Here is a 57,470-nt window from a genome sequence, read left to right as displayed (position 1 = left end):
CGCGGTTGAAATTCTTCCCGCTGCCCAGCTCGAAGCGGCCCATGTGGCTGCCTTGCAAATGCTGATCGAGCCCGATCGGGTTGGCCACCGGCACCAACTCGATCACCCCTTGCAGACGGCCCTGCTGTTCCAGCGCGTTGAGGCGTTGCTTGAGTTCCCACGCGGTGCGCATACCCGGCAGTTCGTCGGCGTGCAGACTGGCCTGGATGTAGACCTTGCGGCTGCCCGCGCCGTAACGGAAGACGCTGAGGGAACGTTCGCTGCCCAAGTGGCTCCAGGGCAGGACATGGTCGATGCGTTGCATGAGAAAACTCCGATAAACCTGTAAGAGCTGCGGCAGGCTCGGGCCGCGATCGGACGATCTTTTGATCTTGCTTTGCAGCGTCAAGATCAAAAGATCGCAGCCTGCGGCAGCTCCTACATTGGATAGGTGTTGGCAGAATAAATCATGGACACAAAAAAAGTGGCCACCGCATTCACGGGGCCACTTTTTCTACGCCGTATTAATGGCCGTACACGTCAAAGTCGAAGTACTTGTCCTGGACTTTCTTGTACTCGCCATTGGCGCGGATTTCGGTGATGGCCTTGTTGAATTTCTCGGCCAGCTCGGTATCGCCCTTGCGCACCGCAATGCCGGCGCCGCCACCGAAGTACTTGGCGTCTTCGTAGGTCGGGCCGACGAATTCGAAGCCTTTGCCGGCGTCGGTCTTCAGGAAACCGTCGCTGAGGTTGACCGAGTCGGCCAGCATCGCGTCGAGACGACCGGATTTCATATCCAGGTTGGCTTCCTGTTGCGAACCGTAGCGCACCACTTCAAACCCGGCGTCCTTGGCCATGTCGGTGGCGTAGCGGTCGTGGGTACTGGCGCGCAGTACACCGACTTTCTTGCCCTTGAGCTCGGTCAGCGGGTCTTTGACACCGGAGCCTTCCTTCATCACGAAGCGCGCCGGGGTGTGGTAGTACTTGATGGTGAAATCGACGTTCTTCTTGCGATCGTCGGTGATCGTCATCGAGGACAGGATCGCGTCGATCTTCTTCACTTTGAGTGCCGGGATCAGGCCATCGAACTCCTGCTCGACCCACACGCATTTAACGTCCATCTGTTTGCACAGCGCATCGCCGATATCGACGTCGAACCCGGTGAGCTTGCCGTCAGCGGTTTTCATCGAGAATGGCGGGTAAGCGGCTTCGATCCCCAGACGAATCGGCTTGGCGTCTTCGGCCACAGCGGTCAGGGACAACATCGACAGTGCCAGGGCACCGAACATCACTAGCTTCTTCATTTATTACTCCTGTGTGCGGAGGCTTTTATTGGCAGCGTTCGATTGGCGTTCGGTCATGGCCATCAAGTAGCAAAAACCGAAGTGGACGGCAGTCTATGGCGGCGCGCACAGGGTAAATTGTGTTTAGGCGACAAATACTTACAAAACATCGGCGCACGCGTTGACCGGGATCAACGGTGCGCCGACATGGTGCAAAGGCTGTAGGACAAATCTTTGAAAACGACAAGATTCCTCCCTGTAGGAGCTGCCGAAGGCTGCGATCTTTTGCTCTTGAAAGTCAAAAGATCGCAGCCTGCGGCAGCTCCTACAAAAGCATTCAGCATTCACATCCAATAGGCGCCTTGGCGGCTTGAGTAGTACTCAAGCTGAAGCCCTCATCCAGCCAGCCGGTCACGCCACCGATCATCTCCTTGACCGGGTAACCCAGCGCCGCCAGTTTCACCGCGGCCTTGTTGGCGCCGTTGCAGTGCGGGCCGGCGCAATAGACCACGAACAACGTGCTCGTCGAATACTCCGCCAGGCCTTCGGCGGTCAGCAAGCGGGTCGGAATGTTGATCGCGCCCGGCACATGACCACGCTCGAACGCCAAAGGCCCGCGCACATCGACCAGGACAAAATCGACTTCACCGGCCTCCTGGCTGCTGTACACATCAGAACAATCGGTTTCAAACGTCAGACGGTTGCTGAAGTGCATCAGGGCAATCGCCGATGGCGCAGCAGGCATTTCGCGAACCAGGCTGGTCATGTTGTGTGGCTCCTTCATATGTTGGGGTGTGAGCAGACTTTATCGGGCCGTCGCTTGGCGCTACAGTGGCGCGCAAGACACTCACCGGGAACTTTCCGCCAAATGCCTGATTCACCTGGATTGGTCGCGATTCTGGCCTACGACGGCCTCTGTACCTTCGAGTTCGGGATTGCCGTGGAAATCTTCGGCCTCGCCCGGCCGGAGTTCGATTTCCCGTGGTACGAGCACCGCATCGTCGCCGTCGACACAGGGCCGATGCGCGCCATGGGCGGCATTCACGTCCTGGCCGACGGCGGCCTGGAGCTGCTGGCACAGGCGCGCACCATCATCATTCCCGGTTGGCGCGATCGCGAAGCCCCGGTGCCACCGGCGCTGCTTGGCGCATTGCGTCAGGCCCACGCCCACGGTGCGCGGCTGTTATCGATCTGTTCAGGGGTGTTCGTGCTGGCCGCCAGCGGCTTGCTCGACGGCCACGGCGCGACCACCCACTGGCGCTACAGCGATGAACTGGCGCGGCGCTTCCCGGCGATAGCGGTGGATCCGGATGTGCTGTACCTCGACTCGGGTCAGTTGATCACCTCAGCCGGCAGTGCCGCCGGGATCGATGCCTGCCTGCATCTGGTGGCCCGCGACTTTGGCACTCAGGTCGCCAATTCGGTGGCGCGGCGGCTGGTGATGTCGCCGCAACGCACTGGCGGCCAGGCGCAATTCATTCCCACGCCTGTCAGCCCGACGCCGCGCAACGATTTGTCACGGGTAATGCAGTGGGCTCGCGAGCGTCTGCACCAACCGCTGGAAGTGCGCGATCTGGCGAGCGAAGCGGCGATGAGCGAGCGCACGTTTCTGCGGCGATTCAGCGAGGCCAGCGGGCAATCGCCCAAGGCGTGGCTGCAACACGAACGCCTGGCGCGGGCGCGGGAACTGCTGGAAAGCACAGCGCACAACAGCGAACAGATTGCCGAGCGCTGTGGTTACCGATCGGTGGAAAGCTTTCGCGTGGCATTTCGCAGCGTGGTCGGGGTGCCGCCGTCGGTGTATCGGGAGCGGTTTGGGCGTGGGGGCAAAGCCATTTCTTGAGTTGACTGTGATGACCCCTTCGCGAGCAAGCTCGCTCCCACATTTGAAATGCGTTCCCTGTGGGAGCGAGCCTGCTCGCGAAGGGGCCAGCCCTGACAAACACAATCTAGGGCTTGCGCAACAGATAGGTATCCATGATCCACCCATGCTCGGCCCGCGCCGCCTTGCGCGTGCGCTCGATCTGATCCGCAACATCCTCAAGCTTGCCGCTGATCAGAAGCTCATCCGGCGTGCCCAGGTAGGCCCCCCAGTAAATCTCGGTCTGCTGATCCGCCACATGGCGGTAGGAATCTTCAGCGTCGAGCATCACCACTAGGCTATCCGTGTCACTCACCTGCCCCGCCGCCAGACGCCGGCCCGTGGTGATTTCGATTGACCGGCCAATGCTGTTCAACGGCACTTTATGCTGCGCGGCCAGTACCTGAACGCTGGTAATCCCGGGGATCACTTCAAACTCGAACGCACAGCGGCCTGACGCCAGAATCGCCTGCAGGATACGAATCGTGCTGTCGTACAGCGCCGGATCGCCCCAGACGAGGAAACCGCCGCATTCGTTGTCAGCCAATTCTTGATTGATCAGCCGCTCGAAGGTTTCCTGCTTTGCACGGTTCAGATCCTCGACCGCGCGGGTGTAGTCCACTTCGCCACGCTCACGCTCCGGGCTGTGAGCCTCGACGAAACGATAGGCAGGATCGGTGATGTAGCGCTCACAGATGTCGCGACGCAGATCGATCAGTTTGTCCTTGCGCGGGCCTTTGTCCATCAGAAAGAACACGTCGACCTGATTCAGCGCCTTTACCGCCTGCATCGTGATGTAGTCGGGATTTCCGGCGCCGATGCCAATCACTAGCAGTCGTTTCATTACAGTGCTCCCGCAAGATCGATACCCGCCAAGCGTAGCCGCCAGATGCCGTTGAACCGCAGTTCAACCATGGACAACGGTTCAACATCAATGGCGTTGAACGCCGCGCCCTGTAACACCTGCATCAGTGCCGCACGCACCACAAACGGATGGGTGACAGCGACGATGTGCCCCGATACGCCTTGCAGGCTGGCCAGCCACGCCGCCACGCGTTCGCCCAATTGCGTCACCGACTCGCCGCCATGGGGTGCCGCCTGCGGATCACTGATCCATGCCTGCAAAGCCTCGGCCTCGCGCAGTTGCAGATCCTTGATCGCTTGTCCGTGCCAGCGCCCCATATCGCAATCGCGCAGCGCTTCGTCTACCTGCGGCGCCGCACCGAACCACTCGGCGGTCTGGCGCGTACGCAATTCCGGCCCGCACAGCAGACGGCTGGCGCTGGCGAATTGTGTGGCCAATGCACCGAGCCCTGATGGCGGATTTTCAACAGGCTCGTTCGTAGGAAAACGCGACAATTTCTGTGCGACGGTTCGAGCGTGACAGATCAAAGTCAAACAGGTGGATTGCACAGGGTCGCACTCGCTGAACATCGGTTGAATCGGCGGCAAACCGCCGGTTTTGCGGCAATTGTGCCGCAAAACCGGGCGGCCTGGGGGATCTCGCGAGCCAGGACGTTACCCCGGCGAGCGTACAAAAACGGCAATGTCTCACACACCAATAGGCAATGGACTACAAGGGTCGAGGACATCGGTGTAGCCCTTGTGACACAGCTCTTTGAGGTTATTTAAACAGTGAATTCCTACCGCAAAAAATTCACTAGACATGTAACCTGAGTTACATAAATACTGTTTTAACGGATTATGAAACGAATTCAACACCCCCTCATCCAGCAGGAGCCCGGATGCCCCCTCTTAGAGACTTGATCACCGATCCCGGCCTGGAGCTGACGCCGTCGGAGCGCAAAGTGATTCGCGCCCTGCTCGACCAGTATCCACGCAATGGCCTGGGTCCGATGGCGCGTCTGGCCGAACACGCCGGCGTCAGCGATCCGACCATCGTGCGGCTGGTGAAGAAGCTCGGATTCGGCGGTTATGCCGAATTTCAGGACGCCCTGCTCAGCGACATGGACCACCGCCTGCGCTCGCCGCGCACCCTGTTGCAACCGCGTTCGCACCTGAACAAGGACGACGCCTGGGGCCATTATCTGGCCGATAGCCAACGCCTGCTGGTGGAAACCCAGGTTCTGACCCAGCCCGAAGACGTACGCATTCTGCTCGACTGGCTGCTCGATACGCGGCACCAGATCTACTGCTTCGGCGGACGTTTCAGCAGCCTGATGGCCAACTACCTGCTCAATCACCTGCGCCTGCTGCGCCCCGGCTGCTTTGCCCTGGAAGACAACGCACAACTGCCCGACCGCCTGTTCGATCTGCAACGCCAGGACGTGGTGCTGCTGTTCGACTATCGCCGCTATCAGACCCAGGCTCTGCGTGTGGCCAGTGCTGCAAAAAGCCGCAACGCCCGGGTGGTGCTGTTCACCGACATCTATGCCTCACCGCTGCGGGAACTGGCCGACCTGATCATCAGTGCTCCGGTGGAATCGGCTTCGCCGTTCGACACCATGGTGCCAGCGCTGGCCCAGGTCGAAGCACTGATTGCCTGCCTGACCCTGCGCAGCCCCGATCTGGCCGATCGCCTGGAAGGCATCGACGTCCTGCGCAACGAGTTCAACACCCACCTGCTGGAGGATAAATAAGGATGTTCAGTCTTCCCCACCGCTCGCCGCGGGACTTGCCGTTCGTCATCGACCACACTGCGTTGCTGCTGGTGGACATGCAGCGTGTCTGGCTCGAACCGCAGTTCGACCCGCACCTGAACGGCCCGGACGCCGAGTATTTCCTGACCCGCACCCACATGCAGGTGGTGCCCAACCAGCGCCGCTTGCTCAGCGCCTTTCGCGAAGCGCGGCAGAACGTGCTGCACACCATTATCGAAAGCCTGACCGCCGACGGTCGCGACCGCTCGCTGGATCACAAACTGTCGGACATGCACCTGCCCAAAGGCAGTGAACAGGCGCGGATCATCGACGACCTGACCCCGGTGGAAAACGAAATCGTGCTGCCGAAAACTTCGTCCGGGGTGTTCAACTCGACCAACATCGATTACGTGCTGCGCAACCTCGAAACCCGCCACCTGATCATCGCCGGCATTGTCACCGACCAGTGCGTCGACATGGCGGTGCGTGATGCCGCCGACCGCGGTTATCTGGTGACGCTGGTCGAAGACGCCTGCGCCACCTACACCCCGGCGCGACATGACGCCTGCCTGAATGCGATCAAGGGCTACTGCTGGATCAGCGACACCCAAACCGTGCTCGGCAGGTTGCAGGAGATGCGCCCATGAGCGAGCGCCTGACGCCGTTGCCGATGACCACCATTGTCACCACTGACCTGATCGGCATCACCCGTGGCCGTTCGTTTCCCAGCGATCAGCTGGAGCATTATCAAGCGGCCGGTTGCGGCTGGGTGCCGGCCAACAGTGCCTTGACGCCGCAGGACATCATCGCCTCGACCAACCCGTGGGGCGCGTATGGCGATTTGCGGCTGATCCCTGACTTGAGCAGCCGCGTCACCGTCGCCAACGGCCCGGATGCCGCAGCGCCGGCGCTGGACTTCATCCACGGCGACATTCGCGAAACCGATGGCCGCCCGTGGAGTGCCTGTCCGCGCACGCTGCTGCGCGATGAAATCGAACGTTATCGCAACGACCTCGGCCTGCAGGTCAACGCGGCGTTCGAACACGAATTCAACCTGCATGCCGGCTTCGCCGAACACCTGGCGTTTTCCCTCGAAGCCCAGCGTCAGGGCGCCGAGTTCGGCGGCTGGCTGCTCAGCGCCTTGCGTGCCGGTGGCGTCGAGCCAGAGATGTTTCTGCCGGAATACGGCAAGCATCAATACGAAATCACCTGCCGCCCGACCTGTGGCGTGGCAGCGGCGGACCGTGCGGTCAATGTGCGCGAGATCACCCGTGAAATCGCCCGGCAAATGGGCCTCGACGTCAGCTTCGCGCCGAAAACCAAGGCTGATGCGGTGTGCAACGGTGTGCATTTGCACGTCAGCCTGCTCGACCTGCAAGGTCTGCCGCTGCTCTACGACGCCGGCACCAGCAACGGTCTGTCGACCCTCGGCCAGCATTGGGCGGCGGGGATCCTGCATTATCTGCCAGCGCTGTGTGCATTCACCGCGCCGACGCCGGTGTCGTACGAACGCTTGCAGCCGCATCACTGGAGCGCGTCCTACGCGTGTCTGGGGCAGCAGAACCGTGAAGCGGCGCTGCGCATTTGTCCGACCGTGAGCCTGGGCGGCAAATCCGTGGCGGCGCAGTACAACCTGGAGTTCCGCGCCATGGACGCCACCGCTTCGCCGCACCTGGCGATGGCCGCGCTGCTGATCGCCGGACGGCTGGGCATCGAACAGCGTCTGGCGCTGAACGCGATCACCGATGAAGTACCCGATTCACTCAACGACGAGCAACGCAAGGCCCGGGGCATCGTTGCCCTGCCCGCCTCGCTGGCCCAGGCGCTGGATTGCCTGCGTGACAGTGCAGCCTTCAATCAATGGCTGCCTAAGCCGTTGCTCGACACTTACCACGCCCTTAAAACCGAGGAACTGGCGCTGACGGAACAGCTCTCGCCCGCTGACCTGTGTGAGCACTATGCACGCCTGTACTGAATCCGCCGAGCTGGGGTTGTATACCCGCCCGGTCTACAACCTGAGTCGTGAAGATTCATCGCATCCGTTGATCCTGGTGTGTGAGCACGCCAGCCGCTACATCCCCGAAGCCCTGAACAATCTGGGCCTGGACGATGCAGCCGCGCGCGAGCACATCGCCTGGGACATCGGCGCATTGCAACTGGCTGAAAAGCTCTCGCAAGTGCTCGGGGCGACACTGTTGAGCGCCAACTATTCACGGTTGCTGATCGACCTCAACCGGCCCCGGCATGCCCCCGACAGCATTCCGGCACAGAGCGAGATTTATCAGGTGCCCGGCAATCGCGAGCTGGACGAAGCCACTCGCGAGTACCGGCGCCAGACGCTGTTCAAACCGTTTCACGCCCGGCTGCAAACCCTGATCGACCAACGCGTCGCGCAGGGTAAAGCGGTCCGGGTGGTGGGGATTCACAGCTTTACCCCGGTGTATTACGGCCAGCCGCGCCCGCTGGAAGTCGGCGTGTTGTTCGGCCAGGCCAGCGCCTATGCACAACGGCTGATCGACGGCCTCGGCCAGCACCCGTTGAAGGTCGCGGGCAACCAGCCGTACCGGATCGATCCGCTGGGTGACATGACCGTGCCGGTGCACGGCGATGCCCGTGGACTGGAGTCGGTGCTGATCGAGGTGCGCAACGATCTGCTGCGCAGCCCGGAAGCGGTGTCGCTGTGGGCCGAGCGCCTGGCACCGCTGTTGTAACGAATGCAAAGATTGATAACGCGGTAAACGACGGACCGACATAACAACTAAAAACGCCGGATAGGCTGACAAGGAGTTGCGCTTCATGGAAATAGAAGAGTTCGGCTACAAACAGGAGTTGAAACGTAGCCTGACACTGACCGATCTGGTGGTGTACGGAATGATCTTCATGATCCCCATCGCCCCGTTTGGCGTGTATGGCTACGTCAATGCCGAGGCGCCCGGGATGGTGCCGCTGGCCTACATCATCGGCATGGTGGCGATGCTGTTCACCGCGTTGAGCTATGGCAGCATGGCGCGAGCATTTCCGATTGCAGGTTCGGTGTACTCCTACGCGCAACGCGGCCTCAACCAACACGTCGGCTTTCTCGCCGGCTGGCTGATGCTGCTCGACTACCTGCTGATTCCGCCGCTGCTGTATGTCTACGCGGCGATGGCCCTCAACCATCTTTATCCGGACATTCCGAAAGTCGGCTTCATTCTGGCGTTCCTGGTCAGCGCGACGTTCGTCAACCTGCGCGGCATCACCTTCACCGCACGGATGAACATCATCTTCCTGCTGGCGCAATTGGTGGTGCTGGGGATTTTCCTGTTCTACGCCTGGAATGCCCTGCACAACGGCGGCGGCAACGGCGGGCTGACCCTGGCGCCGCTGTATCACCCGGAAACATTCAACTTCGCCCTGCTGATGCAGGCGGTGTCGATTGCGGTGCTGTCGTTCCTCGGCTTCGATGCGATCTCGACGCTCGCCGAAGAAATCAAGGGCGACCCGGGCAAAAGCGTCGGTCGGGCAGCGCTGATCACGCTGCTGGTGATGGGCGCAATTTTCGTCGTACAGACCTGGATCGCCACCGACCTCGCTGCCGGCATGGGCTTCAAGTCCGCCGACACCGCGTTCTATGAAATCGCCGAAATCGCGGCGGGCAGCTGGCTGGCAACGCTGACCGGTGTGGCGACTGCACTGGCCTGGGGCGTTGCCGTGGCAATCACCTCGCAAGCCGCGGTGTCGCGCCTGCTGTTCGGCATGGCCCGTGACGGCAAGTTGCCGAAAGTGCTGGCCAAGGTGCACCCGAAGCACAACACCCCGTACCTGAGCATTTATCTGGTAGCGCTGCTGTCGCTGGTGATCTGCTACCTGTTCATCAATTCGGTCGACACCCTGACCTCGCTGGTCAACTTCGGCGCCCTCAGCGGTTTCATGCTGCTGCACCTGACAGTGATCAACTACTACTGGCGTCGGCAGAAGTCCGGCCAGGTCGTGCGCCATCTGATCTGTCCGGTGATCGGCTTCATCATCGTCGCCGCCATCATGTACAACATGGGCGTCGATGCGCAGAAACTCGGCCTGATCTGGATCGCGCTGGGTCTGGTGTACCTGTTCTTCCTGAACAAGCTCGGCGCCAGCAGTGCGTTGCCTGACCCGAGTAATGGCTGACAAGAAAAAGAGCGGCGTCTGACAACAAATCAGGCGACCGCCGCTTTAAAGCGTGGCAACCGACAGTGATAGTCAGGTTCGGTGCGGATCACCGGACCCTTTGATACAGGAGTACATCCATGCTGGTCTTACGCCCAGTCGAGCCAACCGACCTGCCGCAATTACAGCAACTGGCCCGCGACAGTCTGGTCGGCGTCACGTCGCTGCCGGACGACAGCGAACGCCTGCGTGAAAAAATCGCCGGTTCCTGCGCCTCGTTCGACAAAGACATTCAGGCGCAAGGCCCGGAGAATTACTTCTTCGTGCTGGAAGACCTCGACACTCGGCGGCTGGTCGGCTGCTCGGAGATCCTCGCCACGGCCGGTTTCAACGAACCGTTCTACAGCCTGCGCAACCGCCACTTCACCAGTGCCTCGCGGGAATTGAACATCGAACACGGTGTGCCGGCGCTGTCGTTGTGTCACGACCTCAACGACCACACCCTGCTGCGCGGTTTTCACATCGACAATGCGCTGGTGCGCAGCGCTTTTTCCGAACTGCTGTCGCGGGCGCGGCTGCTGTTCATCGCCGCTCACGCATCCCGTTTCGCCGATGCGGTGATCACCGAAATCGTCGGCTACAGCGATGAGAATGGCCATTCACCGTTCTGGGATGCACTGGGCAAGCATTTCTTCGACCTGCCCTACGTCGAGGCCGAGCGCCTGTGCGGTCTGCAAAGCCGCACGTTTCTCGCCGAACTGATGCCGCAATACCCGATCTACGTGCCGATGCTGCCCCCGGAAGCACAGGCATGCATCGGCCGGATTCACCCGGACGGCCAGGAAGCGTTCGACATCCTTGAACGCGAAGGCTTTGAAACCAACAGCTACATCGACCTGTTCGACGCCGGCCCGACCCTGTATGCGCGCACCGCGAACATCCGTTCGATCGCCCGCAGCCAGACCGCCACCGTGCGTCAGCAAGCACAAATCGATGCACGGGGACGCTATCTGGTGAGCAACGACGCCTTGCACGGTTTCCGGGCCATCGTCGCCGAACTGGATTACCAGCCCGATCAACCGCTGTCCCTTACGCCAGCCCTGTGCACGGCGCTGAAGGTCACCGATGGCAGCACGATCAGGCTGACAGCCCTGTGAACGGCGCCCGGTTGCACACCCAACGACAGTGCCCGAACAGGCGCGTACAAGGAGTTACCGCATGATCGTCCGTCCGGTCAAAGTCAGCGACCTGCCAGCGCTGATGACTCTGGTGAAGCAGGCCGGCCCCGGGTTCACCACCCTGCCGGCCAATGAAGACCGCCTCGCTCACCGGGTGCGCTGGGCGCAACGTGCGTTCGCCGAGCAGGTGGAACGGGCTGACGCCGACTACCTGTTCGTGCTCGAAGACGACGATCTGCGCGTGGTGGGTGTCAGCGCCCTGACCGGCGCGGTTGGCCTGCGCGAGCCGTGGTACAACTACCGCGTCGGGTTGACCGTGAGTTCATCGGCGGATCTGGGCATTTCCCGGCAGATTCCCACGCTGTTTCTCAATAATGAGCTGACCGGCCAGTCGGAACTGTGCTCGTTGTTTCTCAGCCACGATCATCGCCATGGCAGCAACGGCCGGTTGCTGTCGTTGGGGCGCCTGCTGTTCGTGGCTGAATTTCCGCAGTTGTTTGGCGAGAAGATGATCGCCGAACTGCGTGGCAGTGCCGATGAACGCGGTTGTTCGCCGTTCTGGGACAGTCTGGGCCGGCACTTTTTCCAGATGGACTTCAGCCACGCCGACCACTTGTCGGGTCTGGGCAACAAGTCGTTCATCGCCGAACTGATGCCGCGCCAGCCGTTGTACACCTGCATGCTGACCGAACAGGCACAAGCGGCCATCGGCCAGCCACATCCCAATACCGAGCCGGCGCTGAAGATCCTGCGCGAGGAAGGCTTTGTGCATAAGGGCTACATCGACATCTTCGACGGCGGCCCGGTGATCGAAGCGCCGATCGGCAGCATTCGTACCGTGCGCGACAGCCAGGCGCTGACCCTGAGCCTCGGCACGCCGGACGATCAGGCCCCCTTGTGGCTGATCCATAACCGTCGCCTGGAGAACTGCCGCATTACTGTGGCCCCCGGTCGTCTGGTCGGCAATACCTTGGTGGTCGATCGCCTGACCGCCAAGCGCCTGCAACTGCAGCCGGGCAATTCGGTCCGCGCCGTGCTGCTGCCCAGGCAACAGCAACATGCAGTCGCGGCCTGAACGCCGGCCCTGACACTGGAAATCCGCTGATTGCAGATGAAACCTTTCAGCCTTTGCATCCGTGATCAACGCCTCACTTGCAAATTCGTCATGAACCTTGACCCATTCGCGTGATAGCCTTTTCATTCTTCGGCGTTGACACCTTTGCTCAAGCCGTTCCATTCCTTTGTATTGGTGGAACTCGTATGACCAGGCTTTCCCATCAAGATTTGCGCCGTAACTTCCGTCAATTGCTGGCTTCCGACACCTGCTACCACACGGCCTCGGTGTTCGACCCGATGTCCGCGCGCATCGCCGCAGACCTGGGTTTTGAAGTGGGGATCCTCGGCGGCTCCGTCGCCTCGTTGCAGGTGCTGGGCGCTCCCGACTTCGCCTTGATCACCCTCAGCGAGTTCGCTGAGCAGGCCACCCGCATCGGCCGCGTCGCTCAGCTGCCCGTGATCGCCGACGCCGACCACGGCTACGGCAACGCCCTCAACGTGATGCGCACCATCGTTGAGCTGGAACGCGCCGGCGTCGCCGCACTGACCATCGAAGACACGCTGCTGCCGGCACAATTCGGCCGTAAATCCACCGACCTGATCTCGGTTGCCGAAGGCGTCGGCAAGATCCGTGCAGCGCTGGAAGCCCGGGTCGATTCGGAAATGGCGATCATCGCCCGCACCAACGCCGGCATTCTGCCGAACCAGGAAATCATCAGCCGCACCAAACAATACCAGGCCGCCGGTGCCGACGGCATCTGCATGGTCGGCGTGCAGGACTTCGATCAGCTTGAGCAGATTGCCGAACACCTGACGGTACCGCTGATGCTGGTCACCTACGGCAACCCGGCGTTGCGTGATGACAAGCGTCTGGCCGAACTCGGTGTGCGCGTAACCATCGACGGTCACGGCGCGTACTTCGCGGCGATCAAGGCCACCTACGACAGCCTGCGCGAACAACGCCAGATCTTCACCCAGGCTTCGGACCTGAGTGCCACCGAACTGACGCACACCTACACCCAGCCAGAGGACTACATTCTGTGGGCGAAGGAATACATGAGCGTCAAGGAGTGATTGCTCACTGATACGAGTCTCGGACAACTCTAAAGATGGCCGGTAGACGCAATGTCACCGGCCAAGTTGCGAGAAAAGGCGAATCAATAATAGCCAGCTTCTACCAGCGATACACACCTACAAACAAACACCAATATTTAACAACAACTACAGCATTGATATTAAATATCGCCTCTCTATAATCGCAAACCGTTAAACAGCAAAAACATTCAAACCTTCAAGCGCGGAGATCTGTTTAACAAAACGAAATAACAAACCTGATAATTACACCTGATCAAATAGTCTAAAAAGTACATTTGACAGAAAATGACAAAGCGACTTCCCATGATAAAAAACCTGCTCAACCCAGACTTGAAGCCTGACCAGCTTATCACCTGCATCAAAACAACAAACATGGGGAGCGAAGTAAAGATCCTGGCCGACCAGTTATCCGAACCTGAAGCAGATACCGAGAATTTGTCCCGTCACGCCGCGATCATGAAAGCGACCAACATACACACCGGAACGTTGACGTTATATTGCAACAAAGATGGAAACATCAGCCTCAAGGCACCTGATAATGCATCCGCGCCTGAGCAACTATATTCCGTACCCGGAAACAGCGTTTTGTTCGCCATCAACGGGCAATCGTATTCCATCCAGCTTTATCGGCTCGACGGTGAATATCTGACTCGCGCAGAGCAGGTGATCGTGGATGCCGAAAATCCGTTGTTCATCGACGGCAGCAAAATGCTGTATGACAGCAATCCGAATGGAAACGGGCACCCGGCGTTTATTGGCAGCATCAATCTGCCCGACAGAACTGCCGACATCAGTGTGTTCGACCCCCACTCGTTGCGCAAAATCGGCTGGTTTCCTCATGACGACAGCGCCGCGCGCTTTCTGGTGAGTCTTGAACTGCTCGAAGCAGTACAGGACCCCGGAGCCTGCAAAGTGGCGCAGGAATTGATTTATCACTATCACCCCGCTGTCGCCTGGCGGGCCTTTCAGATGATCAACAGAGCGGATCGTCAGGCCGCACTAAGTTGCGCCCCGCTGTTGAGAAACCTGCAAGACAGTCGCCTGAACTACTTGCTTGACCAGTGTGAAGCGGCATGAAATTACAGTCATTTATCGAGCGCATGGCGACTTACGATCTGCAACTGGACAGTTCAAGGATCGTGGAAGATCTGCGTCAACTGGCGACTAACCGCACGTTGTTGAGCGAGTACCTCTACACCACGATTCAACAGGACGGCTTCAGTACCAAAAACAGGCTTTATGGGGCCTATGCATTTGTCCTGCACTCTAACGATCTGTTTACAGTTCGCCTGGGGTTCTGGTCGCCGGTCACGTCACGGGATGAAAGGGAAACCTTTATCTATGACCTCAACCACAGTCATGACTTCGAACTCTATTGTGTGGGTTACAGCGGTGACGGTTATACCACCGTTTCACGAGAAATTCTGGATCAAGCGCCGCTGCAGGCCGGCAGAAGGCCCGAGTTCGGCGAAGAACGAGTCCTTAAACTTATTCCGGGTGAGGTGCTGCACATGCTTCCACTAAAGGAAGTACACAAACAGCTACCACCTGAAACAATGTCTGCCTCGCTGAGTTTGCTTATTCATCCTCCGCAGGCAGCCAAAACCGAAGAAGCCTGGTGCTTCGACGACAATCTGGTGCCGACTTATCCCGGCATCGCCCGCCAGGAGACAGCACTCTATGACAGCCTGCTGTCACGGCTACAACGTGAGCAGACTTCACTGCTCACTTAATCAGAAAGGAAATCTGCATGAACAAGCAACTCGATAACTGGAACCAGACTCCACTGCTGCACGCCGGCGCCAACGTCATCAATACGCCGGTTGCAACCGCTGCGGCATCGCCATGCACAGGCATCATTCCACGTTACAACGTGGGCAACATTCACGAAATCAAACAATTCTGGAACACCCCGCAACAAGCCTGATTGCTTCAGGATTCAACGTATGAAGGTGGCAGGCCTTAACGGCTGCCACCTTCACGCGTGGCAACTATTTGCCCGCCAATTCCATGATCATCCGTGACAACAGATAAATCCGCGGCGTCACGCTCGCCACTTCGGCGTACTCCTCCGGCGTATGAATATTGCCGCCGACAATCCCGAAACCGTCCAGCGTCGGCGTCCCCACGCCGGCTGACAGGCTGGCATCCGCCGCACCGCCACTGCCCTCTTCGGTCAGCTTGCGGCCGATCTCGCCGTAAATCCCTTGGGCCATCGCCATCAAGCGATCCGACTCCGCCGTTTGCGGCATCGGCGGCAAGCCGCGTTTGAGGCTGGTGGTGACTTCGGTTTCCGCGATCAGCTTGTCCTGCGAGACCCGCGCCAGGTCTTTCTCGATCCGGTCGAATTCTTCCGGCACGGCCGCGCGCACGTCAGCCTTGGCGATGGCGTGATCGGGAATCACGTTGGTGCGATCACCGGCCTGGAGCACGGTGAAGTTGATCGTGGTTTTCTTCGCTTCGTCGCCGAGTTTGCCCAGTTGCAGAATCTGGTGCGCCGCTTCCATCGCTGCGTTGCGTCCCAACTCCGGCGCGACGCCCGCATGCGCAGCCTTGCCCTTGACCTCGACCAGCGCCGTTGCGCTGCCTTTGCGCCACACCACCAGACCATCGGCCGGACGCCCCGGTTCGAGGTTGAGCGTCACGTCGTGGGCCTTGGCGGTTTTCTTGATCAAATCGGTGGCGACATCCGAGCCGGTTTCTTCGCTGGCATCGAGCAGGAAGGTGATTTGCGCGTAATCCTTGAAGTCGAGGTTCTTCAGGATCTTCAGCGCGTAGATCCCGGCGACGATGCCGCCCTTGTCGTCCATCACCCCCGGCCCGTAGGCGCGGCCGTCCTTGATGTGGAACGGGCGCTCGGCGGCGGAGCCTTCCTTGAACACCGTGTCCATGTGCGCCATCAAGAGGATTTTCGCCTTGCCGGTGCCTTTGAAAGTGGCCAGCACATGGTTGGTTTTTTCCGGTGTATTGGGCACCCGCTCGATGGTAGCGCCGAGTTTTTTCAGCTCGTCGATGGCGATCTCGCTGACTTGTTTCAGGCCCGGTTCATAACCGGAACCGGAGTCGATGTTGACCAGCCGTTCCAGCAGTTTCAGGGCTTCGGGCTGATACTGCTCGGCATCCGCCAGCACTTGCTTGTGCGGTTCGGCGAAGGCACCGGCAGCGCTGAAGGCGAGAGACAGGCCGAGGCTGGCGGCCAGCAGGGAGCGGGGAAATGAGAACGTCATGAATCGATCCTTGTTTCGCGTCGGGGGATTCAAACCGTACCTGACATCAACGCAAGGCTCTATAGCGGATGCGACACCGGAGCCGCCGACACCGAACACTTCCAGGAGCGAGCCGGCTCGCACAGGTGAATGTGGTGAGCAGTCAGACCGAATCGAGCAGTTCCTGTTTCGGCAGATCGTCATTGTTGCAGATCACCCGATTGCGCCCGGTCGCCTTGGCCTCGTACAGCGCCTGATCCGCATCATTGAGCCAACGGGTCGCGTCGCCATGCGCCGGATCATAAGCCGCCAGACCAATGCTCAGGCTGACCTTGAGCGCCGGGTTCTGCTCGTAACCCAGAGTGGCGAAACGTTCGCGCAAGGCTTCCATGGCCTGCGCGGCATTGAACAGCGGCAGGTCGGGCAGAATCACGCAGAACTCATCGCCGCCGTAGCGCCCGGCAATATCCGCAGCGCGCAGGTTCTGCTTGAGCATTTTGCTCAACTGGCGCAGGACGATGTCACCCGCCACATGCCCATATGTGTCATTGATCGACTTGAAGTGGTCGATATCGATCAACGCAATCGCCGCGCCCTGTTGCTGTCGACGGCAACGTTGAAAAGCGATGTCCAGTTGATCCTTCCAGGCGCCGTGGTTGAGCAGACCGGTCAGGCTGTCGGTGCGACTCAGGGCCAGCAGTTCACGCTTGTGCAGGCCCAGCGTGTAGGCCTGGCGAAAGCAGATCCAGCCCAGCGCCAGCGGGTACAGCATCAACAACGGCAGGCAGGCATACAGCTGTAAAGGTGAGGTGGGCGGGATGAACGCCGGGGCGAACACCACCAGGCCGACGCCGATTCCAAGGACCTGCGCCGCCAGGCCCGCCGCGAGAAAACGCAAGCCGCCGATGGCGACATTATTCATCGCCATCATCGAAACGGTGGTGGCACTGGGCAGCGGATTGAACTGCATGGCGGCGACCCAGAAGCCGCCCATAAACGCGTCGATCAACAGATTGCGGTGTTCAGCATGGTAGGGAACGCTGGAGCGACGGGCCCATTGAAACGCCAGATGCGGCCAGACCAGGCCATTGAACAGCATCAGTGCCCAGACCCACGGCGGCGGGTCAAGCGGGTACATCGCCACGCTCACGCACAACAACCCCAGCACCAGGCCGAGGGTTCGCGATGTATAAAGCCTCCTGGCCAGTGAAAGTCCCTTTCCCCCCTTGTTTCGCATAAGGGCCTCGACCACTCAACGGAACCTGCGCACACCGTCAGACCGATGTGCTGGGAGTCTATCAGCCAGCCGTTAAATAGCCATCACCGCCCAGCCGCCCGCCCCCACTCGGCGAATTTTTAGCTATACCTGAAAGGATGAAAACGGTGAAACGACTATAAGAAGGAGACCCATGCGGACCTACCAGGTGTTGATCATCGGCAGCGGATTTGGCGGCCAATGTGCGGCGGTCAATTTGCTCAAGGCCGGCATTGACGATTTTCGCCTGCTGGAACGAAGGGCGTTCTTCGGCGGCACCTGGTGCCAGAATACCTACCCCGGCGCGGCGGTGGATGTGCCCTCACCGCTGTACTCGCTGTCCTTCGCGCCGTACCGCTGGACGCAGATGTTTGCCGCCCAGCCTGAACTGCACCGATACACCGAACACGTCATCGAACGCTTCGGCCTGCGCGAGCGCGTGGAGCTGCAAACCAACGTCGAACGCATCGAATGGGATGACGCCGCCAGGCAGTGGGCGGTGCACACCAACAAGGGGATGTTCTGCGCGCAGTTCGTGATCAACGCCTCCGGGCCATTGAGCCAACCGGTGATCCCGCCCTTCCCCGGCCAGGATCGCTTTCAGGGCAAGACTTTTCATACAAACAATTGGGATCACCGCTACGACTACCGCGGTAAACGCGTGGCCATCGTCGGCAGCGGCGCCAGTGCCGCGCAGGTCATTCCGGCGATTGCCCCCGAGGTCGCACAACTGCATGTATTCCAGCGCACACCACATTGGGTGCTGCCGCGCGCCGATCGCCGGTTCGGACCTTTGCAGCGCTGGCTGCTGGGGGTGAAACCGGCCTACAAGCTGCTGCGCTGGCTGCTTTACTGGCAATTCGAAACCCGGGTCATCGCCTTCAAATATTCGAAACCGGCGATTCATCTGGTCCAGCGCCAGGCCCTGCGCTTTCTCAAGCAACAGGTGCCGGACCCGCTGTTGCGCGCAAAACTCATCCCGGACTTCACCATCGGCTGCAAGCGCATCCTGCTTTCCAGCACCTATTACCCGGCGCTGACCCGGCCCAACGTCACCCTGCACAGCCGCGAGCAAGGCATCGCCGCGCTCGATGAAACCGGCATCGTCACCCAGGATGGCCAGCACATCGAGGTCGACCTGATTGTCTGGTCGACCGGCTACGACGCCACCGACGGCGTGGTCTCTTATCCGGTGACCGGCAAGCACGGCGTGCAACTTAAGGACGTCTGGGCGCAATACCCGCGCGCCTATCTGGGCACCAGCCTGCCGGGCTTTCCCAACCTGTTTATCGTCACCGGGCCCAACACCGGCATCGGTCATACCTCGGCGCTGTTCATCATCGAGGCGCAGATGAACTACATCCTCGACTGCATCCACACCCTGCAAGCAAAAGAACTGCGCAGCATCGAAGTGCGCCCCGACGCGGAACGTACCTACACTGCAATGATCCACCGTGAGATGGAGCGCACGGTATGGAAGTCCGGCGGCTGTCACAGTTGGTATCAAAGCAAGAGCGGTCATGTGATCGCGATATTTCCGGGCTTCAGTTTCAGCTACTACCGGTTGACCCGGGCGCTGAAACCGGCTGACCACATTCTGTCCTGAACACGTAAAAGGAAGACGTCGATGCTTGTGCTGTTTGTCGCTCTCGCGGTTTTCGTGGCCTGGAGCTGGTTGAGTTATCCGGCGATCGGCCATTGGCTGTATGACTTGAGCACGGCGCTCGAGGCCAGGATGTACAAGTTGCACAAGATCGAAGTGCCGATTGCCGAAATGACGGTCTCGACCTGGCAAGGTGGCCCTTATGAAGCCGCCAGCGCGATCCTGATGCTGCACGGCTACAGCGCCGAGAAAAATCTGTGGCTGCGCTTCGCCAGGCACTTTGTCCGCCAGTACCGGGTGATCATTCCGGACATCGCCGGCCACGGTGAAACCGGCTTCAAGGCCGGTGGCGGCTATGACATTGCGCTGCAGGCCAAGCGCATGATCCAGCTGCTCGACGTCTGCGGCGTGGAGAAAGTCCACGTGATTGGCAACTCGATGGGCGGCTACATCGCAGCGTGGCTGGCCGCAACTTACCCGGAGCGGATTGCCTCGGTGGCGCTGATCGACCCGGCCGGCGTCACTGCACCGCAGGCCAGCGACATGGAGCGCCACCTCGCCCGTGGGCATAACCCGTTCCTGATCAACTCCCGGGAAGAATTCCGCCAGTTTTATGCGATGACCATGGCCTCGCCACCGTGGGTACCCGGACTGGTGCTGGACGCCATCGCCCAGCGATACGAACGCCAGCGTGATGAACTGGAAGAGATCTTCCGCGACTTCCGCGCCAGCCCGCCGATGGAGCCGAAACTGGCCGATATCAAATGCCCGGCGCTGCTGCTGTGGGGGCGCAAGGATCGCTTGATCGACGTCAGCAGCGTGCCGGTGTGGAGCAAGGGCATCGCCAATCTGCGGGTCGAAGTGTGGGATGGCGTCGGGCACATGCCGATGGTCGAACAACCGGGGAATACTGCGCGGTTGTATCGGGAGTTTCTGGGCAGTCAGCGATGAATCCCACAACTATCCTTGTAGTGAGGGAGCTTGCTCCCGCTGGGGCGCGAAGCGGCCCTTATCCAGCAAATGCAACTAGCCTGTCTCGACACGATATCGATCTCGGGTCTGCTGCGCAGCCCAGCGGGAGCAAGCTCCCTCGCCACAAAACGCTCTCTTGGCGACAAAGATTCGGAAGATCGAAATGAACATTCTCTACGACGAACGCCTCGACGGCCCGCTACCGGAAGTGAACAAGGCTGAGCTGCTGAAAACCCTGCAGCACGCCCTCCCGGACCTCGACCTTCTGTGGCGCGAAGACGAACTCAAGCCGTACGAATGCGATGGCCTGTCGGCCTATCGCACCACGCCGATGCTGGTGGCGCTGCCCCGGCGACTCGATCAGGTACAAACCCTGCTCAGACTCTGCCATCAACACCACGTGCCGGTGGTGGCCCGTGGCGCCGGCACCGGGTTGTCAGGCGGCGCGCTGCCGCTGGAAAGCGGCCTGTTGCTGGTGATGGCGCGGTTCAACAACATCCTGCACATCGACCCCGCGGCTCGCACCGCACGGGTTCAACCCGGGGTGCGCAACCTGGCGATATCCCAGGCGGCGGCGCCGTTCGGCCTGTATTACGCGCCGGATCCGTCGTCGCAGATTGCCTGTTCGATCGGCGGCAACGTCGCGGAAAATGCTGGTGGCGTGCATTGCCTCAAGTACGGTCTGACCGTACACAACCTGCTGAAGATCGAAGTGCTGACCATCGAAGGCGAACGCCTGACACTGGGCAGCGAGGCCCTCGATGCGCCGGGTTTCGACTTGCTGGCGTTGTTCACCGGTTCCGAAGGTTTGCTCGGGATCATCACCGAAGTCACGGTCAAACTGCTGCCCAGACCGCAGGTCGCCAAGGTGCTGCTGGGCAGCTTCGATTCGGCGGAAAAGGCTGGCCGCGCGGTGGCCGACATCATCGCTGCGGGGATCATTCCCGGCGGCCTTGAGATGATGGACAACCTGGCGATCCGCGCCGCCGAAGACTTCATCCACGCCGGTTACCCGGTCGCTGCCGAAGCGATTCTGTTGTGCGAACTCGATGGCGTCGAAGCCGATGTCCACGACGATTGCCTGCGGGTCCGCGAAGTCATGTTTCAGGCCGGCGCCAGCGAAGTGCGCCAGGCCCGCGATGAAGCCGAGCGCGTGCGCTTCTGGGCCGGTCGCAAAAATGCCTTTCCGGCGATCGGCCGCCTGTCGCCGGACTACTACTGCATGGACGGCACCATCCCGCGCCGCGAATTGCCCGGCGTGCTGCAAGGCATCGCCCGCCTCGGCGCCGAATACGGCTTGCGCGTTGCCAATGTGTTCCATGCCGGCGACGGCAACATGCACCCGCTGATCCTGTTCGACGCCAACCAGCCCGGCGAACTGCATCGTGCGGAAGCGTTGGGCGGGAAAATTCTCGAATTGTGCGTGCACGTCGGCGGCAGCATCACGGGTGAACACGGCGTCGGCCGCGAGAAAATCAATCAGATGTGCGCGCAATTCAACAGCGCAGAGCTGACCCTGTTCCACGCCGTCAAAGCCGCGTTCGACCCGCAAGGCCTGCTCAACCCCGGCAAGAACATCCCGACCCTGCACCGCTGCGCGGAATTCGGCGCCATGCACATTCACGCCGGACAATTGCCATTCCCCGAACTGGAGCGCTTCTGATGGCTGACGTCGACGCCAGCGGCGCCCTGCTGGATCAGGTCAATCAGGCCCGGGCCAACGCCACGCCGCTGAAAATCCAGGGTGGCAACAGCAAGGCGTTTCTGGGGCGCGAGGTGGCCGGCGAAGTGCTCGACACCCGCGCACACTGCGGCATCGTGCGCTATGAACCGACCGAGCTGGTGGTCAGCGTGCGCGCCGGTACGCCGCTGCGCGAGTTGCTCGCGGCGCTTGACGCGGCCGGGCAGATGCTGCCGTGCGAACCGCCGGCCTTCGGTGACAGTGCCACCGTCGGCGGGATGATCGCCAGCGGAATGTCCGGGCCACGGCGGCCATGGTCAGGTTCGGTGCGCGACTTCGTCCTCGGCACCCGGGTCATCACTGGCCTCGGCGAACATTTGAGGTTCGGTGGCGAGGTGATGAAAAACGTTGCCGGCTACGACCTGTCGCGGTTGTTGACTGGTAGTTTCGGCTGTCTCGGCGTGCTCACCGAGGTCTCGCTGAAAGTTCTGCCGAAACCGCGTCAATGCCTGAGCATCCGCCTCGATATCGACTGCACCCGAGCGCTGACCAGGCTGGCCGAATGGGGTCAGCAACCGTTGCCGATCAGCGGCGCCTGCCATGACGGGCAAAGCCTGTACCTGCGCCTGGAGGGCGGCGAAGGCTCGGTGACTGCCGCGCATCAACGACTCGGCGGCGAGCCGCTGGACTCTGTGTTCTGGAGCGATTTGAACGAGCAACGCCTGAGCTTTTTCGACGGAGGCCTGCCGCTGTGGCGCCTGTCGCTGCCGAACAATCTCGAGCCGCAAGACTTGCCCGGCCAGCAGTTGATCGACTGGGCCGGCGCGCAACGCTGGCTGAAGTCCGATCACGAGCACGTTCAGATTCTCGCCCAGGAACTCGGTGGCCATGCCACCTGCTTCACCCATGGCGCCAGCGACACACCGTTCCAGCCGCTGCCGCGCACGCTGATGCGTTATCACCAGCAACTCAAGGCGCAACTCGACCCGCAAGGGCTGTTCAACCCCGGCCGGATGTACGCGGAGTTCTAGCCATGCAGACCACCCTCAGCGAACAATCCCGACAACTGCCGCGTGCGGCCGAGGCGGAAAAGATTCTGCGCACCTGCGTGCATTGCGGTTTTTGCAACGCCACCTGCCCGACCTATCAGTTGCTCGGTGATGAGCTCGATGGGCCACGCGGACGCATCTATCTGATCAAGCAAGTGCTCGAAGGTGCGCCGGCCACCGAGCAAACTCAGTTGCATCTGGATCGCTGCCTGTCCTGCCGCAATTGCGAAACCACCTGCCCTTCCGGTGTCGACTATCACAACCTGTTGGATATCGGGCGGGCGGTGGTCGATCAGGCTGTACCGCGTCCCGCTGCCCAGCGCTTGTTGCGCGAGGGCTTGCGTGCACTGGCGCCGAATCCGGGCGTATTCAAGGGCTTGCTGCGCATGGGTACAACGTTCCGGCCCTTGTTGCCGCGAATGTTGGAAAGCAAATTGCCGCAGCGCTCGCCCGTAACCGGCTCACGCCCCGCCCCACGCCATGCGCGGCGGGTGTTGCTGCTCGAAGGCTGCGTGCAACCGGGCCTGTCGCCTAACACCAATGATGCGACGGCACGGGTATTGGACCGGTTGGGAATCAGCGTCACGCCGGTGACCGAAGCCGGTTGCTGTGGCGCGCTGGACTATCACCTCGACGCCCAGGCCAAAGGCCTCGAGCGCGCCCGACAGAACATCGACGCCTGGTGGCCGCACCTGCAAAACGGCGCGGAAGCCATCGTGCAGACGGCCAGCGGTTGCGGCGCGTTCATCAAGGATTACGGGCATCTGCTGGCGCAGGATCCGCGCTACGCCGACAAGGCGCGGCAGATCAGTGAGCGAACGCTGGATCTGGTGCAACTGCTCGCTCAGGAACCGCTGGAGCAAGTGTGCGCCGCCCGCCAGCGGCGGATCGCCGTGCATTGCCCCTGCACCCTGCAACATGCGCTGAAACTCGGCGGCGCAGTCGAAGCACTGCTGACCCGCCTCGGGTTCAATCTCACCCCCGTGCCGGACGGTCACCTGTGTTGCGGTTCGGCCGGCACTTATTCGCTGACGCAACCGACCCTTGCCCGGCAATTGCGCGATAACCGCCTCAATGCACTGGAAAGCGGACGCCCGGAGCTGATCGTCACGTCCAACGTCGGCTGCCAGAATCATCTGGCCGGCGCCGGACGCACGCAGGTTTTGCACTGGATCGAACTGGTGGATCAGTCGTTGGCAGAATGAAGTTCGTAGGATTCTTCGTTTGCTGCCGTCGGCGAAGGCTGCGATCTTTTCCTCTATCCAAACCGTGACCGTGGCAGGAATTTTTTTCATGACCGTGCAGCCTTTCGTCAGCCCCGACCTGATCCGTCAACGCTTCTCCAAAGCGATGTCCGACATGTACCGCGAAGAAGTGCCGTTGTACGGCGCGCTGATGGAGTTGGTGGAACAGACCAACCGTGAAGTGCTGGCCGCCCAGCCAGACCTCGCACGGCAGCTCGACAGCACCGGTGAAATCGAGCGCCTGGACATGGAGCGACACGGCGCGATCCGCGTCGGCACCGGCAAAGAGCTCGCGACCCTCGCGCGCCTGTTCGCGGTGATGGGCATGCAACCGGTGGGCTACTACGACCTGACCCCGGCGGGTGTGCCGGTGCACTCCACGGCGTTTCGCGCGGTGCATGAAGCGGCGCTGCAGGTCAGCCCGTTTCGGGTGTTCACCTCATTGCTGCGTCTGGAGCTGATCGAAGATCCAGAGTTGCGCGGTTTTGCCGAATCGGTGTTGAACCGGCGTTCGATCTTTACCCCTGCTGCATTGCAGCTGATCGAGCGGGCGGAGTCAGCCGGTGGGCTGAATGAGGAGGACGCGGCGCAATTTGTCCTGCAGGCACTGGAAACCTTTCGCTGGCATCACAGCGCCACTGTCACCGCTGCGCAGTACCAGACCCTCAGCGCCCAGCACCGTCTGATCGCCGATGTGGTGGCGTTCAAAGGCCCGCACATCAATCACCTGACCCCACGCACCCTGGACATCGATATCGTCCAGGCGCAAATGCCGCTACATGGCATCACCCCGAAAGCGGTGATCGAAGGCCCGCCACGCCGCAAGTGCCCGATCCTGTTGCGCCAGACCAGTTTCAAGGCGCTGGACGAGCCGATCGCTTTCACCGATCAACACGAGACTCGCGGTAGCCACAGCGCGCGTTTCGGCGAAATCGAACAACGCGGTGCGGCGCTGACACCCAAAGGCCGGGCGCTGTATGACCGCTTGTTGAACGCCGCGCGCGATGAACTGGGCGACTTTCCCAACGAAGGCAACGCCGCACGCTACAACACGCTGATGACCCGACACTTTGGCGAATTTCCGGACAGCGTCGACGGCATGCGTGAACAGGAGCTGGCGTATTTTCGCTATTTCCCCACGGAAAAAGGCTTGGCAGCGGGTAGCCTCAAATCGACATCGCTGGCGGATTTGCTCCGCGAAGGCCATGTGAAAGCTGAACCGTTGGTGTACGAAGATTTTCTGCCAGTGAGTGCGGCGGGGATTTTTCAGTCGAACCTTGGGGACGCGGCGCAGACGCACTATGGCGAACACTCGAACCGTCAGGCATTTGAACAGGCGCTGGGGCGTGGGACCATTGATGAATTGGGGTTGTATGCCGAGACGCAGCGGCGTTCGATTGAGGAGTGTCTGGCAGCGCTTTCGCGCTGAAAGATCAAAAGATCGCAGCCTGCGGCAGCTCCTACAGATGGAATGTGTTTCCCCCTGTAGGAGCTGCCGCAGGCTGCGATCTTTTGCTTTTGCTTCTAGCGCAACCGCGACAACAGCGCGAACGCTGTTTCTTCCGACGACGCCGGATTCTGCCCGGTCAGCAGCAATCCGTCCTCACGGGTGTAGCTCGACCAGTCCGCGCCCTTGGAGAAAATCCCGCCCTTGGCCTTGAGCTCGTCCTCCACCAGAAACGGCACCACCTTGGTCAACTGCACCGCATCCTCTTCGCTGTTGCTGAAACCGGTCACCTGCTTACCCTTGACCAATGGCTGACCGTCCGCACCTTTGACATGGCGCAGCACCCCGGGCGCATGACACACGGCCGCCACGGGTTTGCCACTGTTGTAAAACGATTCGATCAGCGCAATCGAATGGCGGTCTTCAGCCAGGTCCCACAATGGGCCGTGGCCGCCGGGATAGAACACGGCATCGAAATCCGCAGCCTTCACCGTGTCCAGTTTGACCGTAGAGGACAGTGCCGACTGGGCGGCAGAATCCTTGCGAAAGCGCTCGGTCGCGGCGGTCTGCGCATCGGGCTCGTCACTTTTCGGGTCCAGCGGTGGCTGGCCGCCCTTGGGCGAGGCCAGCGTCAGTCGCGCGCCGGCATCCTTGAACACGTAATACGGCGCGGCGAATTCTTCCAGCCAGAAGCCGGTTTTCTTGCCGGTATCACCCAGTTGATCGTGGGACGTTAAAACCATCAGGATTTTCATGTCGTTCTCACTCGCGGTTGGGAATGTTCAGACGCCTGCGGCGCAGTCGTGAGTGATTGACCGTCGCGCTGGGTGGATCGTTTCAGACGCTCGACGCTGGCATTTGGCCTTACTGCGCAACTTCTTGCGCACTTGTCCGGCAAAAAACGTGACTTATCGCGCTACAGCCCTTGATCGGAGAGGCTTACAGCCGAGTGCGCAACTTCTTGCGCAGTACTGCGCAAGAAGTTGCGCACTTTCCATCTCGATTCAATAAAAAACATCGACAAAACCGCAAACTACAGCCGCTTCACCCCCGGCTGCCGGGGCCTTCGACAAACCTGGCACGCTCCTTGATAACAGTCAGGCACCCACCGGGCGATTTCGCCTCCCGGGCACCCTAAATTTATCCGCAAGGAGAGCACCCCATGGCAACACCAGCGTACATGTCGGTTACCGGCGAAAAACAAGGCCTGATCACTGCCGGCGCCTTCACCGCCGACTCCGTTGGCAACACCTACCAGGAAGGCCACGAAGACCAGGTCATGGTTCAGGCTTTCAGCCACGACGTGATCATCCCGCGTGACCCACAATCCGGTCAGCCAACCGGTCAACGCGTTCACAAGCCAGTGATCATCACCAAGGTCTACGACAAGGCTTCGCCTCTGCTGCAAGCTGCTCTGACCTCCGGCGAGCGCATGAGCGAAATCGTTATCCAGTGGTACCGTACTTCGGCTCAAGGTACTCAAGAGCACTACTACACCACCAAACTGGAAGACGCGATCATCGTCGCCATCAACAACAAAATGCACAACTGCCAGGATCCGGGCAACTCGCACTTCACTCACCTGGAAGAAGTGCAGTTCACCTACCGCAAAATCACCTGGACCCACGAAGTATCCGGTACTTCGGGTTCCGATGACTGGCGTGCTCCAGTCGTTTAATTACGGCTGATCGTTACAAGCATCGACCAGCCCTGCTGGTCGATGTTGTTTACGCCCCTCCAGAATTTCGCGTGCGTTGAACCGCCTTGCGGTTGTCGACGAACGCCGCTGTACAGCACGAGGAACAAGGGATGTTCGCGCCGGCCAATGAAACCCACTTTGCCCTGACCATCGAAGGGCTCTCCGCCGATTTTCAGGTATTCACCCTGACCGGCCGGGAAGCCATCAGCCAGCCTTTTGTGTTCGAGGTGGAGCTGGTCAGTGAGCAGCCGTCGCTGGACCTCGAAACCCTGCTGCACAAACCGGCCTTCCTGCAGCTGTCGCCCGATGGCAGCGGCATCCATGGCCAGATCTACCGCGCCGCGCAAGGTGACTCGGGCAAGCGCCTGACGCGCTATTCGGTAACCCTGCGCCCGCAATTGTCGTACCTGGCGCATCGCGTCAACCAGCGGATCTTCCAGAACCTCACAGTGCCGAAAATCATCGGCATGGTTCTCGAAGAACACGGCATCCAGAGCAACGCCTACGAATTCAAGACCGGTTCGATCTATCCTGAGCGCATCTACTGCGTGCAATACGATGAATCGGACCTGCACTTCATCCAGCGCCTGTGCGAGGAAGAAGGTATCCACTACCACTTCCAGCACAGCGCCACGGCGCACAAGCTGGTGTTCGGCGATGACCAGACGGTGTTCCCGAAACTCCAGCCTGTGGCCTACCAGCAAGACTCCGGCATGGTCGCCAGCAATCCGGTGATCAAACGTTTCGACCTGCGCCTGGAAACCCGCACCAGCCGCACCACGCGCCGCGATTACGACTTCGAAAAACCACGCCTGACCCTGGAAAGCGAAAACCGTGGCGACGCCCTGCCCGACCTCGAAGACTACGACTACCCGGGCCGCTTCATCGACCGCGAGCGCGGCAAGCACCTGGCCAAACGCGCCCTCGAACGCCACCGCAGCGACTTCCAGCTCGCCGAAGGCAAGAGCGATCAGCCGCTGCTGGTCAGCGGCCATTTCCTTGCCCTGACCGAGCACCCAAAGGCCAAATGGAATGACCTGTGGCTGCTGACCGAAGTGCTGCACGAAGGCAAACAGCCGCAAGTGCTCGAAGAGTCGGTGACCAGCGACACCACCGCACTGAAAGACGATTTCCATCAGGGCTATCGCAACCGCTTCCAGGCGACCCCGTGGGACGTGCCGAACCGCCCGCCCCTACGCCACCCGAAACCGCGCATCCTCGGCAGCCAGAGCGCCGTGGTCACCGGCCCCAAAGGTGAAGAGATTCACTGCGACGAGTACGGCCGGGTCAAAGTCCAGTTCCACTGGGACCGCGAAGGTCAGGCCGACGACAAGACCAGTTGCTGGCTGCGCGTCTCCAGCGCATGGGCCGGCGCCCAGTACGGCGGCATCGCCATCCCGCGCATCGGCATGGAAGTGCTGGTCACCTTCCTTGAAGGCGATCCCGATCAACCGCTGATCAGCGGCTGCCTGTACCACAAGGAAAACACCGTCCCGTATGAGCTGCCGGCAAACAAGACCCGCAGCACCTTCAAGACCCTGAGTTCCATGGGCGGCGGTGGCTACAACGAACTGCGCATCGAAGACAAGAAAGGTCAGGAGCAGATCTTCCTCCACGCCCAGCGCGACTGGGACGAAAACATCGAGCACGACCAGAAAATCCGCGTCGGCAATGAACGCCACGACACCGTCGAGCAAAACAGCTATACGGAATTCAAGGCCGAAGAACACCACACCGTCTACGAAGACCGCAAAGTCGAAGCCCGCGCCAACGACCACCTGACCGTGGGCGTCAACCAGCACATCAAGATCGGCACCGGCCAGTTCATTGATGCAGGCCAGGAAATCCACCTCAGCAGCGGCATGAAGGTGGTGCTCGAAGCCGGCGCCGAGCTGACCCTGGTCGGCGGCGGCAGCTTCATCAAGATCGACGCCGGCGGCGTAACCATGAGCGGCCCGACGATCAACATCAACTCCGGCGGCAGCCCCGGCAGCGGCACCGGCGCCGCCCCGTTGATGCCCGGCGTGTTGAAACAGGCCGACGCCGACAAGGCCGGCCAGGTCCTGACCCCGGCCCAGATCAACACCCTCAAACGCAACGCGCCGTTCTGCGAAGAATGCGAAAAATGCAAGGCAGGTGCCTGTGCCATCTGATCGACTGACACCCAAAGACTGGCTGGCACAACAGCCGCTGCAGACTGGCGAGCGCCTGTACCTGATCATCAGCGCAGCGAGCGATGCCGACGCGCTGAAAACCCTGTACCTGACCGAACCCACCGCCCAGCTCCTGCCGATCTGGGGCGGAACGCCCTACTCCACCTGGCAACCGGTGATGCCCTACGTCACCGAACTCAAACCGAACTCGGCATTCCTGCCCTGGATCGCCGAAACCGACGCCCTCGACTGGGGCTGGCTGGCCGTCTCACGCGCCGAACCGAACGAGGTGTTCGAGCACCTGCGCAGCCTGACACAGGTGAAGATGCCGGACGGGACTGAGGTGTTTTTCCGGTTCTGGGATGGGCGACATATTTACCCGATTCTGAAGGGGCTTGGGGAGAAGGCCGGGGAAGTGCTGCCGGTGTTTGAACGGTATCTGATTAATGGGCAGACGCTGGAGGTCGGGACGCGGGTGTTGCCGAAGGTGAAGGATTGGCCGTGGTGGGAGGTGCCGAAGGAGTTGCTGGATGGCTTAGCCAAGGAGAACCCGACGACACTGATCAGCAACCTGATGCAGTGGCTGGAAGAACACCGCCCGGATGTTTACAACGCCTGGCCTGAGAACAACCTGAAGCTGAAAGTCAACCGTTTCGTGCGCCGCCCGGATGCGCCGAAAAACCTTAAAGAAGCACTGTTAAACCACCTGATTCTGGAGCAAGGCTGATGGATCGCGTTGCCTTTGTTGACAACCAACTGAACACCTTCAAGGACAGTCTGAAGCTGTATCAGGAACAAACCAAAACCTGGTACGCAAGGGCCGCCGACAAGGCCAGTCGAGCCGCTGACCTGCCCTCCCTGTTGGGCATGGAGCGCGTGATCAAGGTTGGAGACACCAGTAAATCAGTGAGCATGAACGACGGTAGTTTCGCCTCGAACGTGGCTCAGTGTCCTCTCAAAGGTCCATTGCTGATCGAAAGTAAATTCGAATCGGTCTACGACATCCCGATTGGCGACATCGAAGTCGAGATCGTCGCGGTGGAAGGTGGTGCGGTCAGCAAAGTCAAACTCGACGCTCAAGGCAAAGCTGAGTGGACCGGAGGTATTCCCGGCAAGTTCTATCAGATCCGCGTTCACAACGAAGTGACACCGGCGCAGATCGACGCCCTCTTCAGCTCCTACAGCGGCGTGACCGCTGACCTGGAGGGCTTCCTGCGTAAAGAGTGGGCAGGGTTCAAACCGCAATGGTCGAATCTGTCAGCTTCGGGCACCGCGATGGCTATCGGCAACGGCATTCTTGAAGGTGGCTGGGAGGCTATCAAGGGGGTGTGGGATGGCATCAGTCTGGTGCTCGATATCCTGCAAAATCCGAAGAAGTTTGCGGCGGACCTCGGAGCTGGCGCTGATGAGCTGATCAAGGTCGCCAAAAGCTCGCCAGACGTCATGAAGAAAGCCATGTTGCTGGCCAGTGACGAAGCCGCACTGTTCCTGTTGGTGCGCAGCGCAGTGATCTGGCTGGCCGGTTTGCCCCCCATGAAGATGGCAGGCGACGTGGCGAAAATGACCACAGCGATCGTCGTGGGCATCGCGATCGACATCGTGATTGGTGTGGTACTGACCATCGCAGCCGAAGGCACCGGGATCATCTATCTCGCTGCCCGACTGAAGAAGTACGGTGAGTTGGTTCTCAACGCCGTCATCGGTTTCGTGAAGTCGTTGTTCAAGATCATCAACGGCTTTATGGAATACGTCGCGAAGTACACAGCAGTTGCGGCGCGGGGTGTGACGGCCAAGGTGAGGAATGGTATTTCAGAGTTGCGTTTTGACGGGAAGAAAAACGCCAAACTCGCGGATGGCAAAATAGCCGACGATGCTTCCAAACAGGCAAAAACGCCTGCCGAGAAAAGCGCGGAGCCGGCAGCCGACACTTGCACCAATGGATGTCCGGTTTCAATGGTTACCGGTGAAGAGCTGTTGACGCTGACCGACGGCCAACTTGACGGTCTGCTGCCGTTTGAATGGACCCGTCTCTACCGAACCAGTGCAGTGGAAATCGATTGTGGCCTGGGTTATGGCTGGAGCCATGCGCTGGCGCATCGCCTCGAGATCAGTGGCGACGAAGTCATCTGGACCGACCACGAAAACCGCTCGACACCCTTCCCCCTCCCAAGCGAACAACGTCCGGCAATTACCAACAGCCTGTCGAAGGCCGCGATATTTCTTGGAGACGATCCGTCAGAACTGGTTCTGGCACAGGCAGGCAAACGTCCATCGTTCTACCACTTCCGCTTCAACAGCAAAGGCGCCACCCTGATCGCCATCAGCGACAGCTATGGCAATCGGCTGCACGTCACGCGCGATATCCACGGTCGGATCAAGCGTCTCGATAACGGTGCCGGTCGCGCCCTGTTGCTGCGCTACGACCGCAAAAACATTATCGCTGTGGACTATCAACAGTTCCTGCCGGCGGACAACCTTGAAGATGCCTGGAACACCGTTCAAACGCTGGTGACATACAGCTATGACGCACAGCACCGTCTGATCGAAGCGAAGAACGCGGCCGGCGAAGCCGAGCGCTATCGCTACAACGAACAGCACGTGATCCTGGAGCGGCAACTGGCGGGCGGCGCGGCCTTCTATTGGGAGTGGGAGAACGAAGGCAAACTGTCTCGCTGCATCCGTCACTGGGCCAATTTCTCGCAGATGGAAGCGCATTACGCCTGGGACGATAAAGGCAGCGTAACGGTAACCAACGCCGACGGCAGCGAAGAGGTCTACACCCACGACGACCAGGCACGGCTGATCAGCAAGGTCGACCCGGACGGCGCCGAACACCTCAAGGCGTACAACGACAAAGGTCAGTTGATTGCGGAAAAGGATCCTTTGGGTGCCGTCACCGAATACCGGTACGACGACAACGGACTGATGACTGCCGTTATCCCGCCGGAAGACGAAGCCACCACGTATGAATACATCAATGGCTTCGTCAGCGATGTTCATCGCGGCAAAGCCAGCTGGAAGTACCAACGTAACCGTCAGGGCGACATCACCCAGCAAATCGACCCGGACGGCAATGCCACGCTGTACAGCTACGACGCCCAAGGTCGCTTGCTGGAGATCCGCCACCCCGACGGCAGCCGCCATCAACTCGGCTGGAACAACCTCGGACAGTTACTGGAAGAACGCCTGCCGGACGGCGGTCAGCGCAAGTATCGCTACGACGCACTGGGTCGGCAGATCACCCGTCAGGAAGAATCCGGCGCCATCACCCACTACCAATGGGATGCGGCCAACCGCCTGGCACAAGTCACGCTGCCGGGCGGCGCAACACGTGCCTTCACCTACAACGCCTATGGCAACGTCACCGCCGAACGCGACGAACTCGGTCGCGTTACGCGATATGAGTATGCGGACAACCTGCACCTGGTCAGCCGCCGCATCAATCCGGACGGCAGCCAACTGCGCTACCGCTACGACAACTCGCGTCTGTTGCTCACCAACATCGAAAACGAGCGCGGCGAACATTACCATCTCGATTACTACTCGAACGGCCTGATCCAACAGGAAACCGGCTTCGACGGTCGCCGCACGGCCTACGAATACGACCTCAACGGCCAGTTGCTGAAGAAAACCGAATTCGGTGATGACGGCAGCGAACTCGTTACCGAGTATCAACGCGACGCCGCTGGCCGTCTGCTGGTAAAAACCCTCGCCGATGGCGAGGAGATTCATTACAGCTACGACGCTTTGGGTCGTCTGGTGAATGTCGACGACGGTCATTGGCCGCTCGCCTACAAATACGACCTGCAAGACCGCCTCATCGAAGAACACCAAGGCTGGGGCACCTTGCGTTACGAGTACGACAGCGTTGGTCAACTTAGCCACTGCCGCCTTCCGGATGGCAGCAAACTCGACTACCGTCACCTGTCCGGCGGACGCCTGAGCAGCATCGACCTCAACGGCTCACGCCTCACCGCTCACCAGTTCAGCGCCGGTCGCGAACAACAGCGCCAGCAAGGCCTGTTGCTCAGCCAGTACCAGTACGACGAACAAGGCCGATTGCAAGCACACACCGTCGGCGAGCGTGATAAAAACCTGTTCCAGCGTCGCTACAACTACGACGCCAACGGCAACCTCGCCGGCATCGATGACAGCCGCAAGGGCAATCGCAGCTACCATTACGACCCGCTCGACCGGCTCATCAGCGTACGCGGCACGACACCGGAAAGCTTTGCCCACGACCCGGCGGGCAACCTGCTCGGTCAGAACAACGAAGGCACAGCCAACCTCGCCAACGTCAAAGGCAACCGCCTGCTGATGCAAGGCGACCGCCACTACGACTACGATGCCTACGGCAACCTGATCCGCGAACGTCGCGGCACCGGCCAGAAACTCGTCACTGAATACCGCTACGACTGCCAACATCGCCTGATCGGCGTAAGCCTGCCCGGAGGCAGCAACGCGTCCTACAAATACGACGCCTTTGGTCGCCGTGTCGAAAAAACCGTCGACGGCCACACTACGGAATTCCTGTGGCAAGGCGAACGACTGATCGCTGAAAGCGCCGAAAACCGCTACCGCAGCTACATTTATGAGCCCGGTAGCTTCCGTCCACTGGCGATGCTCGATGGCGAAGGCCCGCGCAAAGCCACGCCGTTTTACTACCAACTCGACCACCTCGGCACACCGCAGGAACTCACCGACTACAGCGGCGAAATCATGTGGTCAGCGAAGTACCGCGCCTACGGTAACCTCGCTGCGTTGGACGTCAGCGAGATCGATAATCCGCTGCGCTTCCAGGGTCAGTATTTCGACGCCGAGACGGGGTTACATTACAACCGGCACCGCTACTACAATCCGGGCACTGGACGGTTTTTGACGCCGGACCCGATCAAGCTTGCGGGCGGGTTGAATAACTACCAGTACGTGCCTAACCCTACGGGGTGGGTGGATCCGTTGGGGTTGAATAATTGCCCTGGTGCGGAAGACGGATCTCAAGGTAAGAAGCCTGATGATTCAGAAAAAGCCGAGCATGACGAAGGACGAAAACCACCTGATCCATACAATCGACCCTATTCCGGGGCGCTGCCTGCCCAGATGCAAAATAAAATTTTGTTCGGCACACGCAGTCCAAATAGCAACAAACCAATTGGTGGACACTCGTCTGAAGTATTGAAGTCTAAAAATCACCAAATGACCGTTCTGCAGAAAAATCCTGATGGCACGATAAAAGTCGAAGATTTCAAAATGATTCTTGAGCGAAAAGACGGAACTGTCGGCATGTCAGCCAAGAAAGGTGGGAAGCACACATTAGCCCCAGAAACATGGAGCAACGATAAAATACTCTGGGTTACTGACGAAGTATCCGCAACACCAGGCGTGTTTATGCGAGAAGTGGATGGAGTTAAAACCACTTTACACACCAAAACAGTCGACGGTGTTCAGTGGCAGGTACTGAAAGACAACGGAGTCGTGACATCTTCATTTCCGGCTGGCGATTCGCCTATGTCCCCACCAATTTAAAAAGAGGTAGCTTATGGATAGCAAAGCTTACGAAGAGCTCAACTACTGGCTTGGGCCAAATGAAGATTCAAATTGGAATGAGTACGTTACTGAACAGGTAGCTCATGGAGTTTTAGGAAAATTCAGCGCTATGGACTGGCAGCAGCTTAATGAAACAATACTTTCGAAAGAAGAGTACTGGCAAGAAAGAAGTGCTGCTGCTCTCGGAGAGCTACGATCGCCCGAAGCAATTGAAATTCTAAAAAAACTTCTTGAATCCAAGTTTTCAGAGGTAGCAATCGCCGCAGCTTCCGAACTTGACTGGACGGAAGCAGTCATTGAGGAAAAATACTCTAATAAAATACAGAAAATCATAAACAACCTGTCCGACGAAGAAATTGACTCTTACCCAGAACTCATAAACTTACTAAGAAAATCACAAAGTCAGCCGTCTTCCAAATAAACAATATAAAGTATTATTTTTCAGATAAACGAAATCACTTTACCATCTCCGAAAAAATGAGAATAAAGACCACTAACTCATTACCCAAGCATACTCCAAAAAACTTGAAAAACAATTCTTCCTTTTGACGCAAATTTTCAAGTGTATAAATTTCAAATGAGACCCAAACTACAATATAATCTTCAACCAATTCGAGTCCCAAGCGGTTGGACAGTAACAATCAACAACCTTTTTGAAGTTGAATTAACGCCAGAAACCAGCGACTGGTTCGCCTGTTCAGTATTATTGGGCGGAGTGCGTCGAAGTAGCGGGCACTGCTTCGATTCTAGAGTAGAACCAGAGGGCGACCCCAACGGAGAGTTTGTAATTGATTTCCTGAAAATCGATTATGACCAAAGAGGAAAACCGGTTAAAAACTCCGAAGTTTTTCTTGGTGAGTTCAGAACCAAAAGCAAAATTGAATTCATTAAAAAAATTGAATCATTCATGATCGAATCGTGAGATATAGACACCTTAAAACGCCAACACTCAGCAATCCAAAAATAGTCTATAATCCGAACGTAATTCGACAAAACAGCTCAACGCGAGCACAGCGTTAAAGAACACAGATTTATTTTTCGCAGATGCCCCAAAAGGTATTGAGAATAAATCTATCACCTTTTGTTCACTCTTGTTTCCTAGAGCACGCTCCTATCAGAATCTGCGTCCTTGTTATGCGCAAAAATTGGAGTCTTCAATGAACCACCTAGAAAAAGAAGTCGACTCAAAATTAGCAGACCAGTTCTTAGCACATAAAAAACTACACGGCGACAAACTGTCTAAATTGATCAACAAGCTAACGACATTATTTTTTTCTACTGAAACAAAGGGTCTCGACCCTTACCACTTGAAGAACACTAAAAAAAAACACGATCCAGAATTTTGGAAAAAAGTCGACAGGCTCCAAAATTTTGAAAAACCGTTCCTAATAGTTCAAGACAGTAAGATTCATGCTTGGAAGCTAGAAACCTCTGCAGATCTTAAAATCCTATTTTCCGAAACGACTGGGTTTCCATTCTGGATAGCAAACGACGATTTAAAAGCCCTAATCTATATGGATGATCATGACTGCGTTCATACCAGTTATAGCACCCATTAAACACACCAAAACCCTGGTCACTGGCCATCCGAAAGGCGCCAAAAGATAAAGGGCGACAAAGGAAATAGAGTTATTATTAATAGATAACCCAAAAGACATCAAAAATCCACCCTTTTGCTCAAGGTAGCATTATGTTAGATAGCAATAAAAAACAACACTTACAGGAGAAGAAGCGCTCGAAGCCCTAGCAGAAATCGAGTACATGTTGATTTCACTGCATAAAATTGGGAACTATTGCTTCGACAAATCACTTAAAGATTACAGAAAAGCCACAACTGACTTCGTTGATAACGAAAAAAATCACTCACCGGCTTGCCAAAGTTAGAAAGCTCATCAGCAAAAATTTTGATCCGACTCTTGGAAAGGACGATATGGATGACATCGAACGTCATCTGGAAGGGATTAAATTCTGGGCACCAAACAAAATATGACAAGTTTATTTTCCCGCCAAATTTCAAAAGTAAGTAAAATAAATTCGCCCTCCCTCTACTTGACATTTGGAAAGGATTAGAATTTGAAAACCTTGAAGTCACTCTTCTTACGTTTATGAGATAACCTGTAAAAAATTCTATTCTAGGACACGCCCACAAATTTGGAAATAGAACCAGGAATATAGCCAATGAATACTGATGAAATAACAAGTCTTGGCGGAAAAATAGTTTTTGATGAAACCTCCAACTTGAGCAATTTGGAAATTTCACTAATCACTGATGACTTGAAGGAAGATCTATTCCAGGCTTCTTTTCCCTCGGGGCAAATATTGGATATCGGATGGTATCCAGAGTTTTCTAAAAACGGCTTCTTTAAGGTATTACTTATTTCAAATAGAGACTGGGACTCACCTACCTATAGTGAAACCGCAAAAACCTGGAAGAGTCTTGAAAAGGCCTTGAAAAATGCTCTTAAAAGAATGCAAACACCATAAATAAAAGCCCGAAGCACACTCCTCCCTAAAAACCCTGCAACCTCACCAGACCTTCTTACAAGCAATACCCGTCGCATACGGAGTGTCCCGCCATCTACTAAATGATTTCTTCATCATCTGCGGCATAGCAATCATCTCTCCACCATTTCTTCCGCCACCTCATACTTAACCACCACCCGATTCCGATACAACCTCACCCGCTCCACCAACTCCCCCACCTGCCCCTTCTCCCGCACTTCCCGCCAAATCTCATTCTCCCGATACACCCGCTCCCCCTCCCGCACAAACCGATGCCCTTCCTGAAACACGTGATACCGATACTCCCGCACCTGATCGCACAACAACTCGCCCTCCAGCTGCGTGTCCCCCACATTCAACTTCAACTGAAAAGTCCGATCCGTCGGGTTGTGCAGTACCAGGTCAACGTAGTTGTAGAAAATCGCCGCGCCGGAACCGAATGGCAGTACTCGGCCTTCGTCCGGGAATGGATCAAAGCTGTGGTTGGAGCGCTCGACCACGACCAGTGGTGAGTGGATCGCCATCCAGTGGATCAGGTTGCTCAGTTGGCAGATTCCGCCGCCGATACCGCTGCGTGCTTCGCCGAAGGACAGTTCCATGCCTTCAACGTAGCCGCGTTTGCGGGTTGGGCGGCCGACGAGGCGGCAGAAGGAGAAGTGTTCGCCGGGGGCGATGATGAGGCCGTCGATGGCGGCGACGGCGAGTTTGAGGTTGATGACTTTGTTGTGTTGAAGGGCGAGGTCGGAGTCGCCGAGTTTGCGGATGAGTTTCGAGGTGTGTTTGAGGTAGCGGAATGGCAGACGGTCAGCGTCGGCAACCAGGCGTGCGTAGCGTTTGCTGGAACAGTGCCAAGCGATCTGGCGGAACAGTCTTTTTTGCCACACTCGCAGCCAGTACAGGGCCGGGTGGTAGAGGGAAAGTGGTTTCATCCGTGAGGCAACGGCAGGCGCCGTTTTGTCCTTGAAGCGTCTGAGGGGCGCGCAGTTTAGCTTGTGGGACGGCTTGCGTCGTGCGCGAGATCGTGTCCCGACACACTTCTAATTGCTTGCTGAACAGCAAATTAAGCTTCAACTAAGCTTGCGTCGCTAGCATCCCGGCCGGACAGACACCTGTCGCCGATCAACCGCGGATGAGCTTCCTGAATGAACCAGTTTGATTTACCAGCCGTTACGCAGCCGAATTTCAGTCTTGTATTGGTAAATTACAAAACCCCGGACATCACCCGGATGTGCCTGGAGCTGTTGCGCGAGCATGTCCAGGCGCAGCGCATCCCGGTTTGGGTGGTGGACAATGATTCTGCCGACGCCAGTCTGGATTATTTGCGCTCGCTGGACTGGATCAATCTGATCGAACGCTCCTCCCCCGGCAAAGAAGCGGGACATATTGCCCATGGCAAGGCGCTGGATCTGGCGCTGGAAAAAGTTGAAACCGATTATCTGTTTCTGCTGCACACCGACACCTTTGTCTACGACAAGGAAGTCTTCGCGATGATGTTGCGTGAGTGTACAAAGTCTGCGGATGTCGCCGCAGTCGGGTGTGTCGAGCAAATCAATCGAGGAATTGTCAGAGACACCTGGCGACTAACTTCGCGGTTTTGCAAACACTATATTCGCCGGGCAAAAACGGCATTGGGTATGCGCAGTAAAGAGCCGAAACCTTATCGGGAAACTCACCTCAAAAGTTTTTGCACGTTGTGGAACGCCAGGTTGATGAAGTCTCAGGGACTGCACTTTTGCATGGATGACCGAGTTCCCGGTTATACCCTGCAGGATCGAATGGTCGCTTTGGGCTACGGCATCAAGCTGCTGTCACCGCGCAAGATTTTCCGCTATCTGGATCACATCCAGGCGGGCACCGTCGCTGCCGCCGGCACCTACGGCAAAAACCACCGTCGCACCAGAATGTATGAGGCCACTCTCAAACGTTTTGAAAAGCAAGCATCGGTTTGATCACGAACATAAAAAGGGCGACTGCAAAGTCGCCCTTTTTTTAATCTGAAATTGTATACATCCGCTCCGAAGAGGTGTTCGCCCAGTGTAATGGCCTGGCAATCCATGCACCGGTAAAGAGCCCTGACACTGGGCGAACGGGAAGGATTTTAATAGAAGTTGGCGGATATGTCGTCATATACAAAGGTAAATTTTATGTACGAAAAAGTTAATAGATATTTATCGACGAAATCCTTTCGTGAAACTTTCACTGCACAGTCCAACTCATTTCAGATGATTGTTCTCATACAATAATCTGTACAAGAACAACCATCTTGTAGAGTCAATACTCAACTTTCATGCTGACTGGTCACTTTTAATACATCGGTATAAGTGACAACTACGCTCTGCCCGACTTTCAGATCTTTCAGCTTGGCTTGGATTTCAGGCTTTTTCACGTCGAGTGTTTTCGACTGACCCTGCGGGTTTTGCAGGGTCACCTGATTATTCTTCAAATCAATTTTGGTGATTTTCAGTTGCACCTGAATCTGGCGATAGGCCTCGCCGCCCGGGTTTTCGCTGCCCGGCGCCTTGCGCAGCTCACCGCTGCGTTCGACGGTGCCAGGCAGACCTTTATCCACATCGGTATCGAGGTAAGCCGCCACCGAGCGTTGGACTTCGAGTTTTACCAGGTCGCCGACCTTGAGGTTGGCGAGGTTTTTCGCCTTGTCGCTGAGCTGGACGTGAACCTGACGACCTTCTGCACCTTCGAGCACGACCTGATGGTTGGCCGCATCAACGGCCAGCACTTTGGTGGTGACCTGATCGGCCTCGATGGTGGCGGACAGCGGAATGTCCGCCGCCATGGCAACGAAGCTGGTGGCGGACAGAACGGTTGCGAGGGTGATGGCCTTGGCCAGAGCGTGGAGCTTCATAAGCGGTACTTTCCCTGTAGTGAATGGCAGCAACCGGCGCCAACGCGTGTTTGGCGCCGAATGTGCCACTGAGCATAGACGCTGTTCAGGGCTTGGCTTTCGTTTCTGCCGCGGCGGTCTCTTGCGCAGTGGATTCGCCACTGGCGGTGCCTTTGCCGCTGTCCTTGCGTTGCTTGGGGTCGGTCGGGCGCAGGGCGTCGTTATCGCGCTCGGTCTCTCCCGGTGGCCGGGGTTCATCGGGATGTTCACTGGGGGATACGGGTTTCATGGGAGTGCTCCTCAGGCTTCAGGGTCATCCAGTTCATTGGCGACATTCGCGGCGGGCGAATCCTTGTGCAGGTCGTCGGCCTTGGCGCGCAGGATCTGCCACTGCTCCAGATCGATCGCGCCTTGACCGAGCAGGTCGTCGGCGATGCGTTGCAGGTCGAAATAGTGAGCATCGGGGGACTGCTGCCAGTAGGTCTGATCGTCGAACAGGCGCTGCCAGGTGGTGAGGTCTGGGGGTTGCAGGTCGTCGCTCATGGCTAATCCTCCACGGGTAATAGTTTGTAGAGGCTGCGCAATGAAACGGAGTTCAACCCAATCCCTGTAGGAGCTGCCGCAGGCTGCGATCTTTTGATCCTGTTTTAAAAATCAAAGTCAAAAGATCGCAGCCTTCGGCAGCTCCTACATGAATGGCAATGCAGCAGTCAGTACCCGGTCATTTCCAGATAGCCGCGCCCGCCGTGGCTGCCGCTGATCTGCACCGGCCCCTCCCAATAAGGAATGCGCAGGTTCATCCAGGCCTCGGGGTTAAGCGCGTCGAGACTGATGTCGAGGTGTTTGTCGGGAATGCTGATCGACCAGCGCACCGGCATCGTGTGCCCGGCAATTTTTGCGGTGTCCTTGGGTGTGAGTCTGATCTGCTCGCCGTGCAGGGTTTCGGTACGGCCGTCGGCATTGATCCAGGTGCCAGTCAGATACGGCGCGCCATCGGTTTGTCGGGTGCGGAACAGCATCAGCGACTCACCACTGTCCAGGTGCAGGGAAAACCAGTCCCACCCGGTCTGATTGGCCGCCAGCGGCTGGCTGCTCCATTCCCGGTCCAGCCACGCCGGGCCGCTGACGGTGTAGGTCTGGCCGTCGATTTGCAGCGTGCCGCTGGCCTGAAAGAACGGCTGACTGTAGTAGTACGAGGCCTGGCCTTGTTCGGATTTGCGGCTGAAGCCCTTGTCACCCTGCAACACCAGCGGCCGACTGGAGGTGAGGTGCAGTTGATAGCTGAAGGCTTTGTCGCGGGCACTGAGTTGCACATCCGTCAGCGGATCCTGCGCCTGGCTGGCGAAGCGCCAATCATCGATCCACGCCTCGAACGGCGCTACGTTGACACCGGCCTGCCCCACTCCGCCCCGGGCATAGCGCTCGGCAGCATGGTGCGCGGTGGCCGACGTCACCGCGGCGTGCCCGAGCCAGATTGTCTGGTTGGCCCAGCCCGGTTGCTCTGGCGCAGGCTTTAAGGCGCTGCGAAACAGCGTCCACTGAACGCCGAAATCGTGACCCTGCTGATCCTTGAGATTGGCGGTGACGTACCACCACTCGATACGAAATCCATCGTGGGCGCCGTGATCCGCCGGGAAATTGAACACCCGCCCCGGCACCACGGGAGTGAACTGAGCGGCCTGATCGCCGAGACCGGCAAAACCCTTCTGTTCAGAAACAGGCTGATCGCAGCCGCCCAAAAGCAGCAGCGTGAAAAGCAACGCAATCCGCTTAATCCTCATGAGCAAACGTCCTCAGCAGATCCGCCGGTTGCGTGCGGTACAACGAATACAGCGGCCACGCCGAGGCCAACAAGGTCGCCAGTAACGCCAATCCCATCAATTGCAGCAGTTGCAGCGGGAAGATCCGCAACGGTAAGCGCCAGCCGAATGCCTGCACATTGATTACCGCATCCAGACACCACGCCAGGGCGATCCCCAGCGGCAACGCCAGCACCAGCGTCAGCAGCGCGAGCAACCAGGTCTGGCCGAGGTTGAGCAGCATCAACTGCCGGCGCGTCACGCCCAAGGCCCACAGCGGCGCCAGTTGTCCGAGACGGCTCTGGCTTTGGGTCAGCAAACTGATGAACAGCGCCACACCGGCCACCGCCAAGGTCAGGCTGTTGAGCGCGGCGGTGGCGGCGAAAGTGCGTTCGAACACTTGCACCGACCAGCCCTTGAGCCGTGCCTGATCGACGATGCGGCTGTCATCGAGCTGAAAGCGCGTTTGCAGCGCAGTCAAAAACGACGGGATGTCCGGCGGCGCGATGCGCAGGTTGAAACGGTTCGGCGTCAGTGTCGGCCACAGGCGCAGCAGGTGGTTGCTGTTGACCAGCAGATGGCCCTTGGGATTGCCGTAATCGGCGTAGATGCCGACGATACGCGGTGACCACGGTCCGCCCGGCGTCGGCACGCTCAGATGATCCCCCGCGCGAACCTTCAGCCGTCGCGCCAGTTGTTCGCTGAGCATCACCGCATCGTCCGTCGCCAGATGCGCCCACGGATCGCCGGCAAGCGCCTCGAGCAACGGCCAGTGTTGGCGATAATAGGGATGATCGATCACCCCGAATACATCCGCCGGCCAGCCCTGCAGGGTCACGGCTACTTGCCAGTTGGGCAGCACCGCGCCGACATTCGGCTGCTGTTTGAGCCAGACGTACATCTCGCGCGATTGCGCCGGATTCACCGGGTTGAGGTACAGCTCGGCACTCAGGCGTTGTTCGAGCCAGTCATTGAAGGTCTGGCGAAAACCGGCGGTCATGCTGCCCGCGCCGATGTTTGCCGCCAGCGCCAGCAACAGCGCCATCAGCGCCAGACTCAGTGCCGGTAACTGTTGGCGGCAATCAGCAAGAAACCACTGACCCAGCACCGAACGACTGCGCCCAAGCAATTGATTGAGCACCGCGCTGAGCACCACCGGCAATGCCAGCGCAGCACCCAGCAGCAACCCGGCCATCAACATGAAACCGCTGCTCAGGCTGTCGCCCCAGACCAACGCCAGCAGTGCAATCAGCGCCAACATCACCGCCAGCCAACCCTGACGGCGCAACCAGCGTGCATGCTGCTGATGCCAGGCCTGTGGATCCGCCACCGCCAACAGCGGCAAACGTGCCGCCCGCAACAGACTGTTGGCGCCGGCCAGCAACGCGCCGAACAGACTCAAACCGATTCCGCTGAACCACCACCACGGACTCAGGCGCAACTGCCCCGCCACTTCCGCGCCATACAGACCGCGCAGACTGGCGGCGACATCCGGCAGCAACACGCTCGCCAGCCAGTAACCGCTGATGACTCCGAACACCCCGCCAACCAACGCCAGCACACCGAGCTCGACGACCAGACAGCCGATCAACATCCGCGCACTGACCCCGCAGGCGCGCAACGTACGCAGCAGGCCGCGACGTTGTTCCAGTGCCAGACCGATCGCCGCGTGCACGATAAACAGTCCGACCAGAAACGAGAGAAAGCCCAAGGCATCGAGGTTGAGGTGAAAGCTCTCGGTCAGGCGCGAAAGATTGTTTTCCTCGGCGCTGCTTTTGAGCTGCAGCCGACCGTTGAACGCGGCCGGCAGCTCGGCGTGAAAATCCTTGGGCAGTAACAAGCGCGACAGTTGCCCGGGCTGTTCGAGCACGGTTTGCGCGACGCCGATGTCGACCAGCAACATGCCCGGTGCCATGTCCTTTTGCGCGTGCAGCGGCGGCAGCGTCTGGCCGCTGGCGGTTTGCGGCGTGGCGCCTTCGGTCAGGCCCAAGGCGTGCAGGGTTTCCGGGGAAATCCACGTGCTGCCCGGCGGCGAGAAGAACGCGACGATGCGCTCGATTGGCATCGCCTGCCCGGCCACGGCGGAATCCACCGGCAGCGACACCGGCTCGATACCCATCAGTTGCAGGCGCTGATCCGGGTGATCCTCGAGTACCAGCCGTCCCTGCAGCAGCGGCGAGACCGGCCAGCCTTGGCGGCGCAGGTCAACGAACCATTGCTGGGTAAACGTCGCTCCATTGGGCGTAGCAAGGCTGGCCTGCGGTTCGCCACCAATCATCTGGCTCGCCCGGGCGTAACTGTCGCGGGCCTGGCTGTTCAGTGCTTCGACGCCAGTCAACAGACTGGTGGCCAGCCACAACCCCGTCAGCACACTGAAGAACTGCACCGGATGCCGCCGCCAATGGCTGAGCAGCGCACGCAGGGTTTGCCAGAACACGTTCACGTCAGACGCCCCTTGGACAACACCACCCGCTGCGCCAGTCGCGCCGCCACACGCGGGCTGTGCGTGACCATCAGCAGCGTGGTCGGCGTGTCGTCGAGCAACTCCAGCAACAGACGCAGCACTTCATCGCTGGTGCCTTCGTCGAGGCTGCCGGTGGGTTCGTCGGCCAGCAGCAGTGTCGGTCGCGACGCCAACGCCCGGGCCAATGCAACCCGCTGCTGCTGGCCGCCCGACAGTTGTTCGGGATAACGCTTGAGCAAATCACCCAAACCCAGGCGCTGCACCAGATGCGCTTGCCAGCGCGAGTCATGGCGCCCGGCCAGACGCGCCTGAAACGCCAGATTGTCCTCGACCCGCAGGCTGCCGATCAGGTTGAACTGCTGGAACACCAGACCGATTTCGGTACGGCGCCAGTCGGCCAGTTGCGCTTCGTTCATCTGCTCCAGCCGATGCTCGCCGCTGTGGATGCTGCCGCGATCCACCTTGTCGAGGCCGGCGATCAGGTGCAGCAAAGTGCTTTTGCCACTGCCGGATTCGCCCATCAGCGCCAGGCTGCCGCCGGGTTCGAGCGTCAGGTCGACGCCTTGCAGCACGGGTAATGAGCCTTGGGGAGTGAGGTAACTTTTGAAAACGCCTTGAACCTGAAGCATGCCGCCATCCGTTGGGTCAGTGTGGGGCAAGGATAGCGGATTGCGGGCTGATCAAATCAGTGGTGTTTGCACTGGCCCCATCGCTGGCAAGCCAGCTCCCACAGGGCTTGGGTTGTTCAAAAATACTGAGCACACCCAAAAACACTGTGGGAGCTGGCTTGCCAGCGATGAGGCCAGTCCTGCAAAGCCAATACTCACTGCCCGGTTGCCACACTGGTCGCCGCCTCCCCCGGCGTGACAATGGTGTTCAGATCAATGTGCTTCCACTCAGGCCTGGCCCCCAGCCGCGCATTGAAGCGGTAGTTGAAGGTGAAATCGTCCGCCGTCGGCAGCGTCAGCGGTTTGCCATATACCGCCTCGATGCCCGCCAGGTCGTAACCCATCAGCTGCAGCAGCGTCGGGAAAATGTTGTAGTGACTGGAACGGTCCTTGTTCACTGGCAATGACTGCGCCCAATCCGGGCCGTGCAGTTGATCGCCCTGAATCACCACCAGTGGCACCAGCCCCTCCTCCTCCACCGGATCACCACCGCAGTGGGTATTGAGCCCGGGATTGCCGCGCTCATGCAGGTCCTGGCCGTGATCGGAGGTGTAGATCAGCAGCGCATTGTTCAGCCTGGCCTGAGCAAATACCCGGGCGAAAAACTCGCCCACGTTCCATAACAGCGTGTTCTTGTAGGCGTTGCGGTACAGCAGCCAATCGTCCGGCTGGCCGTTGAAACCGTCGCGTTTGCCGGTGTCGGCCACTTCGGTGAACTGCCCGCGCGGTAAGGTCGGACGGTAGGCCATGAAGGCGTCGGGGTACTTGTCGTGCACCGGGAAATGCGCGCCGACTTTATTGATCACCACCAGCTCCGGCTGATCGTCGTTGAGCAACTCGATCAGCTTCGCGGCGGCAGCCATGTCGCGGTCTCGCACGCTGGTCTGGTCAAACTGCACGAACTCGTCGATGTCCTTTTTCTCGGTGTCGGTCATCAGGTTCTGCAGATTGCCGGCGGTGCGCTGGGCGTCGATGTAGACCGTGCGCAACCCGGCCTTTTTCGCGTACTGCCAGATCGACGGCAGCGTGCTGTTGATCCGTATGTAGTCGGCACGCGTACCGCCGTAACGTAACGTAACGTTGGTATCGGCGCTGCAGTTGGCAATGGACGCGGCGTAGCCGTAGTTGAAAATCTCGACCCCCGGATGCGCCTGCTTGAGGTTGCTGTGCACCCCGAACGGCGCGTTGATGTCCAGGTAATTGCCGGAGATGCTTTCGTCGATGATCAGCACGATGTCGTGATTGACCGTCGCAGCGCTGCGCGCCAGCGTCACGGGCTCACGCGGGCCGACCGTGTTGTGCAGCGCTTCATAGGTGAACAGGTTCAGATAGGCCAGCGGCGTGTACATGATCGGCAAGCCCCGCGCGCCCTCGCCCGCCCGCAGGAACAACACCGCGCTCAACAGCAGCACACCACACACCGGCGCCGCCACCCGCAATGCATTGGGCACCACCAGCGCATGCCGCGGTTTGAGCCCGATGCCGAACAGCAACAGCAGGCCGCTGAGCGCACCATGAATGAACGCGTCGCGATACTGGTAAGCGGCTTCCTGAATGAAGCCGCCGGAGTACACCAGCGAGACAAAGCTGCTGTAGCTCAGGTAATCCGCGGTGACCCGGGTATAGACATCAAAGAATACCGCCGAAGCAAATAGCGTTATTGCGAATAAGTGTCGAATCAATGCCTGACGAATATAAGCCGTTAGATATAACGCTAAAGTGAGCGCCAAAAACATCGCGCCAAAAAGAAGCACAGCAAAACCGACCCCGATAGCATTTAACCGCTCAATGTAATATTCGGAATAAAGCAGCAGATAAATAACTAAAAGCAGTTCTTTTAAATATCGAAACATGGCGATTCCGGTCGTACGAAACGGCATTGGGTCAATAGTTTGTCGGTCAAAATCTGACACTAGCACCCGGCCATCAAAGCGCAAGAAAAGCCTGACTTTTCTGTCAAGCGTCAAAAAACTGTTGACTCATTCCTGACACACTCCAGCGGCTACAAGTCGTTAATTTAAAGGCTTTCGACCGTTTATCGCTTTCTTCAGGATGTGAAAAAAGGGTCAAGGACGCGACAAATCCAGCAATAGCAAGCACTTGATGGCCAATAGCCTGAAAAAAGCCCGGTGTTATACACGTGCAACATGTCATTTTGCTGACACGCTTTTCCACACCTGCGCTATACCCCTTTTGACAGTTCCATTTTGATCTTCTTCCACCGTCTTACGAGGCACGCCAATATGGACGTGAGCGTATTTGGTACGGGCTATGTTGGCCTTATTCAAGCAGCCGCACTTGCCGATGTCGGACATCGGGTTTTATGTGTGGATATTGACCCGAACAAGATTAAACAACTGCAACAGGCCGTACCGCCTATTAGCGAACCGGGTTTATCCGCCGCGCTGGAAGAAAATATCAAGGCCGGTCGTCTGCTGTTCAGCACCCAGGCCAGCGACGCGGTGGAGCATGCCGAGTTGATCTTCATCGCCGTGGGCACCCCGGCCGATGAGGACGGTTCCGCCGACCTGACCCACGTGCTCAACGTCGCCCGGCAGATCGCCTCGCACATGGAGGCCGATCGCACCCTGATCATCAAGTCCACGGTGCCGGTCGGCACGGCGGATCAGGTCGCCGCCAAGGCCAGCGAAGAATTGCAGCGCCGCGGCCGCAGCAGCCTCAAGGTGCGGGTGGTGTCCAACCCCGAATTCCTCAAGGAAGGCAGCGCCCTCGCCGATTGCATGCGCCCGGACCGGATCATCGTCGGCACCCGCGATGACGCGGCCCGCGAACAGATGAGCGAGCTGTACGCGCCGTTCTGCCGCAACCACGAAAAGCTGATGTTCATGGACAACCGCAGCGCCGAGCTGACCAAGTACGCGGCCAACGCGATGCTCGCCACGCGTATCAGCTTCATGAACGAGCTGGCCAATCTCACTGAATTGCTGGGCGCCGACATCGAAGCGGTGCGCAAAGGCATCGGTTCCGATCCGCGCATTGGTTACCACTTCATCTACCCCGGTTGCGGTTTCGGCGGTTCGTGCTTTCCCAAGGATCTGCGCGCCCTGCTGCACACTGCCGAACACAACGGCATGCCGCTGAAACTGCTGCGCAGCGTCACTGATGTCAACGACAGCCAGCGGCACATTCTTTTCAGCAAACTCAAGGCGCAGTTTCCGCAAGGCCTGGGCGGCAAGTCGATCGCGATCTGGGGCCTGGCGTTCAAACCCAATACCGATGACATGCGCGAAGCCCCCAGCCGCTACCTGATGGACGCGCTGTGGGCCGAAGGCGCGAGCGTGCAGGCCTACGATCCGGAGGCCATGTCCGAGTGCCGGCGCCTGTACGGCTATCGCGACGATCTGCACTTGTGCGCCACCCGCGACGACACCCTGGAAGATGCCGATGCGCTGGTGATCTGCACCGAATGGAAGAACTTTCGCGTAGTGGATTTCGAGCTGCTGGCGAGCAAGTTGCGCTCCAAAGTGATTGTCGACGGTCGCAACCTCTACAACCCGGAACACGTGGCCGCCGCCGGTTTGCACTACAGCGGCATCGGCCTGCGCCACATCGCACCGGAAGGATTGCGCCCATGAAAATCCTGGTCACCGGCGCTGCCGGCTTCATTGGTGCCCATTGCGTGTTGCGGCTGATGCGCGACGGGCATGCGGTGGTCGGCCTGGATAATTTCAACGGCTACTACGACCCGCAGCTCAAACACGATCGCGTGCAATGGGTGCGTGATCAGGTCGGGCACTTCCCGCTGGCACGCATTGATCTGGCCGACGCCGCCGCGATCGAAGCGCTGTTTGTCCGCGAGCAACCGCAAGTGGTGATCCACCTCGCGGCGCAGGCCGGGGTGCGCTACTCGCTGGAAAATCCGAAAGCCTATCTGGACAGCAACCTCTGCGGTTTCCTGAACATTCTCGAAGGCTGCCGGCACCATCCGGTGGAGCACTTGATTTACGCCTCGTCGAGCTCGGTCTACGGCGCCAACCAGCACACCCCGTATTCGGTGCACGACGGTGTCAATCACCCGCTGTCGCTGTACGCCGCAACCAAAAAAGCCAACGAGCTGATGGCCCACAGTTACAGCCACCTGTTCGGTATTCCCAGCACCGGCCTGCGCTTTTTCACCGTTTACGGGCCATGGGGCCGGCCAGACATGTCGCCCATCCAGTTTGCCCGGGCGATCACCGAAGGCACGCCGCTGAAACTGTTCAATTACGGCGAGCACCAGCGCGATTTCACCTACATCGACGACATCGTCGAAAGCATCGCGCGCCTCACTGACCATCCGCCGCAAAGCCAACCGGAGTGGGATCGCGAACGCCCCGACGCGGGCAGCAGCATGGCCCCGTGGTGCCTGTTCAACATCGGCGGCCACCACCCGGTGGCGCTGAAAAGCTATCTGGCGCTGATGGAAAAACACCTCGGCCAGACAGCCATTGTCGAGCTCTTGCCCCTGCAACCGGGCGATGTGCTCAACACCTGTGCCGAGACCGATGATCTGGCCCAGGCCACCGGGTTCCAGCCCCGGATCGAGCTGGATGAAGGACTGGGGCGTTTCATCGCCTGGTTTCGCGACTACTACCCCACTGCCTATCGCCCACGCGCCGCTCGCGGCTGAACATCAGCGGAGGACCCCATGACTGGACATGAACAAGGTGTACCGATCAACCAGATGCGCCGTGACAAGCGCATGGATCCCGAGCACCGAATGCGCCTCGATTCCGCCATCCACAGGCAGGGCCGTGGCTGGTTGACCGGCCGCGACGGTGGCCGGCCATGGACGCTCTCACGCACCAACCGGGTGTTGGCCTGCTTCGGTGCGCTGGTGCTGCTGGTGGTGTTTTCGCCGCTGCTGCTGGGCCTGGCACTGGCCATCAAATTCACCAGCCCGGGGCCGGTGATGTTCGTGCAGAAACGCACCGGTTATCGCGGCCGCACCTTCGGCATGTACAAGTTCCGCACCATGGTCTGCAACGCCGAAGAGCTAAAGGAATCGCTGCGTCACCTTAACAAGCACGGGGTAGACGCCATCGACTTCAAGATCGACAAGGATCCACGCATCACCGGCATCGGCGGTTTCCTGCGGCGTACCAGCCTCGATGAACTGCCCAACCTGTTCAACGTGGTCAGCGGTGACATGCGCCTGGTCGGCCCGCGGCCGACCTCGTTCAACGCCTACCGCTACAAGGACAACCACCTCGCGCGCCTGAGCATCTACCCCGGCATGACCGGCCTGTGGCAGATCTCCGGGCGCAGCAACATCGACTTCGACCAGCGCGTTGAGTTGGACCTCAGCTACATCGCCGAGCAAAGCCTTTTGCTTGATCTGAAGATCTTGTTGAAAACCCCCTTCAAAGTATTCAGCGGCCACGGAGCAAGCTAATGGACGGTTCAACCAACAAAAGCCTGAGCATTGCCAACCCCAGCGAATCGAACCTGATTTCGACCGTGCTGGATCTGGATCTGCGGATCCTGTTCCTGACCGCCGCCAACCCGAGCGCCGGTACCACCACCAGCGCATTGGCGCTGGCCAGCCAACTGGCGCAGATGAGCAGCGGCCAGGTGCTGCTGGTCGATGCCAGCCAGTCGGCGGGCAACCTCACGCAGCAATTGAACCTGGGCAAGGAGCGCGGTCTGCGCGACCTGCTGTTCAACCCGGACAACCCGCCGCTGTTGCAGGATTGCGTGGTGCAGGTTTCCAGCCTGCCGTTCCACGTGCTGCCCAACGGCCGGCCGATCCGCACCCTCGAACACCTGACCGCCGAGCGCCTGAGCCCGCTGCTCGACCGCTTGGGCACGCAGTATCGCTTCGTGGTGATCGACGGCGACGCGGTGTATTCCGCCGCCGACACGCTGGTGCTCGCCACTCAAGTCGATGGCGTGGTGTTTGTGGTGCGCGCCGAAGACACCCGCTGGGAAGTCGCCCAGGCCGCCGTGCAACGCCTGACCCAGGCCGGGGCAAAAGTAGTCGGCAGCGTATTCAACCGGCGCAAGTACTACATGCCCAAGTGGCTCTACAAAAACCTGTAAGCAAACGCGAGGGATGACGCCATGAACGCCAAGATACTGGTTCTGCTGATGCTGCCGCTTGCAGGCTGCTCCAGCAATTCCGAAACCCAGCACATGCCGGTGAACATTCTCACCGCCACCCCGGCCAACGCCCAGGCCACCGACATGCCGAAGATCGAGCAGACCTTGCGCCCGCAAGACGTGCTGGATGTGATCTTCCACATCAGCACCAGCGGCTCGGATGCCTATCGCGTGCAGTCGGGTGACCAGATCGGCCTGAACTTCACCGCCGCCAGCCAGCTCAATGGCAACCAGTTGGTGCTGCCCGACGGCACGATCAACCTGCCCGGCGCCAACACCTCGGTGAAAATCGCCGGCCTGACCGCCGACGAGGCGCGCGATGAAATCCAGCGTGCCTACCAGCGCAAACAACTGTTCCAGCCCAACCGCAATCAACTGACGGTGCAGATCATCAGCCCGCTGACCAATGAGCAGAACCTGAAAAGCGCGCTGAATCACCCGGCCACCGGCATGAGCCGCGAGATCACCGTGGGCAATGACGGTTATGCGAGCTTTCCGGAAATCGGCGCGGTGCCGCTGCAAGGCATGACCATCAATCAACTGGAAACCTTCCTCAACCAGAAGTACGCGCAATTGCCGGGACGGATGAGCGTCGATGTGATGCTCAAGTCCACCGCCGGCAACGAGATCTACGTGCTGGGCGAGGTCGGCCAACCGGGCTCCTATCCGATCCGCCGTCCAGTGTCGGTGCTTGAAGCGCTGACCCTGGCGCGCGGCACCAACGTCAAGGCGCGTCTGGACTCGGTGGTGATCATGCGCCGCAACGGCAACCAGGTGCAGGCCGTGCACTACGACGTGGAAAAAGCCCTGTCGGGCGATGCGTCGCAGATCGCCTACCTGCAACCGGACGACATGCTGTTCGTGCCAAAAACCAAACTGGCGAGTGCCGGCGATCTGGCCCGGCAACTGGCCGACGTGGTGTTGTTCCAGGGCGTGGGCTTCAGCTTCGGCTACCGCGTCGACAACAAAGGCAGTAACAACAACTGACTCTCAGGTGACCGATCATGAATCCAAAGGAAAACTACCTGCATGAGTTCTTCAGGATCTTCTTCGCCAACAAGCAGCTGGTGAAACGGGTCTTCCTGATCTTTGCAGTCATCGCGTTGGTACTGCCGCTGGTGCTCAAGCAGAGCTTCGATATCACCGCCCAGGTGATCGTGCAGTCGAAAAAACTCTCTCAGGGTGACGCCACCACGTCACTGACGGTCGATAACGCCACCTTCATTCCGCCGTCGCTGGCGGACATGGAAACCGAAAGCAACATCCTGCGGTCCCCGGCGCTGATCCGCCAGACCATCAGCGAGCTACGCGACAAGGGCGAGTACGACCCGCCTGTGGGCGTATTCGCCAAACTGGTGAGCAACCCGTTCCGCCGTTACGTCTCTTCGCCGCTGCGTGAGTACGTGATCAATCCGCTGCGCAACATGCTCGGGCTGCAAACCGATCCGGTGCGTGACACGGTGCTCGATGGCTTGACGCAAGATGCGATCGACAGCCTGAAGATCGAGACCCTGCCCGGCTCCAACGTGATCTCGATCATCTACAGTTTCCCGGATCCGCATCAGGGCACGACCTTCGTCAGCGCCTTGTTGCAGAACTATCTGGTCAGCCGTCAGGCGCTGCAGTCGATCGACCTGCCGCAGTCTTTCTACGAAACCAAGAAGCACCTGTATCAGGTGCGCCTCGATGGACTGGAAGGTAATCGGCAAGCGCTGCTGGAGAGTGTTGCATCGTCCGATCCGAAAGAAGAAATCACCTTCCGCCTGAACGCGATCAATACCGAAGAGCAAGCCCTGAACCTGTATCAGGATCGCCTGTTGCAGAGCCAGCGCTGGCTCGAATACCTGAAAACTGCGCTGACGGCCGCCAGCAGCAACAAGCTCAACGACTACACCTTCCCCTTCACCTTCACCACCACCGTCGATAACGTGGCGTTCGAGGATCGGGAAATCAAACAGTTGGGCGAGCAACTGACCACGCAAGTCAGCCGCTACATGAATGACCTCGCGGTGTTCCAGCCCGGTAGCGAGCCGATGCTGCTGACCCGCGAGCAGATCGCCCGCACCCGCCAGCAGTTCCTCAAAGTGGTGAGCAACCGCATTCAGGAACGCACCAACGACCTGGCCGTGGTGCAACAGGTGATCGATCAGAAAACCGCGCGCATCGCCGAGTTCAAGAACCGCATCCACACCTTGCAACAGACCCAGAGCAAGCTGCGGCAGATGGACACGGAAATCGACGCGCTGCACACGGCGTTCTCCACCTATGCGCAACGCTTTGCCGAAAGCAGCACCGCCGGTTCGCTCAACGATGACCTGTCGAACGCCAAGGTGCTCAGCCCGCCGTTCGAGCCGACCGAGCCGGCGTTCCCCAAACCGCTGCTGATCATTCCGTTCGGGCTGTTCACCGGTCTGCTGCTGGCGATTGCCCTGGTCTATGTGCGTGAGTTCTTCGATCACCGGTTCAAACACCCGGCGCAGATCACCCACGAACTGGGCCTGCCCGTGTTGCTGGTGATCAACGACGAGAACGTGCTGCCAAGCAATCCGCACAAGAACTGGACCGTGCCAAGCTTCGTGCACTGGGTGCGCAATTGAACACGCTGTCCACCCCGAACGCCGCGCTGCCGATCATTCACTTGCTCAGCAGCGGCGGCTTCTATGGGGCCGAGCGCATGTTGCTCGATCACTGCCTGGCGACACCGGGGCAGCACCAGGTGCTGTTTCTCGATGCACCGCCAGCGTTGATCGCGCGCTTTCGCGAGGCCGGGGTGGACTGTCGTGGTTGTGCCGGGCTGGGCGAGTTGTTGCGCCACCTGCGGGCCCGGCGCAGCGAACGGCCGCTGATCAACACTCACAACTTCAAGGGGCTGTTGTTCGGCTGGGTCGGCGCGACGCTGTTGCGTTTGCCGCTGGTCATCACCCAGCACGGCTTCACCCCGCGCAGCCGCAAGCAGAAGTTCTACACCTGGCTGAGTCTGCAGCTGTGCCGCACCGCGTCGGTGGATCGGGTGGTGTGCGTGGCCGAGAGCATCGCGGTATTGCATCGTCAGGCCAGCGTGCAAGCTGAAAAGCTGCAGGTGATCCCCAACGGTTTACCCGCTGCCGCGGCGCGGGTCAGCAACGTTGACCGCCAGCGCTGGCTGGCCGGTTATGTCGGGCGCTTGAGCAGCGAGAAAGGCCCGGACCTGTTTCTCGATGCCCTGATTCCGCTGTGTCACCAGCATCCGCAACTGGACGCAGTGATGCTCGGTGACGGCCCGGAACGTGAGGCACTTCAGGCACGGATCGACGCCGCAGGTTTGCAGCAACGAATTCGTCTGCCCGGCTACCAGACCGCCATGCAGCCGTGGTGGCAGCAACTGGATGCGCTGGTGATCAGCTCGCGCACCGAAGGCACGCCGATGATTCTGCTCGAAGCGATGCAGAGCGGCGTGCCGGTGGTGGCGTTTGCGGTCGGCGGCATTCCCGATGTACTCGAACACCGGCACAACGGCTTGCTGGCGACACCCGCCGCCAGCGCCGACCTCGCCCGCCAGCTCGATAACCTGCTGAACGAGCCGAACCTGGCTCGGCAATTGTGTGACAACGCAAAGCGTACGCAACAGGATCGCTACGACCTCAAGGCCCTGGCCGAACGCTGGTCGCAGCTGTACATCCGCACGGCACGGGAGGCACGCGCATGATTTTCCCGCTCTCGATCGTCACGCTGCTCGGTCTGGTGTGCATCGGTCTGCTCGCCAGCCCTTATCCATTTCTCGCACCGGGTGCGGTCATTGGTCTGGTAGGGTTCACGGTGTTGTACCGCAAGCCAACCTGGGGCCTGCTGGGCATTGCCGCGCTGGTACCGTTTGAAGGTTTCTTCAAGGACAGTGCACTGTCCGGAAGCAAACTGATCGGCGCCTCGCTGGCGGTGATCGTGATGCTGCAACTGGCCCTGCACCAGATTCCCGGCGATCGCCTGCGCAGCAATATCTGGCGGTTTCTGCTGTGGTTTCTGGTCCTGTATTTCCTCAGCCTGCTCAACACCGATGACGTGGGCATGTCGCTGGGACACCTGCGCGAACTGAGCGTCGGGCTGATCCTGTTTGTCATTACCCTGTTGATTGGCCGTGAACTGAATCTCGACCTGTTCGCCCGACTGGTGACCCTGAGCGTCAGCACGACCTGCGCCATGGCGATGTTTTCGGTCAAATTCCAGGATCAGGGGCGCGCTGCCGGTCTTCTGGAAGACCCCAACGCGTTTGCCCTGCTGATCGCCTTCGCCATTCCGTTGGCGCTGCTGCTGGTGATTCGTGGGCCCAACCTGCTGCACCGGTTGTTCTGGGGCGCTTGCTGCCTGCTGCTGCTCGGTGGCATGACCAAGACCGAATCGCGCTCCGGGCTGGTGGTGGTGGCCTTGAGTCTGCTGATCGGCTGCTGGCACTACCGCGCGCAACTCACCCGGATCCGTCCACGGCACCTGGGGTTCGCCATGCTCGGTGCGGCGATCGTGATTCCGCTGGCGATCTACGCGATGCCCGCCGGTTACGTCGCGCGCATTCAGTCGCTGAGTATTCTCAGCGCCGGCTCCAAGGCACAGGATGAATCCCTTGGCCGCCGCGCCTCGTACATCGTGGTCGGCGGCCAGATGATCCGCGAGAACCCATTGCTCGGCTCCGGCCCCGGCACCTTCCCGCTGCACTACGCGACCACCGGCTACGCCAAGGCGTTTTCCGCCAACCGCAAGATCGGCGACCTGTACCGCCGTGCGCACAACACCTACCTGGAAATCTTCAGTGAACTGGGGATTCCTGCCGGCCTGCTGTTCGTCGGCATGCTCGGTCTGGGCCTGTACAACCTGATTCGCGCACGCGCCGCGTGGATGCTGCGGCGCGATTGGCAACAGGCAAATCTGATGACCCACCTCGGCGTGAGCTTCCTGTCGCTGACCCTGTTCCTGATGTTCCTCAGCGCGCCGAACCAGAAATACGTGTGGATCATGCTCGCGCTGACCAGCGTCCTGCGCCTCAAAGCCGAACAGGCGCCACTGACCGAGGCCAGACCATGAGCCGGATCAGCATCATCATCCCGATGTTCAACGAGGCGCGGCACATTGGCCGCACGCTGCTGGCCGCGCAAAAAGCCGCACATGCGGCCGATGTCGACTGCGAGTTGATCGTGGTCGACAACGGCTCGAACGACGACGGCCCGCACATCGCCCGTCAATTCGGCGCGCAGGTGCTGGTGCTGCCGGGCCTGCTGATCGGTGCGCTGCGCAATCGCGGTGCGCTGCTGGCAAGCGGCGAGTGGATCGCATTCATTGATGCCGACGTCGAGATGCCCGAAGACTGGCTCAAGCCCTTGTTCGAGCTGCAAGCCGAAGGTCAGGCCGATGTGTTCGGTCTCGACCTGCACACCCCCGCTGCCGCGCCGTGGTACGCCACCGCCTGGCAACGCCGCACGCTGCGCCCGCCGAGCCAGGCATCGCATACGGTGGATTGGCTGCCCAGTTGCAACCTGCTGATGCGCCGGCACTGGTTCGACAAGGTCGGTGGTTTCAACGAACACCTGCGCACCGGCGAAGACAAAGAGTTCACCCTGCGTCTGCACGAACAAGGCGCGCGGCTGCTGTCGGTGAACAGCAGCGTGGCCCTGCACTGGGGCTACGAAATGAACTGGCGGGAGTGGATGGGCAAGGAAATGTGGCGGCAAGGCAGTCACTTGCAACTGCTGCGCACCCATGGGTTCAGCCTGCGGCTGCTGCGTTTTCCGCTGCTCTCGCTTGGCGTGTGGATACTGGATTTTCTGACCCTCTCGGCCTTGCTCGACGGCTTTCCGCATCACGCTGCAATCATGGTGACGCTGACCCTGGTGCCCGCACTGGTGCTGAGCATTCGTCAGAGCGCTCGGCACCACAATGTCGTTCTGACCCTGCAACTCTGGGGCCTGCACTGGGTGCGTCTGCACCTGGCGGGTGCCGCGTTCATTCTCAGTCTGTGTCATTGGACCGCAAGGAGGCCTGCCCGTGGCTGAATTCATTTTCTGGCTGTGCCTGCTGCTGCCGGTATACGCCTACCTCGGC

Annotated in this window: 53 protein-coding genes (2 of these 53 only partly in view); 37 read left to right on the top strand and 16 right to left on the bottom strand. The window is 59.3% G+C overall.

The window, feature by feature from the left end:
- The 3 genes from ACM6HV_RS20305 to ACM6HV_RS20295 form a co-directional block, all read right to left on the bottom strand.
- Positions 1–304 carry the start of a M14 family metallopeptidase gene (locus ACM6HV_RS20305; RefSeq protein WP_414905140.1) on the bottom strand. Its footprint begins 809 nt before the window's first position, so 304 of the gene's 1,113 nt are visible here — the first part of the coding sequence; its start codon is at positions 302–304; the stop codon falls past the left edge of the window.
- Positions 305–503: 199 nt separating this feature from the next.
- A complete protein-coding gene (locus ACM6HV_RS20300; RefSeq protein WP_003226194.1) occupies positions 504–1,283 on the bottom strand; it encodes an ABC transporter substrate-binding protein in 780 nt (259 codons plus the stop codon).
- Positions 1,284–1,599: 316 nt separating this feature from the next.
- Positions 1,600–2,028: a rhodanese-like domain-containing protein gene (locus tag ACM6HV_RS20295; RefSeq protein WP_145595260.1), complete on the bottom strand. Its 429-nt coding sequence runs from the start codon at positions 2,026–2,028 to the stop codon at positions 1,600–1,602.
- Between the two features lie 102 nt (positions 2,029–2,130).
- Here ACM6HV_RS20295 and ftrA point away from each other — a divergent pair, with 102 nt between their 5' ends.
- Positions 2,131–3,105: a transcriptional regulator FtrA gene (gene ftrA / locus ACM6HV_RS20290; RefSeq protein WP_414905139.1), complete on the top strand. Its 975-nt coding sequence runs from the start codon at positions 2,131–2,133 to the stop codon at positions 3,103–3,105.
- A gap of 106 nt (positions 3,106–3,211) precedes the next feature.
- Here ftrA and cobF read toward each other — a convergent pair whose 3' ends face one another.
- A complete protein-coding gene (gene cobF, locus ACM6HV_RS20285; RefSeq protein ID WP_414905138.1) occupies positions 3,212–3,967 on the bottom strand; it encodes a precorrin-6A synthase (deacetylating) in 756 nt (251 codons plus the stop codon).
- On the bottom strand, positions 3,967–4,536 hold the full coding sequence (locus ACM6HV_RS20280) for a histidine phosphatase family protein (protein WP_145595252.1): 570 nt from the start codon (positions 4,534–4,536) through the stop codon (positions 3,967–3,969). The genes cobF and ACM6HV_RS20280 overlap by 1 nt, the downstream gene beginning before the upstream one ends.
- Before the next feature lie 332 nt (positions 4,537–4,868).
- Between ACM6HV_RS20280 and ACM6HV_RS20275 the strand changes: the two genes are divergently transcribed.
- The 11 genes from ACM6HV_RS20275 (at position 4,869) to ACM6HV_RS20225 (ending at position 15,104) form a co-directional block, all read left to right on the top strand.
- Entirely contained in the window at positions 4,869–5,723 is an 855-nt protein-coding gene (locus ACM6HV_RS20275) for a MurR/RpiR family transcriptional regulator (protein ID WP_414905137.1), read from the top strand.
- A gap of 2 nt (positions 5,724–5,725) precedes the next feature.
- On the top strand, positions 5,726–6,370 hold the full coding sequence (locus ACM6HV_RS20270) for an isochorismatase family cysteine hydrolase (protein WP_414905136.1): 645 nt from the start codon (positions 5,726–5,728) through the stop codon (positions 6,368–6,370).
- Positions 6,367–7,698, top strand: a complete 1,332-nt coding sequence (locus tag ACM6HV_RS20265; RefSeq protein WP_414905135.1) for a glutamine synthetase — start codon at positions 6,367–6,369, stop codon at positions 7,696–7,698. The genes ACM6HV_RS20270 and ACM6HV_RS20265 overlap by 4 nt, the downstream gene beginning before the upstream one ends.
- Complete coding sequence (locus ACM6HV_RS20260) at positions 7,682–8,434, top strand: N-formylglutamate amidohydrolase (protein WP_414905134.1); 753 nt, start codon at positions 7,682–7,684, stop codon at positions 8,432–8,434. Before ACM6HV_RS20265 ends, ACM6HV_RS20260 begins: the two co-directional genes overlap by 17 nt.
- An 85-nt stretch (positions 8,435–8,519) precedes the next feature.
- Complete coding sequence (locus ACM6HV_RS20255) at positions 8,520–9,869, top strand: APC family permease (protein WP_108183106.1); 1,350 nt, start codon at positions 8,520–8,522, stop codon at positions 9,867–9,869.
- Between the two features lie 119 nt (positions 9,870–9,988).
- Complete coding sequence (locus ACM6HV_RS20250; protein WP_041074153.1) at positions 9,989–11,005, top strand: arginine N-succinyltransferase; 1,017 nt, start codon at positions 9,989–9,991, stop codon at positions 11,003–11,005.
- A 61-nt stretch (positions 11,006–11,066) separates the two neighbouring features.
- Positions 11,067–12,101 carry an arginine N-succinyltransferase gene (astA, locus tag ACM6HV_RS20245; protein WP_222018946.1) on the top strand — a complete coding sequence of 345 codons (1,035 nt, stop codon included), beginning with the start codon at positions 11,067–11,069 and terminating at the stop codon, positions 12,099–12,101.
- A 185-nt stretch (positions 12,102–12,286) separates the two neighbouring features.
- Complete coding sequence (locus ACM6HV_RS20240; RefSeq protein ID WP_007968750.1) at positions 12,287–13,156, top strand: isocitrate lyase/PEP mutase family protein; 870 nt, start codon at positions 12,287–12,289, stop codon at positions 13,154–13,156.
- 324 nt (positions 13,157–13,480) lie between these two features.
- The gene (locus tag ACM6HV_RS20235) at positions 13,481–14,254 is read left to right on the top strand and encodes a hypothetical protein (protein WP_414905133.1); all 774 of its coding nucleotides are present in this window, start codon (positions 13,481–13,483) and stop codon (positions 14,252–14,254) included.
- On the top strand, positions 14,251–14,910 hold the full coding sequence (locus ACM6HV_RS20230) for a transposase (RefSeq protein ID WP_145595239.1): 660 nt from the start codon (positions 14,251–14,253) through the stop codon (positions 14,908–14,910). Before ACM6HV_RS20235 ends, ACM6HV_RS20230 begins: the two co-directional genes overlap by 4 nt.
- Positions 14,911–14,927: 17 nt before the next feature.
- Positions 14,928–15,104 carry a hypothetical protein gene (locus ACM6HV_RS20225; RefSeq protein ID WP_186448468.1) on the top strand — a complete coding sequence of 59 codons (177 nt, stop codon included), beginning with the start codon at positions 14,928–14,930 and terminating at the stop codon, positions 15,102–15,104.
- Positions 15,105–15,168: 64 nt separating this feature from the next.
- Here ACM6HV_RS20225 and ACM6HV_RS20220 read toward each other — a convergent pair whose 3' ends face one another.
- Positions 15,169–16,404 carry a M20/M25/M40 family metallo-hydrolase gene (locus ACM6HV_RS20220; protein WP_414905132.1) on the bottom strand — a complete coding sequence of 412 codons (1,236 nt, stop codon included), beginning with the start codon at positions 16,402–16,404 and terminating at the stop codon, positions 15,169–15,171.
- A 142-nt stretch (positions 16,405–16,546) separates the two neighbouring features.
- Entirely contained in the window at positions 16,547–17,620 is a 1,074-nt protein-coding gene (locus ACM6HV_RS20215) for a diguanylate cyclase (RefSeq protein WP_145595235.1), read from the bottom strand.
- A 172-nt stretch (positions 17,621–17,792) separates the two neighbouring features.
- Here ACM6HV_RS20215 and ACM6HV_RS20210 point away from each other — a divergent pair, with 172 nt between their 5' ends.
- The 6 genes from ACM6HV_RS20210 (at position 17,793) to ACM6HV_RS20185 (ending at position 25,616) form a co-directional block, all read left to right on the top strand.
- Entirely contained in the window at positions 17,793–19,244 is a 1,452-nt protein-coding gene (locus tag ACM6HV_RS20210) for a flavin-containing monooxygenase (RefSeq protein ID WP_414905131.1), read from the top strand.
- A 21-nt stretch (positions 19,245–19,265) separates the two neighbouring features.
- Entirely contained in the window at positions 19,266–20,192 is a 927-nt protein-coding gene (locus tag ACM6HV_RS20205) for an alpha/beta fold hydrolase (RefSeq protein ID WP_414905130.1), read from the top strand.
- Between the two features lie 184 nt (positions 20,193–20,376).
- Positions 20,377–21,876: a glycolate oxidase subunit GlcD gene (glcD, locus tag ACM6HV_RS20200; RefSeq protein WP_414905129.1), complete on the top strand. Its 1,500-nt coding sequence runs from the start codon at positions 20,377–20,379 to the stop codon at positions 21,874–21,876.
- Complete coding sequence (gene glcE, locus ACM6HV_RS20195; RefSeq protein WP_414905128.1) at positions 21,876–22,925, top strand: glycolate oxidase subunit GlcE; 1,050 nt, start codon at positions 21,876–21,878, stop codon at positions 22,923–22,925. The genes glcD and glcE overlap by 1 nt, the downstream gene beginning before the upstream one ends.
- 2 nt (positions 22,926–22,927) lie before the next feature.
- Positions 22,928–24,148 carry a glycolate oxidase subunit GlcF gene (gene glcF, locus ACM6HV_RS20190; protein ID WP_145595227.1) on the top strand — a complete coding sequence of 407 codons (1,221 nt, stop codon included), beginning with the start codon at positions 22,928–22,930 and terminating at the stop codon, positions 24,146–24,148.
- An 88-nt stretch (positions 24,149–24,236) separates the two neighbouring features.
- Positions 24,237–25,616, top strand: coding sequence for a VOC family protein (locus tag ACM6HV_RS20185; protein ID WP_414905127.1), 1,380 nt, complete (start codon positions 24,237–24,239; stop codon positions 25,614–25,616).
- 95 nt (positions 25,617–25,711) lie between these two features.
- On the opposite strand, the gene ACM6HV_RS20180 is transcribed toward ACM6HV_RS20185, so the two are convergent.
- Entirely contained in the window at positions 25,712–26,389 is a 678-nt protein-coding gene (locus ACM6HV_RS20180; RefSeq protein WP_414905126.1) for a type 1 glutamine amidotransferase domain-containing protein, read from the bottom strand.
- A gap of 407 nt (positions 26,390–26,796) precedes the next feature.
- Between ACM6HV_RS20180 and ACM6HV_RS20175 the strand changes: the two genes are divergently transcribed.
- The 8 genes from ACM6HV_RS20175 (at position 26,797) to ACM6HV_RS20140 (ending at position 37,514) form a co-directional block, all read left to right on the top strand.
- Positions 26,797–27,312 carry an Hcp family type VI secretion system effector gene (locus ACM6HV_RS20175; protein ID WP_003226246.1) on the top strand — a complete coding sequence of 172 codons (516 nt, stop codon included), beginning with the start codon at positions 26,797–26,799 and terminating at the stop codon, positions 27,310–27,312.
- Between the two features lie 131 nt (positions 27,313–27,443).
- Positions 27,444–29,486 carry a type VI secretion system tip protein TssI/VgrG gene (tssI, locus tag ACM6HV_RS20170; RefSeq protein ID WP_198760286.1) on the top strand — a complete coding sequence of 681 codons (2,043 nt, stop codon included), beginning with the start codon at positions 27,444–27,446 and terminating at the stop codon, positions 29,484–29,486.
- A complete protein-coding gene (locus ACM6HV_RS20165) occupies positions 29,476–30,213 on the top strand; it encodes a DUF4123 domain-containing protein (protein ID WP_414905125.1) in 738 nt (245 codons plus the stop codon). Before tssI ends, ACM6HV_RS20165 begins: the two co-directional genes overlap by 11 nt.
- Positions 30,213–35,009: an RHS repeat-associated core domain-containing protein gene (locus ACM6HV_RS20160; RefSeq protein WP_414905124.1), complete on the top strand. Its 4,797-nt coding sequence runs from the start codon at positions 30,213–30,215 to the stop codon at positions 35,007–35,009. Before ACM6HV_RS20165 ends, ACM6HV_RS20160 begins: the two co-directional genes overlap by 1 nt.
- Before the next feature lie 13 nt (positions 35,010–35,022).
- Entirely contained in the window at positions 35,023–35,451 is a 429-nt protein-coding gene (locus ACM6HV_RS20155) for a HEAT repeat domain-containing protein (RefSeq protein WP_414905123.1), read from the top strand.
- 156 nt (positions 35,452–35,607) lie between these two features.
- The gene (locus tag ACM6HV_RS20150) at positions 35,608–35,952 is read left to right on the top strand and encodes a hypothetical protein (protein ID WP_414905122.1); all 345 of its coding nucleotides are present in this window, start codon (positions 35,608–35,610) and stop codon (positions 35,950–35,952) included.
- Between the two features lie 235 nt (positions 35,953–36,187).
- Complete coding sequence (locus ACM6HV_RS20145) at positions 36,188–36,589, top strand: hypothetical protein (RefSeq protein ID WP_414905121.1); 402 nt, start codon at positions 36,188–36,190, stop codon at positions 36,587–36,589.
- A gap of 619 nt (positions 36,590–37,208) precedes the next feature.
- Entirely contained in the window at positions 37,209–37,514 is a 306-nt protein-coding gene (locus ACM6HV_RS20140; protein ID WP_414905120.1) for a hypothetical protein, read from the top strand.
- A 131-nt stretch (positions 37,515–37,645) separates the two neighbouring features.
- On the opposite strand, the gene ACM6HV_RS20135 is transcribed toward ACM6HV_RS20140, so the two are convergent.
- A complete protein-coding gene (locus tag ACM6HV_RS20135) occupies positions 37,646–38,461 on the bottom strand; it encodes a VanW family protein (protein WP_414905119.1) in 816 nt (271 codons plus the stop codon).
- Positions 38,462–38,674: 213 nt separating this feature from the next.
- On the opposite strand from ACM6HV_RS20135, the gene ACM6HV_RS20130 reads away from it, so the two are divergent.
- Positions 38,675–39,481: a glycosyltransferase family 2 protein gene (locus ACM6HV_RS20130; RefSeq protein WP_414905118.1), complete on the top strand. Its 807-nt coding sequence runs from the start codon at positions 38,675–38,677 to the stop codon at positions 39,479–39,481.
- A 329-nt stretch (positions 39,482–39,810) separates the two neighbouring features.
- Here the strand turns inward: ACM6HV_RS20130 and ACM6HV_RS20125 are convergent, their stop codons facing one another.
- The 7 genes from ACM6HV_RS20125 to ACM6HV_RS20095 all read right to left on the bottom strand — a co-directional run bounded on the left by ACM6HV_RS20125 (position 39,811) and on the right by ACM6HV_RS20095 (position 47,158).
- On the bottom strand, positions 39,811–40,395 hold the full coding sequence (locus ACM6HV_RS20125) for a hypothetical protein (RefSeq protein ID WP_041066300.1): 585 nt from the start codon (positions 40,393–40,395) through the stop codon (positions 39,811–39,813).
- An 85-nt stretch (positions 40,396–40,480) separates the two neighbouring features.
- A complete protein-coding gene (locus ACM6HV_RS20120; RefSeq protein WP_007961361.1) occupies positions 40,481–40,663 on the bottom strand; it encodes a hypothetical protein in 183 nt (60 codons plus the stop codon).
- 11 nt (positions 40,664–40,674) lie between these two features.
- Positions 40,675–40,917, bottom strand: a complete 243-nt coding sequence (locus ACM6HV_RS20115; RefSeq protein ID WP_414905117.1) for a hypothetical protein — start codon at positions 40,915–40,917, stop codon at positions 40,675–40,677.
- 167 nt (positions 40,918–41,084) lie between these two features.
- On the bottom strand, positions 41,085–42,155 hold the full coding sequence (locus ACM6HV_RS20110; RefSeq protein ID WP_414905116.1) for a lipocalin-like domain-containing protein: 1,071 nt from the start codon (positions 42,153–42,155) through the stop codon (positions 41,085–41,087).
- Complete coding sequence (locus ACM6HV_RS20105; protein WP_414905115.1) at positions 42,145–44,616, bottom strand: ABC transporter permease; 2,472 nt, start codon at positions 44,614–44,616, stop codon at positions 42,145–42,147. Before ACM6HV_RS20105 ends, ACM6HV_RS20110 begins: the two co-directional genes overlap by 11 nt.
- Positions 44,613–45,266: an ABC transporter ATP-binding protein gene (locus tag ACM6HV_RS20100; protein WP_414905114.1), complete on the bottom strand. Its 654-nt coding sequence runs from the start codon at positions 45,264–45,266 to the stop codon at positions 44,613–44,615. Before ACM6HV_RS20100 ends, ACM6HV_RS20105 begins: the two co-directional genes overlap by 4 nt.
- A gap of 194 nt (positions 45,267–45,460) precedes the next feature.
- Complete coding sequence (locus ACM6HV_RS20095; RefSeq protein ID WP_414905113.1) at positions 45,461–47,158, bottom strand: sulfatase-like hydrolase/transferase; 1,698 nt, start codon at positions 47,156–47,158, stop codon at positions 45,461–45,463.
- Positions 47,159–47,548: 390 nt separating this feature from the next.
- Here ACM6HV_RS20095 and ACM6HV_RS20090 point away from each other — a divergent pair, with 390 nt between their 5' ends.
- The 10 genes in view from ACM6HV_RS20090 to ACM6HV_RS20045 are tightly spaced (at most 21 nt apart) and all read left to right on the top strand, a layout consistent with a single transcriptional unit that may run on beyond the window.
- Positions 47,549–48,901, top strand: a complete 1,353-nt coding sequence (locus tag ACM6HV_RS20090; protein WP_041066283.1) for a UDP-glucose dehydrogenase family protein — start codon at positions 47,549–47,551, stop codon at positions 48,899–48,901.
- Positions 48,898–49,935 (top strand): NAD-dependent epimerase, encoded by a 1,038-nt coding sequence (locus tag ACM6HV_RS20085; RefSeq protein ID WP_414905112.1) that lies wholly within the window; start codon positions 48,898–48,900, stop codon positions 49,933–49,935. The genes ACM6HV_RS20090 and ACM6HV_RS20085 overlap by 4 nt, the downstream gene beginning before the upstream one ends.
- Before the next feature lie 18 nt (positions 49,936–49,953).
- A complete protein-coding gene (locus tag ACM6HV_RS20080) occupies positions 49,954–50,700 on the top strand; it encodes a sugar transferase (RefSeq protein ID WP_047293357.1) in 747 nt (248 codons plus the stop codon).
- Entirely contained in the window at positions 50,700–51,347 is a 648-nt protein-coding gene (locus ACM6HV_RS20075) for a CpsD/CapB family tyrosine-protein kinase (protein WP_414905111.1), read from the top strand. The genes ACM6HV_RS20080 and ACM6HV_RS20075 overlap by 1 nt, the downstream gene beginning before the upstream one ends.
- A gap of 21 nt (positions 51,348–51,368) precedes the next feature.
- Positions 51,369–52,394, top strand: coding sequence for a polysaccharide biosynthesis/export family protein (locus ACM6HV_RS20070; protein WP_145595176.1), 1,026 nt, complete (start codon positions 51,369–51,371; stop codon positions 52,392–52,394).
- 17 nt (positions 52,395–52,411) lie between these two features.
- Positions 52,412–54,004, top strand: coding sequence for a GumC family protein (locus ACM6HV_RS20065; RefSeq protein ID WP_047293354.1), 1,593 nt, complete (start codon positions 52,412–52,414; stop codon positions 54,002–54,004).
- A complete protein-coding gene (locus ACM6HV_RS20060; protein ID WP_145595174.1) occupies positions 54,001–55,092 on the top strand; it encodes a glycosyltransferase family 4 protein in 1,092 nt (363 codons plus the stop codon). The genes ACM6HV_RS20065 and ACM6HV_RS20060 overlap by 4 nt, the downstream gene beginning before the upstream one ends.
- Positions 55,089–56,456: an O-antigen ligase family protein gene (locus ACM6HV_RS20055; protein WP_145595171.1), complete on the top strand. Its 1,368-nt coding sequence runs from the start codon at positions 55,089–55,091 to the stop codon at positions 56,454–56,456. Before ACM6HV_RS20060 ends, ACM6HV_RS20055 begins: the two co-directional genes overlap by 4 nt.
- On the top strand, positions 56,453–57,421 hold the full coding sequence (locus ACM6HV_RS20050; RefSeq protein WP_414905110.1) for a glycosyltransferase: 969 nt from the start codon (positions 56,453–56,455) through the stop codon (positions 57,419–57,421). The genes ACM6HV_RS20055 and ACM6HV_RS20050 overlap by 4 nt, the downstream gene beginning before the upstream one ends.
- Positions 57,414–57,470 carry the beginning of a glycosyltransferase gene (locus ACM6HV_RS20045; RefSeq protein ID WP_414905109.1) on the top strand. The gene runs 1,080 nt beyond the window's last position, so only the first 57 of its 1,137 coding nucleotides appear in the window; it begins with the start codon at positions 57,414–57,416; its stop codon lies off the right edge, out of view. Before ACM6HV_RS20050 ends, ACM6HV_RS20045 begins: the two co-directional genes overlap by 8 nt.

This window comes from Pseudomonas sp. IT-P260 (assembly GCF_949768395.1).
GTDB lineage: Bacteria > Pseudomonadota > Gammaproteobacteria > Pseudomonadales > Pseudomonadaceae > Aquipseudomonas > Aquipseudomonas parakoreensis.
Note: the sequence above shows the minus strand (reverse complement) of the source record. Positions and strands in the feature narration are given on the sequence as shown.

Excerpts from the sequence above, each read along its gene's own strand:
- ACM6HV_RS20300 (WP_003226194.1), bottom strand. The coding sequence starts at position 1,283 with ATGAAGAAGCTAGTGATGTTCGGTGCCCTGGCACTGTCGATGTTGTCC.
- ACM6HV_RS20295 (WP_145595260.1), bottom strand. The coding sequence starts at position 2,028 with ATGACCAGCCTGGTTCGCGAAATGCCTGCTGCGCCATCGGCGATTGCC.
- ftrA (WP_414905139.1), top strand. The coding sequence starts at position 2,131 with ATGCCTGATTCACCTGGATTGGTCGCGATTCTGGCCTACGACGGCCTC.
- cobF (WP_414905138.1), bottom strand. The coding sequence starts at position 3,967 with ATGAAACGACTGCTAGTGATTGGCATCGGCGCCGGAAATCCCGACTAC.
- ACM6HV_RS20275 (WP_414905137.1), top strand. The coding sequence starts at position 4,869 with ATGCCCCCTCTTAGAGACTTGATCACCGATCCCGGCCTGGAGCTGACG.
- ACM6HV_RS20270 (WP_414905136.1), top strand. The coding sequence starts at position 5,726 with ATGTTCAGTCTTCCCCACCGCTCGCCGCGGGACTTGCCGTTCGTCATC.
- ACM6HV_RS20265 (WP_414905135.1), top strand. The coding sequence starts at position 6,367 with ATGAGCGAGCGCCTGACGCCGTTGCCGATGACCACCATTGTCACCACT.
- ACM6HV_RS20260 (WP_414905134.1), top strand. The coding sequence starts at position 7,682 with ATGCACGCCTGTACTGAATCCGCCGAGCTGGGGTTGTATACCCGCCCG.
- ACM6HV_RS20255 (WP_108183106.1), top strand. The coding sequence starts at position 8,520 with ATGGAAATAGAAGAGTTCGGCTACAAACAGGAGTTGAAACGTAGCCTG.
- ACM6HV_RS20250 (WP_041074153.1), top strand. The coding sequence starts at position 9,989 with ATGCTGGTCTTACGCCCAGTCGAGCCAACCGACCTGCCGCAATTACAG.
- astA (WP_222018946.1), top strand. The coding sequence starts at position 11,067 with ATGATCGTCCGTCCGGTCAAAGTCAGCGACCTGCCAGCGCTGATGACT.
- ACM6HV_RS20240 (WP_007968750.1), top strand. The coding sequence starts at position 12,287 with ATGACCAGGCTTTCCCATCAAGATTTGCGCCGTAACTTCCGTCAATTG.
- ACM6HV_RS20235 (WP_414905133.1), top strand. The coding sequence starts at position 13,481 with ATGATAAAAAACCTGCTCAACCCAGACTTGAAGCCTGACCAGCTTATC.
- ACM6HV_RS20230 (WP_145595239.1), top strand. The coding sequence starts at position 14,251 with ATGAAATTACAGTCATTTATCGAGCGCATGGCGACTTACGATCTGCAA.
- ACM6HV_RS20225 (WP_186448468.1), top strand. The coding sequence starts at position 14,928 with ATGAACAAGCAACTCGATAACTGGAACCAGACTCCACTGCTGCACGCC.
- ACM6HV_RS20220 (WP_414905132.1), bottom strand. The coding sequence starts at position 16,404 with ATGACGTTCTCATTTCCCCGCTCCCTGCTGGCCGCCAGCCTCGGCCTG.
- ACM6HV_RS20215 (WP_145595235.1), bottom strand. The coding sequence starts at position 17,620 with ATGCGAAACAAGGGGGGAAAGGGACTTTCACTGGCCAGGAGGCTTTAT.
- ACM6HV_RS20210 (WP_414905131.1), top strand. The coding sequence starts at position 17,793 with ATGCGGACCTACCAGGTGTTGATCATCGGCAGCGGATTTGGCGGCCAA.
- ACM6HV_RS20205 (WP_414905130.1), top strand. The coding sequence starts at position 19,266 with ATGCTTGTGCTGTTTGTCGCTCTCGCGGTTTTCGTGGCCTGGAGCTGG.
- glcD (WP_414905129.1), top strand. The coding sequence starts at position 20,377 with ATGAACATTCTCTACGACGAACGCCTCGACGGCCCGCTACCGGAAGTG.
- glcE (WP_414905128.1), top strand. The coding sequence starts at position 21,876 with ATGGCTGACGTCGACGCCAGCGGCGCCCTGCTGGATCAGGTCAATCAG.
- glcF (WP_145595227.1), top strand. The coding sequence starts at position 22,928 with ATGCAGACCACCCTCAGCGAACAATCCCGACAACTGCCGCGTGCGGCC.
- ACM6HV_RS20185 (WP_414905127.1), top strand. The coding sequence starts at position 24,237 with ATGACCGTGCAGCCTTTCGTCAGCCCCGACCTGATCCGTCAACGCTTC.
- ACM6HV_RS20180 (WP_414905126.1), bottom strand. The coding sequence starts at position 26,389 with ATGAAAATCCTGATGGTTTTAACGTCCCACGATCAACTGGGTGATACC.
- ACM6HV_RS20175 (WP_003226246.1), top strand. The coding sequence starts at position 26,797 with ATGGCAACACCAGCGTACATGTCGGTTACCGGCGAAAAACAAGGCCTG.
- tssI (WP_198760286.1), top strand. The coding sequence starts at position 27,444 with ATGTTCGCGCCGGCCAATGAAACCCACTTTGCCCTGACCATCGAAGGG.
- ACM6HV_RS20160 (WP_414905124.1), top strand. The coding sequence starts at position 30,213 with ATGGATCGCGTTGCCTTTGTTGACAACCAACTGAACACCTTCAAGGAC.
- ACM6HV_RS20155 (WP_414905123.1), top strand. The coding sequence starts at position 35,023 with ATGGATAGCAAAGCTTACGAAGAGCTCAACTACTGGCTTGGGCCAAAT.
- ACM6HV_RS20150 (WP_414905122.1), top strand. The coding sequence starts at position 35,608 with ATGAGACCCAAACTACAATATAATCTTCAACCAATTCGAGTCCCAAGC.
- ACM6HV_RS20145 (WP_414905121.1), top strand. The coding sequence starts at position 36,188 with ATGAACCACCTAGAAAAAGAAGTCGACTCAAAATTAGCAGACCAGTTC.
- ACM6HV_RS20140 (WP_414905120.1), top strand. The coding sequence starts at position 37,209 with ATGAATACTGATGAAATAACAAGTCTTGGCGGAAAAATAGTTTTTGAT.
- ACM6HV_RS20135 (WP_414905119.1), bottom strand. The coding sequence starts at position 38,461 with ATGAAACCACTTTCCCTCTACCACCCGGCCCTGTACTGGCTGCGAGTG.
- ACM6HV_RS20130 (WP_414905118.1), top strand. The coding sequence starts at position 38,675 with ATGAACCAGTTTGATTTACCAGCCGTTACGCAGCCGAATTTCAGTCTT.
- ACM6HV_RS20125 (WP_041066300.1), bottom strand. The coding sequence starts at position 40,395 with ATGAAGCTCCACGCTCTGGCCAAGGCCATCACCCTCGCAACCGTTCTG.
- ACM6HV_RS20120 (WP_007961361.1), bottom strand. The coding sequence starts at position 40,663 with ATGAAACCCGTATCCCCCAGTGAACATCCCGATGAACCCCGGCCACCG.
- ACM6HV_RS20115 (WP_414905117.1), bottom strand. The coding sequence starts at position 40,917 with ATGAGCGACGACCTGCAACCCCCAGACCTCACCACCTGGCAGCGCCTG.
- ACM6HV_RS20110 (WP_414905116.1), bottom strand. The coding sequence starts at position 42,155 with ATGAGGATTAAGCGGATTGCGTTGCTTTTCACGCTGCTGCTTTTGGGC.
- ACM6HV_RS20100 (WP_414905114.1), bottom strand. The coding sequence starts at position 45,266 with ATGCTTCAGGTTCAAGGCGTTTTCAAAAGTTACCTCACTCCCCAAGGC.
- ACM6HV_RS20095 (WP_414905113.1), bottom strand. The coding sequence starts at position 47,158 with ATGTTTCGATATTTAAAAGAACTGCTTTTAGTTATTTATCTGCTGCTT.
- ACM6HV_RS20090 (WP_041066283.1), top strand. The coding sequence starts at position 47,549 with ATGGACGTGAGCGTATTTGGTACGGGCTATGTTGGCCTTATTCAAGCA.
- ACM6HV_RS20085 (WP_414905112.1), top strand. The coding sequence starts at position 48,898 with ATGAAAATCCTGGTCACCGGCGCTGCCGGCTTCATTGGTGCCCATTGC.
- ACM6HV_RS20080 (WP_047293357.1), top strand. The coding sequence starts at position 49,954 with ATGACTGGACATGAACAAGGTGTACCGATCAACCAGATGCGCCGTGAC.
- ACM6HV_RS20075 (WP_414905111.1), top strand. The coding sequence starts at position 50,700 with ATGGACGGTTCAACCAACAAAAGCCTGAGCATTGCCAACCCCAGCGAA.
- ACM6HV_RS20070 (WP_145595176.1), top strand. The coding sequence starts at position 51,369 with ATGAACGCCAAGATACTGGTTCTGCTGATGCTGCCGCTTGCAGGCTGC.
- ACM6HV_RS20065 (WP_047293354.1), top strand. The coding sequence starts at position 52,412 with ATGAATCCAAAGGAAAACTACCTGCATGAGTTCTTCAGGATCTTCTTC.
- ACM6HV_RS20055 (WP_145595171.1), top strand. The coding sequence starts at position 55,089 with ATGATTTTCCCGCTCTCGATCGTCACGCTGCTCGGTCTGGTGTGCATC.
- ACM6HV_RS20050 (WP_414905110.1), top strand. The coding sequence starts at position 56,453 with ATGAGCCGGATCAGCATCATCATCCCGATGTTCAACGAGGCGCGGCAC.